The organism is Ruegeria sp. J8 (assembly GCF_056531925.1).
This window is the reverse complement of the sequence record NZ_JBQFMR010000004.1, coordinates 173,015-229,814: the sequence shown is the minus strand read 5'-3', so window position 1 is coordinate 229,814 and position 56,800 is coordinate 173,015. Positions and strand designations below refer to the sequence as shown.

The 56,800-nt window shown below is 57.1% G+C and carries 54 protein-coding genes (1 of these 54 only partly in view); 24 read left to right on the top strand and 30 right to left on the bottom strand.

The window, feature by feature from the left end:
* Window positions 1–81 precede the first annotated feature (81 nt).
* The 14 genes from ACR0L1_RS10720 (at window position 82) to ACR0L1_RS10655 (ending at window position 14,056) form a co-directional block, all read left to right on the top strand.
* Entirely contained in the window at window positions 82–1,128 is a 1,047-nt protein-coding gene (locus ACR0L1_RS10720) for an ABC transporter ATP-binding protein (RefSeq protein ID WP_170783343.1), read from the top strand.
* A 75-nt stretch (window positions 1,129–1,203) separates the two neighbouring features.
* Window positions 1,204–2,415, top strand: coding sequence for an ABC transporter substrate-binding protein (locus tag ACR0L1_RS10715; protein ID WP_170772002.1), 1,212 nt, complete (start codon window positions 1,204–1,206; stop codon window positions 2,413–2,415).
* 67 nt (window positions 2,416–2,482) lie between these two features.
* Complete coding sequence (locus ACR0L1_RS10710) at window positions 2,483–3,505, top strand: carbohydrate ABC transporter permease (protein ID WP_170772004.1); 1,023 nt, start codon at window positions 2,483–2,485, stop codon at window positions 3,503–3,505.
* Window position 3,506: 1 nt separating this feature from the next.
* Window positions 3,507–4,661, top strand: coding sequence for a carbohydrate ABC transporter permease (locus ACR0L1_RS10705; RefSeq protein ID WP_480858750.1), 1,155 nt, complete (start codon window positions 3,507–3,509; stop codon window positions 4,659–4,661).
* 4 nt (window positions 4,662–4,665) lie between these two features.
* Window positions 4,666–5,196, top strand: coding sequence for an ester cyclase (locus ACR0L1_RS10700; protein WP_480858748.1), 531 nt, complete (start codon window positions 4,666–4,668; stop codon window positions 5,194–5,196).
* Between the two features lie 11 nt (window positions 5,197–5,207).
* Window positions 5,208–6,539 carry a histidinol dehydrogenase gene (gene hisD / locus ACR0L1_RS10695; RefSeq protein WP_480858746.1) on the top strand — a complete coding sequence of 444 codons (1,332 nt, stop codon included), beginning with the start codon at window positions 5,208–5,210 and terminating at the stop codon, window positions 6,537–6,539.
* On the top strand, window positions 6,536–7,588 hold the full coding sequence (locus ACR0L1_RS10690; protein ID WP_480858744.1) for an ester cyclase: 1,053 nt from the start codon (window positions 6,536–6,538) through the stop codon (window positions 7,586–7,588). The genes hisD and ACR0L1_RS10690 overlap by 4 nt, the downstream gene beginning before the upstream one ends.
* Window positions 7,588–8,352, top strand: a complete 765-nt coding sequence (locus tag ACR0L1_RS10685) for an SDR family NAD(P)-dependent oxidoreductase (protein WP_480858742.1) — start codon at window positions 7,588–7,590, stop codon at window positions 8,350–8,352. The genes ACR0L1_RS10690 and ACR0L1_RS10685 overlap by 1 nt, the downstream gene beginning before the upstream one ends.
* Entirely contained in the window at window positions 8,352–9,395 is a 1,044-nt protein-coding gene (locus ACR0L1_RS10680) for a LacI family DNA-binding transcriptional regulator (RefSeq protein ID WP_480858740.1), read from the top strand. Before ACR0L1_RS10685 ends, ACR0L1_RS10680 begins: the two co-directional genes overlap by 1 nt.
* Complete coding sequence (locus ACR0L1_RS10675) at window positions 9,392–10,381, top strand: nuclear transport factor 2 family protein (protein ID WP_480858738.1); 990 nt, start codon at window positions 9,392–9,394, stop codon at window positions 10,379–10,381. Before ACR0L1_RS10680 ends, ACR0L1_RS10675 begins: the two co-directional genes overlap by 4 nt.
* Window positions 10,382–10,529: 148 nt before the next feature.
* On the top strand, window positions 10,530–11,489 hold the full coding sequence (locus ACR0L1_RS10670; RefSeq protein WP_480858736.1) for a cupin domain-containing protein: 960 nt from the start codon (window positions 10,530–10,532) through the stop codon (window positions 11,487–11,489).
* Window positions 11,490–11,547: 58 nt separating this feature from the next.
* The gene (locus ACR0L1_RS10665; protein ID WP_480858734.1) at window positions 11,548–12,672 is read left to right on the top strand and encodes a cobalamin-independent methionine synthase II family protein; all 1,125 of its coding nucleotides are present in this window, start codon (window positions 11,548–11,550) and stop codon (window positions 12,670–12,672) included.
* Window positions 12,669–13,364, top strand: a complete 696-nt coding sequence (locus tag ACR0L1_RS10660; RefSeq protein WP_480858732.1) for an alpha/beta fold hydrolase — start codon at window positions 12,669–12,671, stop codon at window positions 13,362–13,364. The genes ACR0L1_RS10665 and ACR0L1_RS10660 overlap by 4 nt, the downstream gene beginning before the upstream one ends.
* The gene (locus ACR0L1_RS10655) at window positions 13,361–14,056 is read left to right on the top strand and encodes an RraA family protein (RefSeq protein WP_480858730.1); all 696 of its coding nucleotides are present in this window, start codon (window positions 13,361–13,363) and stop codon (window positions 14,054–14,056) included. Before ACR0L1_RS10660 ends, ACR0L1_RS10655 begins: the two co-directional genes overlap by 4 nt.
* A gap of 55 nt (window positions 14,057–14,111) precedes the next feature.
* Here the strand turns inward: ACR0L1_RS10655 and ACR0L1_RS10650 are convergent, their stop codons facing one another.
* The 7 genes from ACR0L1_RS10650 to xdhA form a co-directional block, all read right to left on the bottom strand.
* Window positions 14,112–14,507, bottom strand: a complete 396-nt coding sequence (locus tag ACR0L1_RS10650; RefSeq protein WP_480858728.1) for an ectoine synthase — start codon at window positions 14,505–14,507, stop codon at window positions 14,112–14,114.
* A 17-nt stretch (window positions 14,508–14,524) separates the two neighbouring features.
* Window positions 14,525–15,274: an SDR family oxidoreductase gene (locus tag ACR0L1_RS10645; protein ID WP_170772028.1), complete on the bottom strand. Its 750-nt coding sequence runs from the start codon at window positions 15,272–15,274 to the stop codon at window positions 14,525–14,527.
* A 172-nt stretch (window positions 15,275–15,446) separates the two neighbouring features.
* Window positions 15,447–16,784 (bottom strand): guanine deaminase, encoded by a 1,338-nt coding sequence (guaD, locus tag ACR0L1_RS10640; protein ID WP_480858726.1) that lies wholly within the window; start codon window positions 16,782–16,784, stop codon window positions 15,447–15,449.
* 61 nt (window positions 16,785–16,845) lie between these two features.
* Window positions 16,846–18,447: a xanthine/uracil/vitamin C permease gene (locus tag ACR0L1_RS10635; protein ID WP_170783367.1), complete on the bottom strand. Its 1,602-nt coding sequence runs from the start codon at window positions 18,445–18,447 to the stop codon at window positions 16,846–16,848.
* Between the two features lie 43 nt (window positions 18,448–18,490).
* On the bottom strand, window positions 18,491–19,369 hold the full coding sequence (xdhC, locus tag ACR0L1_RS10630; RefSeq protein ID WP_480858724.1) for a xanthine dehydrogenase accessory protein XdhC: 879 nt from the start codon (window positions 19,367–19,369) through the stop codon (window positions 18,491–18,493).
* A 3-nt stretch (window positions 19,370–19,372) separates the two neighbouring features.
* On the bottom strand, window positions 19,373–21,691 hold the full coding sequence (gene xdhB, locus ACR0L1_RS10625; RefSeq protein WP_480858722.1) for a xanthine dehydrogenase molybdopterin binding subunit: 2,319 nt from the start codon (window positions 21,689–21,691) through the stop codon (window positions 19,373–19,375).
* Window positions 21,692–21,705: 14 nt separating this feature from the next.
* A complete protein-coding gene (gene xdhA / locus ACR0L1_RS10620) occupies window positions 21,706–23,169 on the bottom strand; it encodes a xanthine dehydrogenase small subunit (protein WP_480858720.1) in 1,464 nt (487 codons plus the stop codon).
* A gap of 153 nt (window positions 23,170–23,322) precedes the next feature.
* On the opposite strand from xdhA, the gene ACR0L1_RS10615 reads away from it, so the two are divergent.
* On the top strand, window positions 23,323–24,231 hold the full coding sequence (locus ACR0L1_RS10615) for a LysR family transcriptional regulator (RefSeq protein WP_480858718.1): 909 nt from the start codon (window positions 23,323–23,325) through the stop codon (window positions 24,229–24,231).
* A 59-nt stretch (window positions 24,232–24,290) separates the two neighbouring features.
* Here the strand turns inward: ACR0L1_RS10615 and ACR0L1_RS10610 are convergent, their stop codons facing one another.
* Window positions 24,291–25,523, bottom strand: a complete 1,233-nt coding sequence (locus ACR0L1_RS10610) for a urate hydroxylase PuuD (protein ID WP_480858716.1) — start codon at window positions 25,521–25,523, stop codon at window positions 24,291–24,293.
* A gap of 99 nt (window positions 25,524–25,622) precedes the next feature.
* On the opposite strand from ACR0L1_RS10610, the gene ACR0L1_RS10605 reads away from it, so the two are divergent.
* Window positions 25,623–26,543, top strand: coding sequence for a LysR family transcriptional regulator (locus ACR0L1_RS10605; RefSeq protein WP_170783379.1), 921 nt, complete (start codon window positions 25,623–25,625; stop codon window positions 26,541–26,543).
* A 5-nt stretch (window positions 26,544–26,548) separates the two neighbouring features.
* Here ACR0L1_RS10605 and uraH read toward each other — a convergent pair whose 3' ends face one another.
* Window positions 26,549–26,902, bottom strand: a complete 354-nt coding sequence (gene uraH / locus ACR0L1_RS10600; protein ID WP_170772047.1) for a hydroxyisourate hydrolase — start codon at window positions 26,900–26,902, stop codon at window positions 26,549–26,551.
* A gap of 146 nt (window positions 26,903–27,048) precedes the next feature.
* Here uraH and puuE point away from each other — a divergent pair, with 146 nt between their 5' ends.
* Together puuE and ACR0L1_RS10590 are read left to right on the top strand one after the other, a co-directional pair.
* Entirely contained in the window at window positions 27,049–28,461 is a 1,413-nt protein-coding gene (puuE, locus tag ACR0L1_RS10595; RefSeq protein ID WP_170789241.1) for an allantoinase PuuE, read from the top strand.
* On the top strand, window positions 28,458–28,943 hold the full coding sequence (locus ACR0L1_RS10590) for an ureidoglycolate lyase (RefSeq protein WP_480858713.1): 486 nt from the start codon (window positions 28,458–28,460) through the stop codon (window positions 28,941–28,943). Before puuE ends, ACR0L1_RS10590 begins: the two co-directional genes overlap by 4 nt.
* Window positions 28,944–29,019: 76 nt before the next feature.
* Here ACR0L1_RS10590 and bhcD read toward each other — a convergent pair whose 3' ends face one another.
* The 4 genes from bhcD to bhcA form a co-directional block, all read right to left on the bottom strand.
* Window positions 29,020–29,985: an iminosuccinate reductase BhcD gene (gene bhcD / locus ACR0L1_RS10585; protein WP_480858711.1), complete on the bottom strand. Its 966-nt coding sequence runs from the start codon at window positions 29,983–29,985 to the stop codon at window positions 29,020–29,022.
* A gap of 118 nt (window positions 29,986–30,103) precedes the next feature.
* Window positions 30,104–31,267 (bottom strand): 3-hydroxy-D-aspartate aldolase BhcC, encoded by a 1,164-nt coding sequence (gene bhcC, locus ACR0L1_RS10580; protein WP_170772052.1) that lies wholly within the window; start codon window positions 31,265–31,267, stop codon window positions 30,104–30,106.
* 41 nt (window positions 31,268–31,308) lie between these two features.
* Entirely contained in the window at window positions 31,309–32,277 is a 969-nt protein-coding gene (gene bhcB, locus ACR0L1_RS10575) for a beta-hydroxyaspartate dehydratase BhcB (RefSeq protein ID WP_480858981.1), read from the bottom strand.
* Entirely contained in the window at window positions 32,277–33,467 is a 1,191-nt protein-coding gene (gene bhcA, locus ACR0L1_RS10570; RefSeq protein WP_480858709.1) for an L-aspartate--glyoxylate aminotransferase BhcA, read from the bottom strand. The genes bhcB and bhcA overlap by 1 nt, the downstream gene beginning before the upstream one ends.
* Window positions 33,468–33,636: 169 nt before the next feature.
* Between bhcA and bhcR the strand changes: the two genes are divergently transcribed.
* Entirely contained in the window at window positions 33,637–34,485 is an 849-nt protein-coding gene (gene bhcR, locus ACR0L1_RS10565; protein ID WP_480858707.1) for an HTH-type transcriptional regulator BhcR, read from the top strand.
* Here the strand turns inward: bhcR and ACR0L1_RS10560 are convergent.
* Window positions 34,466–35,335, bottom strand: a complete 870-nt coding sequence (locus ACR0L1_RS10560; protein WP_480858705.1) for a bifunctional allantoicase/(S)-ureidoglycine aminohydrolase — start codon at window positions 35,333–35,335, stop codon at window positions 34,466–34,468. The two genes, bhcR and ACR0L1_RS10560, sit on opposite strands and share 20 nt — an antisense overlap.
* A 480-nt stretch (window positions 35,336–35,815) precedes the next feature.
* Here ACR0L1_RS10560 and ACR0L1_RS10555 point away from each other — a divergent pair, with 480 nt between their 5' ends.
* Window positions 35,816–36,793 (top strand): NAD(P)H-dependent flavin oxidoreductase, encoded by a 978-nt coding sequence (locus ACR0L1_RS10555; RefSeq protein ID WP_170783391.1) that lies wholly within the window; start codon window positions 35,816–35,818, stop codon window positions 36,791–36,793.
* Between the two features lie 37 nt (window positions 36,794–36,830).
* The gene (locus ACR0L1_RS10550; protein WP_480503836.1) at window positions 36,831–37,607 is read left to right on the top strand and encodes an enoyl-CoA hydratase; all 777 of its coding nucleotides are present in this window, start codon (window positions 36,831–36,833) and stop codon (window positions 37,605–37,607) included.
* Window positions 37,608–38,007: 400 nt separating this feature from the next.
* Here ACR0L1_RS10550 and ACR0L1_RS10545 read toward each other — a convergent pair whose 3' ends face one another.
* From ACR0L1_RS10545 to ACR0L1_RS10480, 14 genes are all read right to left on the bottom strand, one after another.
* The gene (locus ACR0L1_RS10545; protein WP_480858703.1) at window positions 38,008–38,820 is read right to left on the bottom strand and encodes an IclR family transcriptional regulator; all 813 of its coding nucleotides are present in this window, start codon (window positions 38,818–38,820) and stop codon (window positions 38,008–38,010) included.
* Between the two features lie 113 nt (window positions 38,821–38,933).
* Window positions 38,934–39,890, bottom strand: coding sequence for a substrate-binding domain-containing protein (locus ACR0L1_RS10540; RefSeq protein ID WP_170789233.1), 957 nt, complete (start codon window positions 39,888–39,890; stop codon window positions 38,934–38,936).
* Between the two features lie 83 nt (window positions 39,891–39,973).
* Window positions 39,974–41,260: an ABC transporter permease gene (locus ACR0L1_RS10535; RefSeq protein ID WP_214647972.1), complete on the bottom strand. Its 1,287-nt coding sequence runs from the start codon at window positions 41,258–41,260 to the stop codon at window positions 39,974–39,976.
* Window positions 41,261–41,287: 27 nt separating this feature from the next.
* A complete protein-coding gene (locus ACR0L1_RS10530) occupies window positions 41,288–42,838 on the bottom strand; it encodes a sugar ABC transporter ATP-binding protein (RefSeq protein ID WP_480858700.1) in 1,551 nt (516 codons plus the stop codon).
* 517 nt (window positions 42,839–43,355) lie between these two features.
* Window positions 43,356–44,171, bottom strand: coding sequence for an inositol monophosphatase family protein (locus tag ACR0L1_RS10525; protein ID WP_480858698.1), 816 nt, complete (start codon window positions 44,169–44,171; stop codon window positions 43,356–43,358).
* Window positions 44,172–44,173: 2 nt separating this feature from the next.
* Window positions 44,174–45,154: a zinc-dependent alcohol dehydrogenase gene (locus tag ACR0L1_RS10520; RefSeq protein WP_480858696.1), complete on the bottom strand. Its 981-nt coding sequence runs from the start codon at window positions 45,152–45,154 to the stop codon at window positions 44,174–44,176.
* Window positions 45,155–45,194: 40 nt separating this feature from the next.
* Window positions 45,195–46,016, bottom strand: a complete 822-nt coding sequence (locus ACR0L1_RS10515) for a RibD family protein (RefSeq protein ID WP_480858694.1) — start codon at window positions 46,014–46,016, stop codon at window positions 45,195–45,197.
* Window positions 46,017–46,046: 30 nt separating this feature from the next.
* Window positions 46,047–46,826: a class I SAM-dependent methyltransferase gene (locus ACR0L1_RS10510; RefSeq protein ID WP_480858692.1), complete on the bottom strand. Its 780-nt coding sequence runs from the start codon at window positions 46,824–46,826 to the stop codon at window positions 46,047–46,049.
* Window positions 46,810–47,205, bottom strand: a complete 396-nt coding sequence (locus tag ACR0L1_RS10505) for a 6-pyruvoyl trahydropterin synthase family protein (RefSeq protein ID WP_170783430.1) — start codon at window positions 47,203–47,205, stop codon at window positions 46,810–46,812. The genes ACR0L1_RS10510 and ACR0L1_RS10505 overlap by 17 nt, the downstream gene beginning before the upstream one ends.
* A gap of 47 nt (window positions 47,206–47,252) precedes the next feature.
* Entirely contained in the window at window positions 47,253–48,290 is a 1,038-nt protein-coding gene (locus ACR0L1_RS10500; protein WP_480858690.1) for a glycosyltransferase family 4 protein, read from the bottom strand.
* On the bottom strand, window positions 48,290–49,189 hold the full coding sequence (locus ACR0L1_RS10495) for a lysylphosphatidylglycerol synthase transmembrane domain-containing protein (protein ID WP_480858688.1): 900 nt from the start codon (window positions 49,187–49,189) through the stop codon (window positions 48,290–48,292). The genes ACR0L1_RS10500 and ACR0L1_RS10495 overlap by 1 nt, the downstream gene beginning before the upstream one ends.
* Complete coding sequence (locus ACR0L1_RS10490; RefSeq protein WP_480858686.1) at window positions 49,186–50,799, bottom strand: sulfatase-like hydrolase/transferase; 1,614 nt, start codon at window positions 50,797–50,799, stop codon at window positions 49,186–49,188. The genes ACR0L1_RS10495 and ACR0L1_RS10490 overlap by 4 nt, the downstream gene beginning before the upstream one ends.
* Window positions 50,796–51,521, bottom strand: coding sequence for a CDP-alcohol phosphatidyltransferase family protein (locus ACR0L1_RS10485; protein WP_480858684.1), 726 nt, complete (start codon window positions 51,519–51,521; stop codon window positions 50,796–50,798). Before ACR0L1_RS10485 ends, ACR0L1_RS10490 begins: the two co-directional genes overlap by 4 nt.
* An 89-nt stretch (window positions 51,522–51,610) precedes the next feature.
* Window positions 51,611–52,357, bottom strand: a complete 747-nt coding sequence (locus ACR0L1_RS10480; protein WP_480858682.1) for an endonuclease/exonuclease/phosphatase family protein — start codon at window positions 52,355–52,357, stop codon at window positions 51,611–51,613.
* A gap of 83 nt (window positions 52,358–52,440) precedes the next feature.
* On the opposite strand from ACR0L1_RS10480, the gene ACR0L1_RS10475 reads away from it, so the two are divergent.
* Window positions 52,441–53,022, top strand: a complete 582-nt coding sequence (locus tag ACR0L1_RS10475; RefSeq protein ID WP_170772076.1) for a YceI family protein — start codon at window positions 52,441–52,443, stop codon at window positions 53,020–53,022.
* A gap of 346 nt (window positions 53,023–53,368) precedes the next feature.
* On the opposite strand, the gene ACR0L1_RS10470 is transcribed toward ACR0L1_RS10475, so the two are convergent.
* Window positions 53,369–54,211, bottom strand: coding sequence for a cytochrome P460 family protein (locus ACR0L1_RS10470; RefSeq protein ID WP_480504553.1), 843 nt, complete (start codon window positions 54,209–54,211; stop codon window positions 53,369–53,371).
* 165 nt (window positions 54,212–54,376) lie between these two features.
* Window positions 54,377–54,586, bottom strand: a complete 210-nt coding sequence (locus tag ACR0L1_RS10465) for a hypothetical protein (RefSeq protein WP_480504555.1) — start codon at window positions 54,584–54,586, stop codon at window positions 54,377–54,379.
* On the opposite strand from ACR0L1_RS10465, the gene ACR0L1_RS10460 reads away from it, so the two are divergent.
* Both ACR0L1_RS10460 and ACR0L1_RS10455 read left to right on the top strand, forming a co-directional pair.
* Window positions 54,568–55,698, top strand: a complete 1,131-nt coding sequence (locus ACR0L1_RS10460; protein ID WP_480504557.1) for a LacI family DNA-binding transcriptional regulator — start codon at window positions 54,568–54,570, stop codon at window positions 55,696–55,698. The genes ACR0L1_RS10465 and ACR0L1_RS10460 overlap by 19 nt on opposite strands.
* A gap of 21 nt (window positions 55,699–55,719) precedes the next feature.
* Window positions 55,720–56,800 carry the 5' portion of an ABC transporter substrate-binding protein gene (locus ACR0L1_RS10455; RefSeq protein ID WP_480504559.1) on the top strand. It continues 275 nt past the right edge of the window, so the window shows 1,081 of its 1,356 coding nt (coding positions 1–1,081); the start codon lies at window positions 55,720–55,722; its stop codon lies off the right edge, out of view.

Here is a 56,800-nt window from a genome sequence, read left to right as displayed (position 1 = left end):
ATGCAAAAATGTCTTGCCTGATTTGATATATGCGAATTACAGTTTTGCAAACGTATGCAAGCGAATCTTTGTGGGGGCACCATGGCGGAAATTCAGTTACGCAACGTGGGTAAGCGATGGGGCTCGTTCATTGGGGTTCACAATTTCGACCTGACCATTGCAGATCGCGAGTTTCTGGTGCTGCTGGGCCCGTCGGGCTGTGGTAAGACCACCACGATGCGGATGATCGCCGGGCTTGAGGACGTGACCGAGGGCGAGATTCTGATTGACGGCAAGGTCGTTAATGATCTGGAACCCAAGGACCGTGACGTGGCGATGGTGTTCCAAAGCTATGCCTTGTACCCGAACATGAACGTCTATGAAAACATCCGCTTTCCGCTGAAAGTGCGTGGCATCGATCCAGCGACCCATGACGACAAGGTGCGCCGCGCCAGCGCTATGGTCGAGCTTGACGATTTTCTGCATCGCAAACCGGCCGAACTGTCGGGCGGTCAGCGGCAGCGTGTGGCGCTGGCCCGCGCCATCGTGCGAGAACCGAATGTCTTCCTGATGGACGAGCCTCTGTCGAACCTCGATGCCAAGCTGCGGGTCTCGACCCGGGCGCAGATCAAGAACCTCAGTCATGAGTTGGCGGTGACGACGATCTATGTGACCCACGACCAGATCGAGGCGATGACTCTGGCCGACCGTGTTGTGGTGATGAAACAGGGCGTGGTGCAACAGGTCGGCAGTCCGACCGAAATCTATGACCGTCCCGCGAATACTTTCGTGGCCAGCTTCATCGGCTCGCCGGCCATGAACCTGATGGAAGGAGAGGTCACAGGCGGCGTATTCCGAGCTGAACATGTTGAAATTCCGGTCAGCGCGCCTGATGGCCCTATGACTCTGGGGTTCCGGGCCGAGGATGCCAGCCTTGCTGAAGGCGCAGGCCAGATCACCGCTCCGATCTACACGCTGGAGCTGCTGGGCGACGCGACCATGATCTCGGTCCGGGTCGGTGGAGCTTTGGTGTCGGTCAAGGCCGATAAATCTTTCCGCGCCGAGATCGGGGATGATGTCTCATTCTCTGTGCCTACAGAAATCTGTCACCTCTTCGAAGCTGGAAGCGGTGCGCGGATCGGGGAGTAACCCCGCCAACAGCCCTTCGGGGCATAACAGCGGTCCGGGCGTCGACGACGGACCCATCCTGACAGGGAGAAACGCATGAAACTCAAGACGATCCTAATGGCAGGAGCCATGGCCATCGCGGCAAGCGGTGCATCGGCAGCCTGTTCCTATGAAAACGAAGTGCCGCTGAAATCGCTGTCAGCGGGGTTCGAAGCCTGGAAAGCGGTGACGGATGCGATGGCCGAGTGCGGCAATTTCAGCGCATCGCTGGATCAGGAATTCCGCGAGAAGCAGCCCGAAGCCTTTGCTGCCAACCCGTCGCTCTATCAAATCGGCGGCGTTTCCAACGCGACCCTTGTGCCCTTGCTGAACGCAGGCACAATCCGGCCTCTGGATGATCTGGTCGAAAAATACGGCCAGAACCTGCTGCCGAACCAGCTGATCAAAGTCGATGGCAAGACAATGGCAATTGCTTTCATGGTCAATGCGCAGCACCTGATGTATCGCAATGATGTTTTGGCTGATCTGGGCATCGAAGAACCAAAGACATATGGCGAGATAATAGACGCAGCGGCCAAGATCAAAGAAGCCGGTGTAATGGATTATCCGATCGGGGGCACTTTTAAGACCGGTTGGAACCTTGGCCAGGAATTCGTCAACATGTATCTGGGCGAAGGTGGCGCATTCTTTGGTGACGGCAACATGCCCGCAATCAACAATGCGCAAGGCGTAGCTGCGCTGGAAACGCTGAAAGCGATGACGGACTATATGGACCCGGAATACCTCGTCTCGGACTCCACCTATGTCCAGCAGCAATTCCAACAGGGCAAAATTGCCATGGCCAACCTGTGGGCCAGCCGGGCCGCTGCCATGAATGATGAGGCTGAAAGCCAAGTTGTCGGCAAGGTCACGATGGCCTCAGCGCCGATGGGGTCCTCGGTTCCGGCCACGACCGTTTGGTGGGACGGCATCGTCCTGGCCTCGAACATGAGCGATGAAGAAGCAGACGCGGCCTTCCGTCTGGTGATGGAAGGTATCGATGCCGAGATGGTTGGCGCAAACAATGACACCGCTGTCTGGCTGAGCACGGCGTACACACCGGGTGAGCTGGCTGCGGGCGCTGCGGCCTCGGCAGAAGGTGGTGCCAAACCATATCCTGCATCTGGTCCCATGGGCATCATGCACACGTCGCTGGGCAATGGTCTGGCCGATTACCTGACCGGTGCCAAAGATGCGCAAACCGCGCTGGCCGATATCGAGGCGGATTACATCACCGCCGCGAAAGAGGCCGGTCTGATCAGCAACTGATCCTCTCTGGGGAGGGCCCCGTGCCCTCCCTCTTTTCCCACCCGAGAACCATGAGAAAGGCAGAGCCATGAATTTCCGGACATTTGCCGCCTTTGTTGGCCCCTCTGTCTTTATGATGCTTCTCTTTATCGCGTTCCCGCTGGTTAGCGTGTTCAAGCAGAGCTTTTATATCACCCAACCCGTCTATGAGACGGTCGAGGTCGAAACCTGCACACCCGGCTTCCTGACCCAGACCTGCGTGACCGAGCTGAAATCGCAGCCCAAGCTGGATGAACATGGTGAGGTGATCACCCGGACGGAATATGTTGGCCTGCAAAGCTATCGCAACGTGCTGGAGCCCGAGCGGGCCTGGCGCGCGATCACTGAGGGCAATTGGTCGGTCCTGTCCACCATCAATTTCTGGAAGGCGTTGCGTTTCACACTGACATTCACGCTGATCACGCTGCCACTGGTCATCGGGTTCGGGCTGGGTATTGCGGTTCTGATCAACAACGCCGCGGGGTCAATCCGCGGACCGGTGATCTTTATTTCGCTATTGCCCTTCATCATCACGCCGGTGATCGGCGCACTGTCTATCAACTGGTTGTTCCGTGGGGACGGCATCCTGACCGCGCTGCTGGAGTGGTGGCTGAACCGCGATATTGCCTTGTTTGCGCAGGCGTGGACCATTGAAATCCTGATGATGTTCTACCGCGTCTGGCACGTGGCCCCGTTTGCGGCCGTTGTGTTCTATGCCGGGTTGCAGACCGTCAACCAGGACAGTCTCGAAAGCGCCGTGATCGATGGGGCGACTCGTTGGCAACGCATGAAATACATCGTCATCCCGCATCTGATGCCGCTGATCATCTTCGTGTCGATGATCCACCTGATGGACGCCTACCGGGTGTTCGAAGAGATCGTCGGTTTCTCGAGCCAAGCTTATGTCATCTCGCTGCAATGGCTGACCTTCGACTTCCTCGTGCCGGATCAGGCGGGCAACCGGTCGATCAGCCGGGCCTCGGCCAGCGCGATGCTGACAATGATCGGGATCGTCCTTCTTCTGATCCTGCCGCTGCGCCGCACCTGGCGCGACCATAAAGGAGGCCACTGATATGTCCTCGCGCGCGCTTCGCCAACCTCTCAGCCTGCGGCTGACCTCGAACATCTTCCTCGCGTTCTGGTGTCTTGTCGCCGCCTTCCCGATTGTCTGGATCGCGATCATGAGCGTCAAATCCCCTGTGGATGCCTATGACAGCAACGCGCTGAACGTGATCTTTGGCCCCGCGACGCTGGCCACAGGCAACGGGTTGTCGGTTCTGGATATCATCCTTGGCATCGCAGTGATCTGGGGCGCGGCCATGGTCGTGACCAAAGTGCTGCCCGCGAAGATCAAGGAATACACGTCACCGGGCCAGGAATGGTTCGGTTGGGTGGTCGGAGTGCTGGTCGCCCTGATCGCCTTCCTGCTGGTATTCTTTGTGGTTCTGCCGTCGGTTCTGAATGTGCTGAACCCGCTGTTTGGCCCCTTGGGTCGTGACGTGCTGGGCATGACGACCGAGCACTATAAAACCGTTTGGGTCGACCGGGGCTTTTCCAACAACTTCAAGAACTCGCTGATCGTTACCGCCGGAGTGGTGACCGTGTCGCTTACCGTAGGCACGCTGGCGGGCTATGGGCTGGCGCGGTCGGGCTCGACGCTGGCTTTCTGGATTTTGCTGATCGCGCTGATCTTTCGCGCGCTGCCACATTCGGTTCTGGTGGCAGGCTATCTGCCGGTCTTCATCAACTCAGCCGAATGGCTGGCGCCTATTCTGGGTGAGAATGCACCGACGCTTTATGGCAAACCTTTCGCCGTGATCGCGGTGCTGGTGGCGATCAACCAGCCGTTCACGATCTGGATGCTGCGCTCGTTCTTTCAGAACATCCCTGCCGAATTGGACGAGGCCGCGCGGGTCGATGGCTGCAACCACTTTCAGGCCTTCCGCCAGGTGATCATGCCGGTGATGTGGCCGGGGGTGATTACTACCGGGCTGTTCAGCTTCCTGCTGGCCTATAACGACTTTCTGGTGACCTCGCTGCTGCTTGATGCGCAGAACCAGACGATGGTCCCTGCCATTGCGGGCATGTTCAACCGCGAGACAACGACGACCGATCAGGTGGTTGCCGTGGCAGCTGCTGTGTCGATCATCGCCCCGCTGTTCTTCCTTGTGATGATCTTCCAACGCCAAATCGTCAGTGGCCTGACCGCTGGCGCAGTAAAAGGATAAAGAAATGAAGGGTTCCCGCCCGGAACAAGCCGTTCTGACCCGTGATACGGACATGTCCAAAACGGATGAAACGCGACGTGTGATCGAGACGATGGTCGATGGTCTGAATGACCACCGCATTGATGATATCGGCGAGTTCTTCTCGCAAGGATTCCGCTGGTTGGGTAATCAGGGCTGTGGCACCAAAACTGGCCTGAAAGAGTTTCAGGACAACTGGCAGCGCCCCTTCCAGGCGGCGTTTTCCGACAAGACCTGCATTGACGAAGCGCGTCTTTACATGGGCGAATGGGCCGCCGCCTTTGGCCGGCAAGAGGCCACCCATTCCGGCGAATTCCTCGGAATCGCCCCCACCGGCAAACGGGTTGAAATCCGTTACATGGATTTCTGGAACGTGGTCGATGGCAAGATCGTCGACAACTGGGTGAACGTGGATTTCGCCCATGTGGCCGCGCAGCTGGGTGTGGATCTGTTCAACGGCGAGGGCTGGGAAGCCTATGACCGAGGTGAGAAAACCGCCCCTCGCCCCGACAAGTAAGGATCAGAATTATGGCTATCGAGTATCTCAAACGCGGTAAGTCCGACGCTGACCGGGCCGAGGATGACGCCAAGACCCGCGCCGTGGTCGAGGCCACGCTGAAGGACATCGAAACCCGGGGTGATGCCGCCGTGCGCGAGTTGAGCGAGAAGTTCGACAACTATTCCCCCGCCTCGTTTCGCCTGTCGCCAGATCAGATCGACGAGCTGATCGGCCAACTGACCGAGCGCGAGCTGAACGATATCAAATTCGCGCAGGAACAGGTGCGCAACTTTGCGCAGGCGCAGCGCGACTCGATGCTAGATATCGAGGTTGAAACCCTGCCCGGCGTCATTCTGGGCCACAAGAACATCCCGGTGCAGTCCGTGGGCTGCTATGTGCCCGGCGGCAAGTTCCCGATGGTGGCCTCGGCCCATATGTCGGTGGCGACGGCCAGCGTGGCGGGTGTGCCAAGGATTATCGCCTGCACACCTCCGTTTCAGGGTAAACCGAACCCGGCAGTGATCGCAGCCATGCATCTGGGCGGCGCGCATGAGATTTACGTCATGGGGGGCATTCAGGCCATTGGCGCCATGGCGCTGGGAACCGAAACCATTGATCCCGTGCACATGCTGGTCGGCCCCGGCAATGCCTTTGTGGCCGAAGCCAAGCGCCAGCTCTTTGGCCGCGTGGGGATTGACCTGTTCGCCGGCCCGACCGAGACCATGGTGATCGCCGATGAGACTGCAGCGGATGCGGAGCTTTGCGCCACCGACCTGCTGGGTCAGGCCGAGCATGGCTATAACAGCCCCTGCGTTTTGCTGACCAATTCGCGCAAGCTGGCCGAAGATACTCTGGCTGAGGTCGATCGCCTGCTGGGCATCTTGCCCACCGCCGACACCGCCAAGGTGTCCTGGGAAGAATATGGCGAGGTGATCGTCTGTGACTCCTATGACGAGATGCTGCAGGTCGCCGATGATATCGCCTCTGAGCATGTTCAGGTGATGACCGACCGCGATGACTGGTTCCTTGAGAACATGACCTGCTACGGCGCGCTGTTCCTTGGGCCGCGCACCAATGTGTCGAACGGTGACAAGGTTATTGGCACCAACCACACGCTACCCACCAAAAAGGCCGGGCGCTATACCGGCGGGCTTTGGGTGGGAAAATACCTGAAAACACACAGTTATCAGAAGGTTCTGACTGATGAGGCGGCGACGCTGATCGGCGAATATGGCTCGCGCCTGTGTATGCTGGAAGGCTTTGTGGGTCATGCCGAGCAATGCAACGTCCGCGTCCGCCGCTATGGCGGGATCAACGTGCCCTATGGCGAGGCGGCCCCCTATCGGGACGCCGCCGAATGAGTGATATTCATGCGCAGCATAAAGCCCTGATCGCGCCGGTCAGGGCGGCTATGTATGACTTTACCGAAACGGGTGTGCGGCAGGCGCTGGCCAGGGTCAGCGCCCCGGACGCCCTGTTTCGGTTGTGCCATCCGTTTGGCGACAGCACCGGCAGCGATGCCTTCTATGACACCGCCTTTAAGGGTCTGCTGGACGCATGGCTTGATTTGGAGCGGCGCGACTACATCGTCATGGCCGGGCCGGATGAACACGGCGCGGATTGGGTCGGTTGCGGCGGCTATTATACCGGCACCTTCACCGGGCCTTGGCTGGATATCCCGCCGACCGGCCATCAGGTGACAATGCGGTTCCATGAATTCTATCGCTTCCGCGACGGCAAGATCGTCGAGATGCAGGCGCTGTGGGACATCCCCGAAGTGATGATGCAGGCCAACGCCTGGCCCATGGCCCCCAGTCTTGGGCATGAATGGCATGTTCCGGGCCCCGCGACACAGGATGGTCTGGTGCCGGGGCCATATGATGCCGATAAAGGCCAGCAGACATGCCAGCACATCATCGACATGCTGGATCACCTCAAGAAACACCCATCAGAAGGTGGGCCAGAGGTGATGGAAATGGAAAAGTTCTGGCATCCCCGCATGAACTGGTACGGCCCCGCCGGGATCGGAACCGGGCGCGGCTATGCTGGGTTTCGCAACTGGCACCAGATTCCGTTTCTGAACGGAATGCCGGATCGCGGGCAGTATGTGGATGACATCACCTATCACTTCTTTGGCGATGGCGACTATGCCGCCGTCACCGGCTGGCCGAACATGATCCAGACGGTGACCCATGACGGTTGGATGGGGATTGCGCCCTCGGGCCAGCGGATCACCATGCGCAGCCTGGATTTCTGGCGGCTCGAGCATGGCCTGATCCGCGAAAACTGGGTTCTGGTCGATCTTCTGGACGCTTATCGCCAACTGGGAGTTGACGTGTTCGCCCGTCTGCGGGAATTCAACAAGGCCCGGAATATGGACCGAATTGAAATACCGGATGGAATGAGCTGATGACTGACCTGCCCCGCACCCCCTCGTTTTCGCTAAACGGTAAAACCGCGCTGGTTACCGGTGCCTCCTCGGGCATCGGTCAGGGCTGCGCCGTGGCGCTTGCCGAGGCCGGGGCACATGTGGTCTGTGCTGCGCGCGGGGCGGATCGCCTGGCTGAGACAGTCGCCGCACTGCAGGCGCAGGGCTGGTCGGCCGAGGCCACCGTGGTGGATCAGGGTGACTTGCAGGCGCTGAAACAGCTGTTCGAAGGCCGCACTTTTGACGTGGTCGTCAATTCCGCCGGAACCGCCCGCCACAGCCCGGCTGTCGAGACCACGCCTGAAGATTTCGACGCAGTTACCAGCGTCAATCTGCGTTCGGCCTATTTCCTGTCGTCCTATGCGGCCAAGGCGCTGCTGGCGGCGGACAGGCCGGGGTCGATCATTCATATCTCAAGCCAGATGGGCCATGTGGGCGGCGTGGACCGGGCGCTTTATTGCGCCACCAAACACGGGCTTGAGGGCATGGTCAAAGCGATGGCTATCGAATGGGGCAAACAGCGCATCCGCATCAACACCGTCTGCCCGACTTTCATTCGCACGCCACTGACACAATCCACGTTTGATAACCCCGAACGTGCCGCTTGGATCATGGAGAAGATCAAGCTCGATCGCGTGGGCGAAGTCGAAGACATCATGGGGGCGGTCACCTATCTGGCCTCAGACGCCTCGGCGCTGGTGACCGGCACCTCGATGCTGATTGACGGCGGGTGGACGGCGGACTGATGGCTGAAAAGGTCACATCCCTGCAGGTTGCGCAACTGGCCGGTGTCAGCCAATCGGCGGTCAGCCGGGTGTTTACGCCCGGTGCATCCGTCAGCAAAAAGACCGAAGACAAAGTGCGCAAAGCCGCCGCTGAACTGGGGTACAGGCCCAATGTTCTGGCTCGCGCCATGGTGTCGGGCAAAAGCCGCATCATCGGTTTGGTGGTGGGGTATCTTGAGAACTACTTCTACCCTGAGGCGTTGGAAAAGCTCTCCAATGCGTTGCAGGAACAGGGCTATCACGTGCTGATTTTCATGGCCTCACGCTCGGCCGGGAATATTGACGACGTGATGGACGAGATTCTGGACTATCAGGTGGACGGGGTCATTCTGGCCTCGGTTCCGATGTCGTCGGATATCGCCACGCGCTGTCAGCAGGCCGGTGTTCCGGTGGTGCTGTTCAACCGTTCGCAGGATATTGATGGGATCACCACGGTGGCCTCGGACAACTATGCGGGCGGGCGCAAAGTGGCTCAGTTTCTACTGGCCGGAGGACATAGGCGTATCGCCTATATCGCGGGTTGGCAGGGCGCCTCGACGCAGCGTGACCGCGAGGCTGGGTTCCGTGCGGCCCTGGCTGAAGGTGGGCAGGATGTGTTCGCCCATGATGTCGGAGATTTCCACACCGAAAACGCCCGCGCCGCCGCCCGTCGGATGTTTGATGTTGCCCCTGATAAACGACCTGACGCGGTCTTTGTGGCCAATGATCACATGGCTTTGGCGGTGATGGACGTGATCCGCTTTGAACTTGGCCTGCGCGTGCCCGAGGATGTCTCGGTCATCGGTTATGACGACGTGCCGCCCGCCGGGTGGCCCGCCTATAACCTGACGACAATCCGCCAGCGCGCCAATCTGATGGTGGCTGAAACCGTCACCGCTTTGCTTGACCACATCGACACCCCGGCCACGGCCGAACCACGCAAAGTGGCCATAGACGGGCCTCTGGTCGTGCGGACTTCGGCGCGTTTGCCGAAGGGGTGGAAACCACAAAGGACTGAGACATGAAGGGCTTTGATCCGAAATTCCGGGATTTTCCGGACTACATCATCGGGATCACCAAAGAGATCTGGGAAGATCGCGGCATCGTCACGCTGCATGACTATTATAGCAAGGATATCGTCGTGCGCTCGCCCGGGTCGGTGGTGCTGGGCAACCAGAACGTCATCGGCGCGACCATGGCGACTCTGGCCGAATTTCCCGACCGTCAATTGCTTGGAGAGGATGTTATCTGGTCCGGTACTCCGGAAGAGGGGATGCTAAGTTCGCACCGGATCATCTCGACCGCGACACATTTGGCCGAAGGTGTTTACGGTAAAGCGACCGGGATCAAACTGCGCTATCGGATTCTCGCCGACTGCCACGCCATCGACAATCAGATCAATGACGAGTGGCTGATCCGCGATCAGGGGGCGATCGTGCGTCAGATGGGTTGGAACCCCAAGGAATACGCCGCCGATTTGATCGCGCGCGAAGGTGGACCTGAGAACTGCGTCAAACCGCTGACACCCGAGATCGACCAGCCCGGTCCCTACAAGGGAACCGGCAACGACAATGAATGGGGGCAGCGTTACGCCGATATCCTGACCCGGATCATGAATGCCGATTTGGGCGCAATCGAAACCGAGTATGATCGCGCTGTTCAGTCCGAGTATGTAGGCGGGGTTACCGGTCACGGCTGGGACTCAGTGGATCGGTTCTGGATGGGTTTGCGCGCCAGCTTCCCCAACTCAGAGTTCAAGATCGAACACCAGATTGGCCGCGATGACCCGAATATGCCCCCTCGCGCCGCGATCCGCTGGAGCCTGTGGGGCAAGCATGATGGCTGGGGTGTCTTTGGCGCGCCAACAGGTGCGCAGGTCTATGTTCTGGGCATCAGCCACGGTGAGTTCGGCGAGTTGATCGCCGGCCAGCCGCAGCTGCGCCGGGAATACACCTTGTTCGACGAGACCTCGGTCTGGAAACAGATCCTGCTACAGGGACAGGAGGACTGAGTGGCTGTGATGTGCCTCTCCCTGAACGCCAGTCAGGCGGCGCGGTGCTTTCACACGCATCGCGCCTCGCTGCGCGCGCGGCGTTTGAACAACCGACCTCCCGGGGGACGGGATTGATCCCATCACCCCCATTTTCAAGGAGACCATCATGAGCACAATCCAACAACGCATCGTCCGCTACGGCGAACTGCAGCCCTGCAAAACCGCCTTCATCGACGCCCATACTCCGGGCAGCGATCAGAAAGAGAACTTTACCATCATCGGCGGTGGCGTGTCCGAAAGCCCCGATCAGCATGTCCATATCACCGATAAGATTGGCTTTAACATTGGTGCTGCAGGGCAGCCTCCGAAATGCCGGAATTCACTGCACAGCCATACCACAGCCGAGGTCTTTTTCGTCGCCAAAGGGCGCTGGCGGTTCTTCTGGGGCCGCTATGGCACAGCGGGTGAATTCATAGCCGAAGAAGGCGATATTTTCAATATTCCCACGGGTATTTTCCGAGGTTTCGAAAATGTCGGTCAGGACTATGGGATGATCATGTCGATCCTGGGCGGCGACGATGCAGGCGGCGGAGTGACCTGGGCCCCTCAGGTTATTGAAGATGCGCAGGCACATGGTTTGATGCTGGGTGACAATGGGGTTTTGTACGATTCCAAAAAGGGGCAGGAACTGCCACACAATGTGCATCCGATGCCTCTGTTGACTGAAGAGCAATTGAAGGACTACCCCGAAGTTCCGGTTGAGGATGTCGTAGGCAAATATGTTGCGCGCTATTGGGACCTAATGGCTTTGTCGGCCAAAAAGCCCGTTCGGGTGATCGGTGAGAATGGAATAATCAAGGACAAACCTGGGTTTGAGGTCGATTTCCTTGGACGAGGGTCCTCTGTTACCGAACCAACTGTTGCAGCATCTGCCGTCGTTCTTATGCCTGCAAGCGGCCACTGGCGCATTTCGATCAACGATCATGAAACCACATTGTCCACCGGTGACACAGCTTTGGTCCTGCCTGGTGAATCCTATTGTGTGCACCCTTCGATGACAGGGCAGGCGGGTCTCTATCGGATCACAGCAACGGATGATCCGGCGGGCCCCACTTGGATAGGATGAGCGTGGACACCATAGACGCGCAGGCCAAAAATGCGCGCAAAAATATCAGGAGGCTCTGATGACGATCAAAACCACCCATGTTGGGTCTCTGCCTCGAACGCAGGACGTTGTGGATTTCATTTTCGCCCGCGAATACGACACGCCTTATGTCGGGGATGCTTTTGACGCTTGCATGGCAAATGCAGTCTCCGAAACGGTTCGTAAACAGGTCGAAGCCGGAGTGGACATAGTCAGTGACGGTGAAACGTCGAAAATTTCATACGCGACCTATGTCAAGGATCGGTATTTTGGATTTTCAGGTGACAGCCCCCGCAACGCGCCCGCAGATTTGAAGATGTTTCCCAGCTTTCTCCAACGGCTGGCTGAGGGTGGGGGCACGCCGCAATACGCACGGCCAATGTGCACTGGCGAGGTTCGGTCCAAAGGGCAGGGAGAGCTGGAAAAAGACCTTGCCAACCTCAAAGCGGCTATGGCGCAGCACGGGGTCGAACATGGCTTTATGAACGCGGCCTCACCGGGTGTAATCTCATTGTTTTTGCAAAATGATTTCTATCCGTCGCGCGAAGCGTATCTGACGGCGTTGGCCGACGTTATGAAAGAGGAGTACGAAACCATTGTCGCCGCAGGTTTGGATCTGCAATTGGATTGTCCGGATTTGGCTTTGTCCCGCCACATGCTGTTCACCGACCTTTCCGACGACGAGTTCGTCAAGATTGCGGATATGCATGTCGAGGCTCTGAACCACGCGCTTCAAAACGTTCCGCAAGAGCGTGTGAGGGTTCATATTTGCTGGGGTAACTACGAGGGTCCGCATTGCTGCGACATCGCAATGGACAAAGTGTTTGGCGCGCTGATGGCGACCAAATCACGCTATGTATTGTTCGAAACTTCGAACCCGCGCCACGCACATGAATGGACAGTATTTCGTGACCGCAAGGCCGAGATTCCCGATGACAAAGTTCTGATCCCGGGCGTGGTCGACACGACCACCAACTTCGTTGAACATCCCGAACTCGTGGCCCAGCGGATCGAACGTTTTACCCAGATTGTAGGGGCCGACCGGGTGATTGCTGGCAGCGATTGTGGCTTTGGAACATTTGCAGGCTTCGGCGCGGTCGATCCGCAGATTGCTTATGCCAAACTGTCCGCGCTGTCAGAGGGCGCAAAGCTGGTTTCCTTATGACCCCATTGATCTTCTTGCCCGGCATGATGTGTGACGCGCGGCTTTTTGGCCCTCAAATCGAAACATTGTCCAGTGTTTTGCCGGTCATGACCTTTCCGCTAAGCCAACACGATAGCGTCGTGGCAATGGCAGCTGACATCTTGGGAAATGCCCCACCGCACTTTGCACTGGCGGGCCTGTCGATGGGCGGGATTGTGGCTATGGAGGTGCTGCGTCAAGCCCCCGAGCGTGTCGCACGTTTGGCGTTGCTCGATACAAATCCGTTGGCCGAGTTGCCTGAAGTGAAAGCGCGTCGCGGGCCGCAAATGGAAGCGGTGCGTGCAGGTCGCCTGCAGCAAGTGATGCGCGAGGAAATGAAACCCAACTATCTGGCCGAGAGTTCTCGTCAGGGCCGCATACTGGATCTTTGCATGGAAATGGCCGTCGATCTGGGAGCGGACGTCTTTCTGCGTCAGTCGCTAGCACTAATGAATCGACCGGATCAGCGCGCGGTTCTATCCAGCTATCGCGGACAGACATTGGTTCTGTGTGGGCGAGAAGACGGGCTATGCCCGATCGAGCGCCATCAATTGATGGATGATCTCTTGCCAAACAGCACATTGAAAATCGTCGATGGTGCAGGTCATTTGCCTACATTGGAACAGCCAAACGAAACAACAGAAGCCCTTTCGAGCTGGTTGGAGAACACATGACACCGTCTCTTTTGTCTTTGCTTCGTAAGGTAGATACGCCGACTGTCTGCAACGCCATCGAAGTGGCGCAGGGCCAGCGCGGGTTCAACAGGTTTACACGCGGTACAATGCTCTGCTCTGCTCCTGAAGAACCCGCGATCGTTGGCTACGCGCGTACGGCCAAGATAGCTGCAGTTCACCCCTCGAATGAGCCGCCAGAGGTCATTCGAACACGTCGCATGGCCTACTACAAATATATGGCCGAACCGCCCGGCCCAACCATCGCGGTGGTCGAGGATACGGACTATCCCGAATGCGTCGGTGCATATTGGGGTGAGATCAATACAACGGTTCATAAAGGGTTCGGCATGTCGGGCGTCCTGACCAATGGCGTCATGCGTGATCTTGGGGACATGCCCAAGGGATTTCCGGTCATCGCAGGCTCCGTCGGGCCAAGTCACGGCTTTGTCCATGTCCGCGAGATTGACACGCCGGTTTCAATCTTTGGACTTGAGGTGTGCCCCGGCGATTTGGTCCACGCCGATCGACATGGGGCGTTGGTTGTGCCGGAAGACATTATTGATCAACTGGAAGCCGCCATTCAAAATCTTTTGTCGACCGAGCGTATCATCCTGGACGCCGCCCGACAGCCGGGATTTGATTTTGAAGCCTTCGAAACTGCCTGGAGTGCATTCGAAAAAGCGAGGGTCTGATTGGCAGAAAGCACTGGGCGGTTCCGGCTGGCAGGTCCTCTGCTTAGTACCTGCCTTATTCAAGATTCTCGGTCGGGGCATAGCTGCCATCGTCCCGGTGCACTTCTTGCCCGCCGAGCGGTGGTGTGAAAACGCAGACAAGTCTAAGGTCGGCGTCCGTGGCCTGCACCACATGCCGATCGTGCCGGTCCAGTGCATACAGGGTGAAGGGTTCAAGGGATTGCCAGGTTTCGCTATCAGCAGCCCTGATCTGCCCCTGACCTTCGATGCAATAACACGCCTCTAGATGGTGGGTGTATTCCAACTCAAGCGCCGCGCCCTTTTTGATGATTGTGTCGGTCAGCGAAAATCCCATGCGGTCAGAGGCCAGCAGCAATCTTCGGCTGTTCCATCCCGGACCAGAGACATCCCGTTCTGTCCCCAAAATGTCTTCGAGTGTCTTAACGATCATCTTTTCCAGCCTTGCACCTAGCGTACCGCGCGGTTCATCCCGCCATCAGACAGGATACTCTGACCATTAATATACCGGGCCCCTTCGCTGGCAAGAAATACACAAGCCTGTCCAATTTCCTCGAAGGTTGCGGGCCGCTGAGCTGGGATTTCCCGACGCGCGCGGTCTGACAGGTTTACGTTCTCACAGAAGCCTGGCAGCAGATTGTTCATGCGAATATTGTGACGGGCATATCGGTCGCCATACAGTTTTGAGAAACTGTGCAAGGCACCGCGCAGCATGCTCATCGGGTAGGGCGCGCGGGGTTCTATCGTGTTCATGGATGAAATGTTCACGAAGGCGCCGCCACCTTGTTCAATCAGGATGGGCGTGACAATACGGGCAATCTTGACGACGTTCAGCACATACATGTCCAAACTTTCGTGCCACAGCGCGTCGCTGAGTTCTAGAAGTGGCCCGTCAAAGTCGGGATCGAACCCAACCGTTTTGATGGCTTGGGGCACTGACCCCCCGTGGCCCATATTGCTAACAATTGCGTCGATACGTCCATATTCGTGCATGGTGTCGTCGACCATCGCTTGCAGATCATCGACATCCAACACAGAGCCCCGACGGCCTATTCCCCCAAGCTCTTGTGCGAGTTCGATCGATCGATTGGACGGGGACATCAACGAGACCTTGTAGCCAGCCTTGGCCATTTCAATGGCGCAACCTCGACCGATGCCTTGGCCTGTACCGGTCATCAGCGCAACTTTGACTTCGGGCATGGTTCATCCTTTCCGAAAGCACAGGTGTTTGAGGGTACTCTGAGTCGTGGTCAGTCTAACTCGGCAGAAACTGGGACCCCTACGGAATTCTCGATGCAGTGCCGCTGTCCGCCAAAACCGTGTGACCGTCACAGTGGTCAGCGGACAGCTTGGATTTTCGTTTCGGGCGCTGCTAGGCGGTGACTTGGGCGCGAGTGGAAGCGGCTTCTTGTATCGGGACGGTCTTGCTGGGTGACCCTGAAATATAGACTTCCTCAATCGCGCGATCGTCGCCCATCATTTGCAAGACGAACAGTTCTTCAGCAAGGCTGTCAACGCGATCCATACGCAGGGCCATAGCCGGTGTGCTGCGCGCATTCAGGACGACGATATCCGCCTCGGTTCCGGGATCGAGACTGCCGATTTTGTCTTCAAGGCCCAGAACGCGGGCATTTCCACGGGTTGCCCAATGGAACGCCTGTAACGGATGCAGCGCCATACCTTGCAACTGAAGGATCTTGTATCCTTCATTGAGGGTTTGCAGCATCGAATAGCTGGTGCCTGCACCAACATCCGTCGCAATCCCGTTTGAAATGCCGCGCATGCTCAGACCTTTATGGTCAAACAGGCCGCTACCTAGAAACAGGTTTGAGGTCGGACAAAAAACAGGGTGCGCGCCGGTTTCTGCAATTGCCGAGATCTCACGTGCCTCAAGGTGGATGGAATGCCCGAGAAGTGTTTTTTGCCCCAACAGTCCAAAGGACTGGTAAACATCCAGGTAGTCGCGCGCATGCGGATAGAGCTGCTTTGTATAGTCGATCTCATCCTTATTTTCCGACAAATGAGTCTGGATGTGGCAATCGGGATGTTCCCGTGCCAATGCCTGGGCCATCCTCATTTGATCCGGTGTTGACGTGATTGCGAACCTGGGTGTGATAACATAGCCGTTGCGACCTTTGCCGTGCCAATCGGCGATCAGGGCTTTTGTGTCATCATAGCCGGATTGTGATGTGTCCCGTAAACCGTCGGGCGCATTCCGGTCCATCAGAACCTTGCCGCCTATCATGCGCATGTTCCGCCTGGTCGCTTCGGTAAAAAATGCATCCGCCGACGTTTTGTGGACCGAGCAATAGGCGACCGCAGTCGTTGTGCCGTGGTCGACAAGCTGATCGAAAAGCGCTCGCGCCATAAGCGTGCTGTGTTCGTCGGATGCAAACCGGATTTCTTCCGGGAACGTGTAGTTGTTGAGCCAATCCAAGAGCTGGGCCCCCCAAGAGGCGATCACTTGAACCTGGGGGAAGTGAATATGTGTGTCGATGAAACCGGCCATCATCAGATGCGGGCGGTGATCCGTCACTGGCACGTTTACGGCTTTTGCACTCAGCTCGGCATAGGGGCCCGTTTGCTGAATAATCCCGTTTTCGATCAACAGGGCGCCATCTTCAAGATAGGTGTAGGCGCTCAAGTCTTTGCCGTTCTGAGGCTCACGATGGAAGGTCAGCAGACGACCACGCAGCAATCTCTGAGTCATGAAAATTCTCGTTTATAGGAGGGGTGAGATGGGGCAGCCCGCGCGGCTGCCCCAATGCGGATCAGGCCTGCTGCGCCGGCGTGTTGTCGTCGATGAAGTCAGGTTCATCCGGGACGATCACGCGGTGCTCCAGATCTCCTTTCGGTGCGAGCATCGGATACACGTAAAGGAAGGTTCCGACGATCAGGTAGCCGACGGTGATCCCGTCAAACTGAGGCATCTGCAACGTGTATGCATGAATGATCCCAACCGAGGACATAAGGCCACCTGCCAGAGCGAACGCTCCGGCCATCCGAAAGCGGCCATCAATTACGTCAGCCACTATCGCACCCCAGATCAGCCCTGTGATGATCGCGCCTTGGCTCAGGGCAAGGTGCCCCTCGTAATGCGCCCCTTCCATGAGAAGTGCGGCCGTCAGGCCTTCGTCACCAAGCGAAGGAAGCCCCTCGACGCCTGAGCTGCGCAGTGCATTCATCAGTGATCCCCATTTGACCATCAAGAATGCCGAAATGTGCGGCAAGATCGCGAAAGATACGGCTGCCATGTGCATCGGTTTTACGGCCCAGGCGGTATTGGTGATCAGGCTGACCGAGACAAACACCAATACCGGTGCTGCAGCGGCAATCGGGATCAACCCTGCAAGGAAAGACAGAAAACCGACAAAGGCAGCAGCGGCAATCACGACCGCGACGCCCACGATATATCCTGCATGTGCATCAAGTCGCTTATACGCCGGATGACCGATGTAAACGGTGGTTGGGAACGGCGAACCGAACACAGCCCCCAGCATCGTACCTGCACCATCGGTAACCTGACACAACCCAACCGGATAGTGATCCCCGGCCGCTTCGGCCGATTCCACGTTGTTCATGGTTTCGATGAAGTTGTAAATTTGGACTGGGATCAGAACAAGGAACAGTTCCGGGTTGGCGAACAGGTACTGCACACCGGCGATCAGGTCTCCGATATAGGGGATCGGGGGGTAGAATCCGATACCGCTTGTGTCAATTTTGGACTCGCCCAGAACAAGGGCAATGACCGTACCGGCAGCAATCGCAACCAACCCGGCCGGAACGTTGCCCGGAAGGCGAAAACGACCGATCAAACCCCAGAGAATGAACAGCAGCGATGTGAAACCAATGATGGGGTTCTCGAAAACTTCGGCTAGCGGCACGGAGCCGATAAAGACCAAGGCAATCCCGCAAAGCGTGCCCAACATCCCCGCGCGTGGGGTAATGCGCTTGAGGTAAGGTCCCACGATGGCACCCAATGCCGCGACGATGCCCCCCATGAAACCGGCGCCGATGCCCACTTGCCAAGCCAGCATTGGGTCGTTGGTCGCCCAATAAATCGGCCCGATCACACCAAAAAGGTAGACGAACATGACCGGTGTCGAGATGCCGTAAGGCAACGCGGTGACATCTTCACCCTTTAAGGTTGCCGCATATTTGGCAAGATAGGTGTAAACAGCGACCCCGGCCAAAATTGCAATCGCCGCACCTGGAACGATACGGCCATACACGATGTCGGCCGGCATCTGGAACACGAATTGACAGACCCCAGACAGGATCAGCAAGTTTACCAGGTTGTCAGTAAAAAGCGCCCAAAAAGCGCTGAAATCGCTGCGCGTAAACAGCTTATATTCGTAGGTCCTCCCGTCCATGACGGTTTCCTCCTCTGATATGACCGGAATAGCCCGACAAGTGTCAGGCCAATCTCCCTTTCCGGTTGTGATAGTGGCCCACGAGGGGCGCTTGGTTTGCCCCGGTCGGGGCGGTCGCGGCAGTTTCAGAGGTCAGTTCAGCCATCACCTCGGATACCACGAAGGCGGCGATGATGCTGGGCCGCTTGTCGCGGCTACCGCTGGCCCCAATGGGGCATCTCAAATGTTCGATGGACTGTCCGTCACAGTGTCTATGCGCCCAATTCCTGAGCTTTATCCGCTTTGTCGCAGATCCAATCATGCCTACATAGGCGGCGTCCTGACGTTCAAGAGCTGCAGTTGTAAGCAGGAAATCCAGCCCGTGATCGTGGGTCAGGACGACAAATGCGCTGCCTTCGGGTGCACCGTGAATTTCGAATTCCGGGATTGCGCTTACGCGAGTTTCGACTTTCGCCGAGCAAAGTTCGATTTCCTCGGGTCTTGTATCAACAAGAATGCAACGCACAGGCAAATGCTGAAACTGGTTGGCCAGTGCACGTCCGACATGGCCGGCGCCCATCACATAAACATGGGGCAAAGTTTTATCATGACGCGCCGCCCGTTCCGTAGCAGAGTGCCTATCTGATGCGCGCATACGGTTCAGTTTCAACTCGACCCGTCCGCCACAGCATTGGCCGATCTCGGGCCCCAGCGGCACATCCATCTTTTGATGCAGAACCCCATCAGCCAGCATCTTCCGCGCGGCATTGATGGCCATGAATTCCAATTGCCCGCCGCCTATGGTGCCCCAAAGCGCCTCGAGGGCTACGAACATTTCTGTCCCCTCATTGCGCGGCGAGGACCCGCGTACGCGCGTTAGCGCGATGCAGATCACGCTGTGCTGTGCGGACAGAAACTCTTTCAGGGACAAGGCAGAGTTCATGGCTCAAGTGCTTTTCTGCAAACGGTCAACGGCCATCAACACACGTTCCGGCGTGGCCGGAGCATCCAGACGAGGGCATTCCCGATAATCGGCGACAGAAGCGACCGCCATCGACAGCGCCTCGAACACCGAAATTCCCAGCATGAATGGTGGTTCGCCAACAGCCTTGGACCGTTTGATCGTCAATTCGCGGTTCTCGGACCAATCGGCAAGCTTCACATTGAAGATGCGCGGGCGATCCGATGCGAGCGGAATTTTGTACGTCGAAGGTGCATGGGTGCGCAGGCGACCGGCATCATCCCACCAAAGCTCCTCGGTGGTTAGCCAGCCCATGCCCTGAAGAAAGGCGCCTTCAACCTGACCCTTGTCGAGAACCGGGTTCAGTGAACGTCCGACATCATGCAGCACATCTGTGCGTTCAACCCGATATTCACCTGTCAGCGTGTCAATCGTCACTTCGGAACAGGAGGCACCATAGGCATAGTAATAGAACGGGCGGCCTTGTCCTTTTGCTCTGTCCCAATGGATCTTTGGGGTTTTATAGAACCCCGCTGCGGACAGTTGCACGCGCGCTAGATAAGCCTGTTTGATAAAGGCCTCGAAGGGCAGAACATCTTGACCGATATGTACCTGGTTGGCGAGGAAGACCACTTCGTTAGGCGCGACCCCCCAGGTTTCGGAGGCGAATTTCACCAGACGCTCTTTGATCTGCTCAACCGCGTTCAAGGCGGCCATACCGTTCAGATCCGTCCCGCTTGACGCCGCAGTAGCCGAGGTGTTGGGAACTTTCTCAGTGGTTGTTTTGGTGATCTTGATCCGGCTGAAATCGACCTGAAAGGCCTCGGCCACAACTTGCGCGACCTTGGTGTTCAGGCCTTGCCCCATTTCGGTGCCGCCATGGTTCAGATGGATCGATCCATCGTTGTAGACATGCACCAGCGCCCCGGCCTGATTGTACCATGTGGCCGTAAACGAGATGCCGAATTTGACCGGCGTCAGCGCGATGCCTTTCTTCAGAATAGCAGAGGTCTTGTTGAACGCGATGATGTCCTGACGGCGTTGGCGGTACTGCGATGTCTCTTCCAACTCTCCGACCAGCCGGTCGAGAATGCTGTCTTCAACCTTCTGATGGTATGGGGTTATGTTGCGGTCCCCTAAGCCGTAGAAATTCAGCTTGCGAATATCCAGCGGGTCTTTCCCCGTGGCATAGGCGATTTCTTCGATCATCCGCTCAGCGGCGATCACGCCCTGAGGCCCTCCGAACCCGCGGAAGGCGGTATTGGACACCGTATTGGTTTTCATCGGGCGGCTGTTCAGGCGCACATTTGGATAGAAATACGCGTTATCCGCATGAAACAACGCCCGGTCGGTGACTGGCCCTGACAAGTCTGCCGAATACCCGCAGCGCGCGGCAAAGCAGCCATCGACGGCCTGAATGCGGCCGTCGTCGTCATGGGCAACGTCATAGTCGATCACAAAGTCATGGCGTTTGCCTGTGGCGGTCATGTCCTGATCCCGGTCGGGCCGGATTTTGACCGCTCGGTTCCACTTCTTCGCAGCTATGGCAGCCACGGCGCAGAACAGGTTCATCTGGCTTTCCTTGCCGCCAAAACCACCGCCCATGCGGCGCACGTTGACCACAACTGCATTGGAAGGCACCCCAAGCACATGGGCCACCATGTGCTGTGCTTCCGACGGATGCTGCGTCGAGCAATGCACGACCACGTCATCGTCCTCACCCGGAAGGGCAAAGGCGATATGGCCTTCAAGATACATATGATCCTGCCCACCAACCCGCATCCGACCCTTGATTCTGTTTGGGGCCGTTTCCTGTGCCGCGTCTACGTTGCCGCGCTCCAGCTTGAGCGGTGCTGTTACATGCGGATACCCGGCTTCCTGCGCCTCAATCGGATCCAGTGCATGCGACAAGGCCTTATATTCTATCTTTGCCAACTCCGCTGCGCGCCGCGCGATGTCACGGGTCTCGGCGACCACTGCGAACAACGGCTGGCCGTGAAACTGAATAGTGTCGGTCGGAAAAACGGGTTCATCATTCAGATGTGTCGGGCTGATGTCGTTGACCCCTGGCACGTCATCTGCAGTTATCACCCCGACCACGCCGGGCACTGCCAGAACGTCTGCGAAATCAATGCCTATAAGCTTGGCATGTGCGACGTCTGAGACACCGAGATACGCGTGCAAAGTGCCCTCGGGCAGCGCGATATCGTCTGTATAGTCGGCGCGTCCGGTGACATGCTTGACTGCGCTGTCGTGGTTAACGTTTGTGTGCGGCGCGCCAATAATGGAAACGTTGTCTTTCATTGTGGGTCTCCTTGTCAGACACAGGCCAGCTGCGAAGGGCCAGTTGTTTCGGCGTCGTTTTCAAGAAAGAACCTGAGCAGCAGATTTTGCGCGGTCAGCATTCGGTAATCTGAAGATGCGCGCCAATCCGTGAGCGGAGAGAAATCCTGCGCCAGTGCCGCAGCGGCGGTCTCAAAGCTTTCGCGGGACCAAGGCTGGCCATTTAAAGCTGTTTCCGTGGCAGAGGCCCGCTTAGGAGTGGCGGCCATGCCACCGAATGCAAGGCGCGCATCGCTGATGATGCCGTCCGCGACCGAAATATGGATACCGATCGCGACCGATGAAATGTCTTCATCGCGGCGTTTGGAAATCTTGTAGGCCGCGTCCAGATCATTGGGTTTCGGCAGAGGAACGCGTATGTTTTCGACAAACTCGTCCGGTTGGCGGTCTTGTTTGCCGTATTCAAGGAAATAAGCCTCGAGTGGCAATGCCCGGATATCCGAACCGCGACGCAATGTGATCTCGGCGTCGAGCGCGATCAGCACTGGTGGCGTGTCCCCGATGGGCGACCCGTTGGCGATATTGCCGCCGACCGTGCCCATATTCCGGACTTGCCATCCTGCAATGCGATCCCAGTACCGGGAAAGGTGTGGCAAGTGCTTGGACAGGTGCTCTTGGCAATCGGTGTAGCTTGCGCCAGCTCCTATCAAGAGGAAGGAACCCTGTCGTTCAACTGTTTGCAGGTCTTCAAGATGACCGATAAAGATCGCCGGCCCAATTTTGTGTAGAAACTTGGTGACCCAAAGACCAACATCGGTAGCCCCTGCAATGATCGTGGCTTTTGGATAGGTTTGCAGACAGACGGCCAGGTCATCGACAGAGGCAGGAAGGATACTCAGGTTATCCTCTGGGCCAGAAACGACCCGCAATCCGTCCTTCAGCGCAGCCAGGCGCAATGTCATGGTTTCACGTTCGGTATTCAGATGATCCGATGCTGGGGTGCCATAGCGACTGACGGCTATCGCGGCTTGTACAATCGGTTCATATCCGGTGCAGCGGCAAAGATTACCCTGTAGGGCAGTTTCGACCTGTTCTTTGCTCGGTTCTGGCGTTTTCATCCATAGCGCGTACAGGGCCATCACAAAGCCCGGTGTGCAGAAGCCGCACTGGCTGCCGTGATGGTCGATCATGGCTTGCTGAACCGGATGCAGGCGTCCATTGGGCCCGGAAAGGTGTTCAACCGTCACAACATGACACCCGTCTACAGACGCAAGAAAGCGAATACAGGCATTAACTGGCACGTAGGTAAGACCTGCCTTTCCAAGCCGTCCGACAAGTACAGTGCATGCGCCGCAATCGCCCTCGGCGCAGCCTTCCTTTGTGCCGGTCAGCCGTTGCTCCAGTCGCAAAAAGTCCAACAGAGTTTGGTTTGCTGACACGCTTGGAACGGTCACATCCCTGCCGTTTAGGACAAAACGAATGTCGGTACGAAACGTCATGAAGCTCTCCCTACTCCCTGCCTGCTTGGAGGTGACCGGGGGAACATAGAGTCAACGATTGAGTCTTAAAATCGTCGGAAATGGAAAATACTTTCAACAGATCATTGAAAAAAGCATGTCCTCAGCGCAATCTGACCGCATCGGGAGGGTTGAATGTCATATATCGAAAGTTTGCGGGTTTTTGTCAGAGTGATGGAACTGGGAAGCATCACGTCCGGCGGGCGCGATCTGAGGTTGACTCCGGCGGTGGCTAGCAAGCGGTTGAAAGAGTTGGAAAACCATTTGGGCGTGCGGCTGTTCAACAGAACAACCCGTTCGATGACGGCGACCGAAGTTGGTTCCGTATTCTATGAGGAAGCCAAAGCGGTCCTGCTGGCGCTTGATCATGCCGAAGCGCGGGTGGCCAGCTTTTCCGACGCCCCCCGAGGTGCAATTCGCATCACCGCACCATTGGGTGTCGGTCGTAGAATCGTTGCGCCGCTGGTCCCGGAGTTTTCGGATCTGTACCCGGAAACAGAGGTTCGCATGCGCCTGTCCGACCGCAAAGTGGATATAATGGCCGATGGCCTGGATATCGCGTTCTTCATAGGAGAGCCCGGCGACTCCACCATGAAGCTGAGAAAATTCGCGGATTGCGACCGTGTCCTTTGCGCGTCGCCTGACTACCTGTCCAACTTCGGCGTGCCCAATACTCCAGACGACCTGCTACAGCCGACGCATAACTGCCTATTGCTGCGCTATCCCAGATCGCCCGAATATTTTTGGACTCTCAATACCGATATGGGTCCTCGAAAGTTGGAAGTCCGCGGCAAGTACGACGCCGATGACGGGGACGTGCTGACGGATTGGGCGCTGGCAGGAAAGGGGATTGTCAACAAGCCCCGATTTGACGTGCGGGAATACCTGGCGAATGGAAAGTTGGTCGAGGTCCTTCCAAAGATGCCACCAGTGCCGACGATTTTTGGGTGTTTATACCCGCACAAAAAGCTTCAGGACCCCAAGGTGCGTTTGTTCGTCGAACATATCGCGCAGAACAGTAAGCGATTTTTCGTGTCTCACTGAAAACAAGCGAGATCAGAAACTAGACTGATTTCGCCTTCGCTGGTTGGTACTGTCTGGTTTTACTGAGCCCTGACTTCCTTTACCCATGCTATGATCGTCTTGCGCGCTTCATCATCCATTTGAACCGCGGATGGCGGCGGCATCGCGTGACTGATCCCTGCCTGAAGATAAATCTGGTCGGCCTGTCGGGCGACGTCGCCGGGTGTTTCAAGGTAGACCTTCTTGGGCGCCCATTTCATCGTGCCATAGACGGGCTCTCGAGCGTGACACATAGAGCAATTGCCCAGCACGGCGTCATATGCGGCCTCGAATCCGGCGGCTGAGGCAAATTTCTGCTCGTACGGCGTCAGTTCGCGCGCTTCTGCGTCTTCCCAGGTCTCGCCGGATCGAACGGAAGACAACCAGGCGATCGCGACCATAAGAATGACCGTAACACCCCAGGTCCAATGCGGCCCCTTGCCAGTTGCGTGCATCGTGTTGAAGTAGTGCCGTATGGTCACGCCCGTCAGGAAAATCAGGCTGGCAATGATCCACGAATACTCGGTCCCGAAGGCCAACGGGTAATGGTTTGACAGCATCAGAAACACGACAGGCAATGTCAGATAGTTGTTGTGGGTGGAACGAACCTTCGCGATCTTACCGTATTTTGCGTCCGGTGTTCGACCTGCCTTGAGGTCCTGGACCACAATTCGCTGGTTCGGCATGATCTGAAAGAACACGTTGGCCGTCATGATGGTGGCTGTGAACGCACCAAGGTGCAACAGCGCCGCGCGTCCGGTGAAAATCTGATTGTAGCCCCAGGACATGATCACGAGGATCACAAACAAGAGCAGCATGAGAAGGGTGGGATGATCGCTTAACTTGGATTTGCACATGTAATCATAAAGGAGCCAGCCAATTGTCAGTGACCCGCCAGAGATCAAGATCCCCTGCCACAGCGCCAGATCCACTTTGGTAGGATCAAGCAGAAACAACTCGCCTCCGACCCAGTAGATGATCATCAGCAATGCCGCTCCTGAAAGCCATGTCGTGTAGCTCTGCCATTTGTGCCAGGTCAGGTGCTCGGGCATGCTGGCGGGTGCGACCAGATATTTAACGGTGTGGTAAAATCCGCCCCCGTGGACTTCCCACTCTTCTCCATAGGCACCATCCGGCAGCGCAGCGTTCGGTTTAAGCATGAGGTCAAGCGCAATAAAATAGAAAGACGCCCCAATCCACGCCATCGCAGTGATCACGTGCAGCCAGCGGACAGAAAAGGCGACCCACTCCCAGATTACGGCTAGGTCATACATGGCATTGCTCCTCAGTATCCTTTTTCCGGCACTCTATGCGAGTCCGATTTGTTCTGGTATTGTTAGCAAAGACCAAGCAGTATCAAAAAATGCAAAAAAATGTCATACCTAGATAACATTAGAACTTTTGTCCGGGTTTACGAGTTGGGCAGCATGTCTGCGGCAGGTCGCGATCTGAGGGTTTCTCCAGCTGTGACATCGGCAAGAATATCCCAACTAGAAGAGCATCTGGGCGTGCGATTGTTTCAGCGCACCACACGAAGCCTGACCCCGACCGAGCAGGGAAAATCGTTCTACCGGGGGGCTGCTGAAATTCTTGAGGCGGTCGAAAGAGCAGAAGCGCAGATCGTTAATATTACAGAAAACCTGAAAGGGTCACTTTATGTTGCCGCCCCGTTGGGGGTCGGTCGCCGCTTGATCGCGCCGCAAGTGCCAAAGTTTCTAGCTGAATATCCAGAGGTGAATGTAAGGCTCAGGCTGACAGATCGAAAGGTGGATCTGACGACCGAAGGGCTGGATCTGGCGTTTTTCCTTGGTCAGCCGGAAGACAGCAACTTGCGTATTCGCAAGATAGCTGATGTGGAGCGGGTTCTCTGTGCATCTCCGAAATACATCAAAAGCCGCGGAATGCCTGAAAGCGGTGATGACATTATCGCCGACAACCACGAGTGTCTGAGCCTGCGCTTTCCGGGCGCGACCGAGTTTCAATGGCTGCTAAGAACCTCTTCCGGGCCAAAGCGGTTTCGCGTTTCGGGACGCTATGAGTCAGATGACGGTGACGTGCTAACCGATTGGGCTCTTGCTGGTCACGGGATCGCGTTGAAACCGATATTTGAGATTTTCCAGCATCTTAAGTCGGGAAAACTGGTCCCGGTGGCCGAAAAAACACCCCCGGAACCGATTCAGATGGCGTGCCTGTTCACGCATCGTCGCATGCAGGACCCCAAGACGCGGCTTTTCATGGAGTTCATCATTGAACGTATTGGATCATCCATAGCTGCGGCCAATACTTCTCGGTAAACTACTCAGCTGCCGCGATAGGTTGAATACCCGAAGGGTGAAAGAAGCAAAGGCACATGGTAATGCGAATGTTCGGACATCCCAAAGCGAATGGGTATCACATCTAGAAAACGGGGGTCCTCGGGCGGGGTACCGGACGCGTCGAGATATGCGCCTGCATGAAAGATCAACTCGAACTCGCCTGTCGAAAACTCAGCTTCGGGCAATATTTGTTCGTCAGTTCTGCCGTCATCGTTGGTAACCAGTGTTTTCAGTAAACTGCGATCTGTGCCGTCGATGCGGAAAAGCTCGATTTTTAACCCTTGGGCGGGGCAGCCCCGCGCGGTATCCAGGACGTGGGTGGTTAGGTAACCAGTCATTTGCGCTACTCCTCAAGTCACCCAGTTACTAATCTTATTTCTTGCCAATGGGCAAAGGCAGACTGTCCGAAGCTGTTTTTCGTATTTTTTGAAAAATATCTCGAATTATCTGGGGTATTGATCAATTCAAGTAGAAGGAAACTGACGTGAAGCCTTATCCACGAGATATGACCGGTTACGCTGGGCGAGTGCCCAAAGCGAACTGGCCAAATGGTGCCAAAGTCGCGGTTCAAATCGTATTGAACTATGAAGAAGGCGGTGAAAACAACATATTGCATGGTGACCCCGCCTCTGAGGCGTTTCTCTCGGAGGTCACCGGTGCCGCCCCGTGGGTGGGGCAGAGGCACTGGAATATGGAGTCGATCTATGAATACGGCAGTCGCGCGGGATTCTGGCGTGTGCATCACCTTTTGCAGGATCTGCCGATAACTGTTTATGGGGTTGCTACTGCCTTGGCGCGTGCTCCTGCGCAAGTTGCGGCAATGAAGCATGCAGGATGGGAGATCGCCAGTCACGGGCTGAAATGGATTGAACATAAGGATATGGCTCCGGAGGAAGAGCGTGCTCAAATCCGTGAAGCCATCCGCTTGCATACTGAAGTTACCGGCCAGCCTCCGCGCGGTTGGTATACGGGCCGCTGTTCGATGAATACGGTCGATCTGGCTGCCCAGGAAGGCGACTTTGCGTATATCGCTGACAGCTATGCGGATGATCTGCCATATTGGACCAAGGCCGGAGGCAAAGATCAGTTGATCATGCCATATACCTTGGACTGCAACGACATGCGTTTTGCGATCCAGGCAGGTTTCACAAATGGCGAACAGTTTGAAAGCTATCTGAAAGACAGTTTTGACATGCTCTATGCCGAAGGTGAGGCAGGGGCGCCGAAAATGCTTTCGATTGGATTGCATTGTCGATTGATTGGTCGGCCAGGTCGCGCGATGGCACTGAAACGTGCGCTGGACTATTTCAAGAAACATGATGGCGTCTGGTTCGCAACGCGCGAACAGATTGCCGACCACTGGGCAAAGGAACACCCCCCCATGCAACGCCTGACCCCGTCCGAAATGGACCAGTCTACCTTTGTGTCCGAATTTGGCGGAGTGTTTGAACACAGCCCGTGGATTGCGGAAGGCGCATATGAGCTTGAGCTGGGGCCAACCCATGACAATGCAGCTGGCGTCCACAACGCACTTGCGCGGGTTTTTCGAACGGCACCTTCCGAGAAACGGCTTGATGTCCTGACGGCCCACCCAGATCTGGCCGGCAAGCTGGCTGCCGCTGGACGGCTGACCAAGGAAAGCACCGCCGAACAGGCCGGGGCCGGTCTGGATATGTTAACCGATGATGAGCGCGCAACGTTCACCGTGCTGAATGAGGCATATACCACCAAGTTTGGTTTCCCTTTCATCATCGCGGTCAAAGACAACACGAAGGCAAGCATCCTTGACGCATTCCATCGCCGCATCGACAGCGACCGGGACACCGAATTTGCCGAAGCCTGCCGCCAGGTCGAGCGGATTGCAGAACTGCGCTTGATCGAGAAATTTGCGGGATGACGGTTGCGCTGAAACTCCGGCCCTTGACGTCGCAAGTTTTCGCGCCCTTTGGTGATGTCATCGAGGTGTCTGGCAACGCGGACAAATACATCAATCAAGGCAATTGTGCTCGATATCACGACCGTGCCTTTCTTGATTTCAACGGCGGTCGCGCCGGGATCAGCGTGTTTCAGTCCAAGGCTTTCAGCCTTCCGATTAAGCTGGAAATGGTTGAACGTCACCCGGACGGCAGTCAGGCGTTTCTGCCATTGTCGGACAAACCCTTCGTCGTAGTCGTCGCTCGTGATGAAGATGGCATCCCCGGTAGGCCTGAGGCTTTCAAAACAACGCCGGGGCAGGGCGTGAACTACCACCGCAACACCTGGCATGGCGTGCTGACCCCGCTTCACGATCCGGGTCTATTTGCGGTCGTGGACAGAATTGGCAGCGGGCCCAACCTTGAGGAATATTGGTTCCCCGAGCCGTTCATGATCATGGACTAAAAAAAGCCACCGGAAAAAGAACCGGTGGCCAAGCTTTTTGTGCAACTAGTTCTGTGTCGGATGTTTCCCTTGACCCTCAGAAATCAACGTCGATAGCGATCCCTTTATCTACGGCCAACTCTACAACGGACGCGGCCACCGCTAGATCCTGAAGTCCAACTCCGGTGCCATCGAACAGGGTGATCTGATCGTCCGATATCCGGCCGGAATTCGTGCCGTTGATAACCGCGCCCAGCTGTGCCACATCGCTTTCCTTGATCAAGCCCTCGGCCACGGCATGCTGCGCCTCGCCGATTGTGATGGATTGCGCAACCTCGTCCGTGAAGACGGATGCTTTTGCCAACAACGCGGCTTCAACTTCTTGCTTTCCCTTGGTATCGGTGCCCATGCAGGCGACATGCGTTCCAGGGCTGACATGGTTGGCCATGAGCGAAGGAGAAAAGGCCGAGGTGATTGAGATGATCACATCTGCTTCGGTCATTCCGTCGAGTTCTACCGTTTCGAATGGAACGCCTGATTCATTGGCGACCTTTTCAATGTTGGGCAGCATTTCCGGGTGGTAGTTCCAGCCAATGACCTTTTCAAATGCACGTCGCTCGAGTGCTGCGCGCAGCTGAAAGGCGGCTTGATGGCCGGCGCCGATCATACCGATCACTTTTGCATCCGCGCGCGCGAGATGCTTGATCGACACAGAGGATGCCGCCGCAGTGCGCAGTGCGGTCAAAAGATTGCCACCCACCATGGCCGAAGGTTTGCCGGTGTCGGGATCGAACAGGAAAACGGTGGACTGGTGGTTGATAAGCCCGCGCTTTTCCAGGTTGTTCGGCCAATAGCCCCCTGCTTTCAAACCCAGCGTAAGGCCGGCGCGGTCAAAGCCGCCTTTGAAGCCATAAAGCGCATCTTCGTGCCCGATGGCTTCCCGAACAACGGGAAAATTGTAGGCATCGCCAGCGGCCATTGCAGCAAAAACCTTTTCGACGGCGTCAAAGGCGGCTTGTCGGGTCATCAGGTCACCGATTTCGCGCTCGGGTACGATCAACATGTTGTTCTCCACTCAGAATTCACGCGCCCGTGTGCGTCTCTGGAAGGAAGCGAACGCACACGGGCGACTTGTCGGGCTGCTTTTTGAGCCGGATTTGCCTGCTATTGGGTGTCGGGCATCAATACGCGTGGCCGCGGGCAGATACGGGCCACACGGTTTCAACCTTGCCGTTGCGCACGCCGACATACCAATCATGCACGTTCGCGGTCGGGTCACAGTGCCCCGGAACCAACTTGAGCTTGTCGTTGACCTTGAGTACCCCGTCCGTGTCCATGACGACGCCATGTTCGTCCGAACATTTGATATACTCGACATCGTCGCGTCCATAGACGACCGGCAGGCCGCTATCAACCGACTGTGCCTTGAGGCCGGCATCGACGATTGCCTTGTCAGCCTTGGCGTGACTCATAACGCTTGTCAGGATGAAAAAGGCGTTCTCCCACTCTCCTTGGTCGATGCGATTGCCGTCCTTGTCCAGAATACGGCCGTAATCGGCGTCCATGAAAGCGTAAGACCCACACTGCAACTCGTTATACACGCCCGAGTTGGATTCGAAGTAATAAGATCCGGTACCGCCACCCGAGACCAATTCGCATTCAATGCCTTCCGCCTTCAGCCCTTCAACGGCGTCCTTGACCATGGCAATCGCCGTGTCGAGCTTTTCTTTACGCGCCTCATAGCTGTCGAGATGCTGCATCGCGCCTTGATAGGCCTGGATGCCCGTGAATTTCAGATTTTCGGCGTCTACTACGGCTTTGGCAATCTCGATCACTTCTGGGGTTGTCGTGACACCGCAACGCCCGGCACCGCAGTCGATTTCCACAAAAACTTCCAATTGCGTCCCGTGATCGACGGCCGCGCCAGACAAGTCTGCGACATTGTCCACATCGTCCACGCAGACGATGATGCGGCTGCCCAGCTTTGGCAGGCTGGCAAGACGGTCGATTTTGGCGGGGTCACGCACCTGATTTGATACCAGAACATCCTTGATGCCACCGCGAACGAAAACTTCCGCTTCGGAAACTTTCTGACAGCAAACACCAACGGCGCCACCGATCCTTTCCTGAAGTTTTGCAACGTCCACAGATTTGTGCATTTTCCCGTGCACGCGATGGCGCATACCATGCGCTTTTGCATAGTCGCCCATTTTCTTGATATTGCGTTCCAGTGCATCGAGATCCAGCACGAGGCTAGGGGTCTGGATATCGGCTTCATCCATTCCGGGCTTGGCCGGAATGTCATAGCCGACTTCGAATTCGTCGAGATTGGTCATGTCTTTCATTTCCGTGTTCCTATATCGGGATTGATGTCTGTCGGGGGTGGTCACACAGTCAGCCAGGGCAGCTTGTCTAGATCGACATTGCCACCGGTGATGATCAGACCGACCCGCTTGCCTTTGAACGCGTCTGGATTCTTCAGTACCGTGGCCAATGGAACGGCCGAGGACGGCTCCATCACGATCCGAAGGTGTTTCCACGTCAGCTTCATTGCGTCGATGATCTCCTGTTCCGTGGCCGTGTAGATTTCGGAAACGTGGTTCGACACGAAGTGCCACGTGAGAACTTTCAGGGGGACAAGAAGACCGTCGGCGATTGTCTTTGGAGCATCATCGGCGATAATGTGCCCTGCTTTGAAGCTGCGATAGGCGTCGTCGGCTTGCTCGGGTTCGGCTGCGATGATTGCAGTCTCGGGCGCTAAGGTCGAAAGAGTCAGACACGTCCCAGACACCATGCCGCCACCTCCGATCGGGGCAACAACAGCATCCAGGCCATCCGTCTGTTCTATGAATTCACGCGAACATGTGCCTTGCCCGGCGATCACCCTTGGATCGTTATACGGGTGAACGAAATCGCCGCCCGTCGCTGCTTGAACCTCGGCAAATGTCGCTTCGCGCGACGAGGTAGAGGGCTCACATTCCGTTATCTTTCCACCGTAGCGGCGAACCGTGTCCTTTTTTGCCTGTGGCGCGGTACGCGGCATGACGACATTGCACGGTATGCCCCGCTTCATTGCAGCATAAGAGAGGCACGAGGCGTGATTGCCAGACGAATGTGTCGCGACGCCCTTCTTTGCCTGTTCCTCATCAAGGCCGAACACGGCATTGGTAGCCCCGCGCACTTTGAAGGCGCCGGGTTCCTGGAAGTTCTCGCATTTGAAGAACAACTGCGCCCCGGTCAGTTCATTGAGGTAGTCCGAGGTTCGAACCGGGGTGCGGCGGATGTAGGGCTCGATCCGGCTGTGGGCGTCGAGCATATCTTCGTAGGTCGGGATATACATCGTGCAATCCTTCATCATGCAGCGTCCTTCTGCGCGACGGCTGGATGACCGCGATAATATTCCTGTGCAGCCGCAACGCCCGAGCCCAATTGGATGTTCAGTCCCAGATCGGCCATACACATTTCAGCTGTGGCGATGCCGGACAGCGCCATGACATCGGTCAGGCTGCCAAGGTGCCCGATACGGAACACCTTACCGGCGACCTCGCCGAGCCCGACACCAAAAGCAACGCCATATTTTTCGGCGGCATGGGTAACGATGTCTGTTGCATCAAAGCCGTTCGGCGTGCGTATCGCGCTGACGGTGTCTGAATACACCGATGGGTTGGCTGCGCAAAGCTCCAACCCCCAGGCGCTCACGGCGGCGCGAACACCTTCAGCTATGCGGTAGTGGCGGGCAAAGACGTTTTCTAGACCTTCACGCAGCAACATGTCGCAAGCCTGATTGAGACCGTTCATCAACCCGACGGCGGGCGTGTAGGGATAGGCATTGTTGGCGTAACCCTTGGCCATGTCATGCACGTCGAAAAACGTGCGGGGCAAGGTGCCGGCTTTGGTCGCTTCCATCGCTTTTTTGCTAAAGCCTACAATGGCAAGCCCGGCGGGCAGCATGAATCCTTTTTGCGATCCGGTCACCGCAACGTCTACGCCCCATTCGTCAAAGCGGAAATCCATGGATGCAATGGACGAAACTCCATCGACAAACAGCATAGCGGGGTGCTTGGCGGCGTTCAATGCTTTGCGCACGGCAGCAATATCCGATTTTACGCCTGTTGCTGTTTCGTTGTGCGTGGCTAGAACCGCCTTGATTTCGTGGTTCGCATCCGCGGTCAAAATCTCTTCGTAGTGGTCGGCGGGCAGGCCCTGGCCCCAAGGGGTTTCAACGATTTTCACATTCAACCCGTGACGTTGACACATGTCGATCCAGCGATGGCTGAACATACCGTTTCGCGCTGCAAGAACCTTGTCGCCGGCTGACAGGGTATTGGTCAAAGCGGTTTCCCAGCCGCCAGTCCCGCTGGACGGAAAGATAAAAACCTCGGCGCTTTTGCTTTTCAGGATTTTCTGAACACTGGCACGCGCGGGATGCAGAATTTGCCCAAACAGCGGCGAGCGGTGGTCGATCGTGGGCATATCGCAGGCCTTGCGCAGGCTCTCGGGGATATTGGTCGGACCCGGAATGAAAACGGGGTTTTGAAAGCTCATGGGTGGTCTCCTTCCGTCGTTGACCAAACAATACGACCAAGGCGTTCGTCGGGAAATTATTTTGAAAACACTTTTCAAAATACAGATAATGGCATTTATCTTATAGTTGTCAGAAGCTTATATTTTTCATACCATGAATTAAGCTTTCAAAACAGATCAAAGGTATTTTATGGATTTCCGGAACAATGAGCCTGAGTCCCGTCGCAAAGCTAGGGGAAGACCCCGAGGATGGGATGACAAGACCGCGCAAAATACCATCAAGTCCTTGGATAGGGCGATGGAGGTTTTCGAATATCTGAGCGAAGCGCAAGGGAAGACTCTGACGACGCTGTCCGATGAAATGAAGCACTCCCCAGCAACGGTTTATCGTATTCTGGTGACGCTGGAGGGCAGGGGGCTTGTCGAATTCGATCGTGATGAACAGGTCTGGCATATTGGCCCGCGCGCCTTTGTTATAGGCTCGCGGTTTCTTAGACGAACCAGCCTTGTTGATCGGGCACGGCCCGTCATGCGAAAGCTGATGGAAGCGACTGGAGAGACCGCCAATCTGGGCGTCGAGAGAGAAGGGGCGGTGCTATTTCTGAGTCAGGTGGAAACACATGCCAGCATCCGTGCATTTTTTCCTCCGGGCACTTTGTCCCCGATGCATGCTTCGGGTATTGGGAAGGCTCTGTTGGCTTATATGGATGAAGATCGGCTGGATCGCTTGTTGGCCGCCGCCGAGTTGCAGGCTTTCACGGATCGGTCGATTACGCAGCCGGATGCACTGAAAGAGGATCTGGTAGCCATCCGATCGCAGGGCTACGCGATTGATAACGAAGAAAAGAACACGGGCATGAGATGCATTGCAGCACCCGTGTTCGATATCAATCGAGAGGCGGTGGCCGGGATATCGGTGTCCGGGCCAACAAGCCGTGTGAGCGAAGCCGAGATCGAGCGACTAAGCCGCTCCGTCATCGAGGCAGCCCATCAATTGACGCAGGCGATCGGGGGTGTCGTCACTCTGCCGCGGACCTAAGGCGCTGATGTCGTGGAAACGCTGCGGGTCCAGTCCGCAACGCCATGTGGCGGTTCACGTCCTTGTATAGCAAGTACCGGAATTTCCCTGGCCCACCTGCGTAGCATGCCTGAGGGCAGAAGGCGCGCAGCCACATATAATCCCCGGCTTCGACCTCGACCCAGTCATTGTTCAGGCGATAAACGGCCTTGCCCTCAAGAACGTACAGGCCGTGTTCCATCACATGCGTCTCAAGAAAGGGGATGACCGCGCCGGGTTCAAAAGTCACGACGGTCACATGCATGTCGTGTCGCAAGTCGTTTGGGTCTACAAATCGCGTTGTCGCCCATTTGCCATCCGTGCCCGGCATCGGTGTTGGCGCAATGTCGTTTTCGTTGAGAACAAGGATATCAGGTGTGCTCAGCCCTTCTACAGCTTCGTACGCCTTGCGGATCCAATGAAATCGCAAAGTGTCCTCACCGTGGTTTCGCAAGGTCCAATCGGTTTCAGGAGGCAGATAGGCATAGCCACCGGGGGTGAGCTGATAGGTGGTACCGCCGGCGTGCAATGTCGCGTTGCCTTCGACCACGAACAAGACGCCTTGCGCCTCGGGATCGGTCTCGGGCCGGTCAGAGCCTCCGCCGGGCTGAACTTCCATGATGTATTGCGAAAAGGTTTCGGCAAAGCCGCTCAGCGGGCGCGAGATGACCCACAGTCGCGTGTCTTCCCAAAAGGGCAAAAAACTGGTGACGATGTCCCGCATTGTGCCCCTAGGGATGACGGCATAGGCGTCAGTAAACACGGCGCGATCTGTCAGCAACTGGTCTTGTCCGGGATGCCCACCTTTTGGTGCGAAATACGTATTGCTCATGTGTGCTCCTGAAGAAAACCGTGCCTGTTAACATATGCTCTGGTTGTAGGTTTCCGACCAGACACAAGGGAACGACAGCTCTATCTTGAAAAATTTGACAATCGCGAGGGTTTTCAGGTGAAGCGGCATTCTCTGGCCCGTCGTGACAGTACACCCGGCTGATCCGACGTCTAGTGAACCGGCAATCCAGTTCGACCCCACGTCACGCCATGCTTTCCGCCAGAATCCGGTATGACACACCGTATCGCGAATAGAAAAACGGCGTACAGGATGCACGTACCTTTAGCACTTTCGGGACAGAACGGAGCAACGGTTTCAAAGGTCGGGGAAACGCTGGCCGAACACCTGTTTTCATCTGACGTTCAGGTTGGCTAGGTGCATCAAAACTGGGGTAAGGGGCGGCGGCGCCGCCCCCAATCGCAAAAACTGAGGCACCTGAGAGGCGGTGCCAACAACAGACTCATCACGGAGGCCAAGGCCATGAAAACCGAAATTACCGAACTCTTTGGCATTGAACGCCCAATCATTCAGGGCGGGATGCACTATGTCGGGTTTGCCGAACTCGCAGCCGCCGTTTCAAATGCTGGCGGTCTGGGAACGATCACTGGACTGACACAGAAAACGCCCGCCGATCTGGCAAATGAGATCGCGCGTTGCAAGGATATGACCGACAAACCTATTGCAGTGAACGTCACGTTTCTGCCAACCGTCAACGCGCCGGATTACCCGGCCCTGATCAAGGCGATCATCGACGGTGGCGTCACAGTGGTAGAAACGGCTGGGCGCAACCCGGCACAGGTTATGCCGTATCTTAAGGATGCAGGGATCAAGGTGATCCACAAATGTACCTCGGTTCGCCATGCTCTCAAGGCGCAGGAAATCGGCTGCGATGCCGTATCTGTTGACGGGTTCGAATGCGGCGGGCATCCGGGCGAGGATGACGTACCCAACATGATCCTGTTGCCCCGCGCCGCTGATGAGTTGGAGATCCCCTTCGTCGCGTCCGGCGGTCAGGCCGATGGCCGCTCACTGGTGGCTTCGTTGGCTATGGGGGCGTCGGGTATCAATCTGGGTACGCGTTTCGTTGCCACCAAGGAAGCGCCTGTGCATCAGAACGTAAAGGACGCCATCGTCGCGGCGACCGAACTGGACACGCGCCTTGTCATGCGCCCGCTGCGCAACACGGAACGGGTCATGACCAACCCGGCGGTCGAGCGCATTCTGGCCAAGGAAAAAGAAAAGGGTGAGACAATTCAGTTCGAAGACATCATCGACGAAGTGGCCGGTGTCTACCCGGGTATCATGCAGGGCGGGGATATGGATAGCGGTGCTTGGTCCTGCGGCATGGTTGTTGGCCTGATCAATGACGTGCCTTCCTGCCAGGAGCTGTTGGACCGCGTCATGTCCGAGGCTGATCAGATCATCAGCGAACGCCTGGCTGGCTATAACGCTGCCTAACAGACAACCCGAAAATAAACCTGCGAAAGAAACGAAAATGACGAACGAAAATACAGCCACGCAAGGTGTCGCGACCGAGAAACTGGGTTCTACCCTGCGTATAACGATGTCGAACCCCGGCAAAAAAAATGCGATCGATCGGTCGATGTATCTTGGTCTGGCCGAAGCCCTGACAACCGCAGCCAAAGACCCTGAAATTCGAGTGGTTTGGCTGCGCGGTGCAGACGGTGATTTCACCAGCGGCAACATGGTGAGCGATTTTCACAACTCGGCCTCTGGTGAAAATCCGCCCGTCGTGGCTTTTCTTGAAGCGCTGATCAAATTCCCCAAGCCGATTGTCGCACAGGTAGAAGGAGTGGCCATCGGGGTTGGCGCAACAATGCTGATGCATTGTGATCTGATTTATGCGGCCGAAGGCACGCGATTCCGTCTGCCTTTTGTCAACCTTGGTCTGGTACCCGAAGCCGGGGCCAGCTACATCCTGCCGCGTCTGATGGGGCAGGCCAAAGCGGCGGAACTTTTGCTTCTGGGCCGGATGTTCTCTGCCCAAGTTGCGCTTGAAACCGGGCTTGTCAGTGGGGTTGTCGCCGCCGAGGATCTGGAAGACACGGTTTCAGCCGCGGTTTCCGAGCTTGGTGAATTGCCACCGAACGCTTTGATGAAAACCAAAGCGCTTCTGCGCCGCCCTCTTACGGGTGATGTCTGGATAAGGGTCACCGAAGAGTTGACGGATTTTGCTGCTCAGCTTGATCATAGCGAATTTCAGGAAGCCTTTCAGGCGTTTGCAGAAAACCGAAAGCCGGTCTTCAAATAGTCAGTCCAAGATTGTTTGTCTTAAATTTCCGACCCAAGTGCTTCGCGTCGGCTTCGGACACTTGGGTCGTCATGGCGAATTGAGCGCGATCCGGGATCTGTAGATACCGTCTACAGGCGTGAGGCGGAAAGACCACTCGAGCCTGTGAACTAAATTGATCCGTACCATCTTCGTGTTTGCAGTCGCTGAGGCACGCGTTTTCCGACGTTTACCCGACATGCGAGGACATTTCGGGATAGTTCGAGTTACCGCGTTTGATCCTGTAATTTTGCTAGGAAAGTCCCTTTGGAAAGGAGAATGCGGGTATTTGCCGATTGGCAATCGTCGCACTAGTTCCGTGCAATCTGATCATTGGTTTTTGGAGATGGGTATAGGGGGTCTGAATGCTTTTGACCAATGCTCAGGCTAGTTGATGCCAGGGTGTCCGCGGTAGCGGCATCCGTGTCGCAATACTAGTCTGTAGCTGTGCTGCAGTTGCCCTCAGCGCGTCGATTACAAATTCGCGCCGGTTGTCGATCAGGGCGGATGCGAAATGTGGGATTGTCAGCGACGCGATAACGGATTGATCCCCACCGTGACGGATGGGCGTTGAAATCTCGCTGATCGCGTTGCTTTCAGGGCTGCTAAGCGAAATATAGTTCTGCTCGGCACAGATTGCTGCTTGATCGGAAAACTCCTGAAGTGCGTCTTCGCTTTCGCCGGGCACGATGCTGCGAAGAAAGGTTAACCGGTCCTGTTCCCGCGCAAAATCTGAGAGAAAACATGCGCCAACCGAGGTCGGAAACACGGGGGTGGTGTATCCAACCTGAACCGTGACCCCATAGTTCTGCGAAGATGAAACGCTGTTGACGACGATCAACTCTTTTTTGCCATTAGGCACCCAAAGGTGGTTGGACAGCTCAATTTCCTCGGCCAACCGATTCATATACGGCTCGGCCAGTTCGGCCAGTTTGCCGTTATCCGTGCGGTCGCCGCCCAGCAAAGCCAGCTTACCTGTCAATTTGAACAGATCGCCTTCTTGCCGCTCAATATATCCGCGTTCCTCCAGCACGATCATCATGCGGAAAATCTCGTTCTTCGACCGCCCGATTCCCTGCGCCAGTTGCGACAGGGTAGGGGAAACGTCCGAAAGCGAAAGAAACTCAAGAATATCCAACCCCTTTTCCAGTGCGGGGGCGGAGTATTTTTGAAGTTTCGTTTTTTGCTCGGACATGGGCGGAACCTTTTCTTGTAGCTTTCCCAAAAAAAACAGCAGGGGCGCAAGCCCCTGCTTGTCCGGCCGGCCATCCCGACAGGGAGGAGAAAGGAAACCGGCCTGAACGGTCCTTACAGGCCGTTCTTCTTCAGAACGTCACCAGCATTTTCCGAAGTGATCGCCTCGGTGCCCATGACAACCGATTTTGGAACTTCTTCACCTTTCAGATGCTTCAGTGCCTGACGCAGGCCTTCTGCACCGGGGGTCGGGTACAGGAAGGTGGCCGACAGCTCGCCATTGGCAACCCAAGTCACGCCTTCGCCCGGAAGCGCGTCAACACCAATGAAGATGATGTCATCGGCACGGCCTGCGTCTTTGGCTGCCAGATATGCACCATAGGCCATCGGGTCGTTGTGGCCGTAAACCATTGTGATGTCTTCATAGTTGCGCAGAGCGGTCGACATGATGTCATAGGCCTGATCCTGCTTCCAGTCGCCCGACTGCTGATCCAGCAGGAAGGTAACGCCTTCTTCGCCCTCAAAGGCTTCGTGGAACCCGTTGGCGCGGTCATGCGCGGCTTGTGTGCCCAGACCCCCCCAGATTTCCACGATAGTGCCTTTGGCAGCGCCCGCGCCACCCAGCTGGTCCAACGCGAACTTGCCCGCCTCGCGGCCGATCAGTTCGTTGTCGCCGCCAACCCACTGAACGAATTTGTCGGTGTCGACGTTACGGTCCAGAACAAAGACGGGGATGCCCGCGTCAGTGGCTTGTTCGACCACACCGGTCAGACCGGCGGATTCTTTCGGCGAGATCAGGATCGCGTCAACTTCCTGACGGATAAAGTTTTCGACGTCGGCAACCTGCTTTTCGGTGCGGTCGTTTGCGTCGGCGATGATCAGCTCGACATTGTCGTGTAGGTCGGCCTCGGCGCGCAGGTCTTTGTTGAACTGGACACGCCAGGGTTCAACCGTTGTCACCTGCGAGAAACCGATCACATAGTTGTCAGCCGCCAGTACCATCGAGGCCGAAAACGAAGTTGCGAGCGCGGTGGCAGCCATCAGGCTCTTGCCAAATGTTCTTCTTTTCATAGTCTACTCCTTAGTCATGATGCGGGTTACTCCAATGTTCCCGCGTTCTGATTGCTCTGACCTTGGTCCGCCAAGATTCGAGGTCAGAGCCTCCTCCCTCTGCCCAGGCGCTCTTTCGCCATGACAAAGATCTCTTCAAATCGCCCTTCCTGAAGCAGGACGGCGACCACGATGATGATGCCCTTCAGCACCAGCTGCGTGTTACTGTCGATGTTGTTCAATTGCAGGATGTTGCTGAGGAAGCCAAAGATCAGGACCCCAACGAATGTTCCCATGATTGCGCCGCGTCCCCCCATCAGACTGGTGCCGCCGATGACCACGGCCGCAATCGCGTCCAGCTCCAAGCCAAGACCGGCATCCGGTTTGCCCTGGCGGAACTGCGCCACATACAACACCCCAGCCAGCGCGGACAAACCGCCCGCCAGCGCATAGGTGATGATCTTGTTGCGGCCCACATTGATGCCAGCCAGACGCGCGGCCTCTTCATTGCCGCCGATAGCCATCAGATAGCTGCCGAAGGTGGTGAAACGGGTGATCAGGAAAAAGATCAGCAGGACGGCAAGGAAGAACAGGCCCGGCACGGGTAGAACACCCCACAGCAATTGACGCAGCACTTCGAAATTCTCGGTCGCGTTGCTGCCGGTGTAGACCGGATAGACAGCGGTATCCTGCCCGGCAATCACACGCGCCAGACCCAGCGCACCCACCATCATTGCAAGCGTCACGATAAAGGGTTGCAGGCGGCCATAGACAATCAAGGCGCCATTTACTGTCCCCATCACGGCCCCAATGCAGGGCACCACAATCAGCACAGCCAGGACGCCAAACTTGGGCATCACCTGACCGGCCAGCCAAACCATCACACCGATGGCAATTGCAGCGGCAACAAGACGGCTTAGCATCCGTGACGGCGCGCTTGTGGTGGCCGCTGTGTCCGAGGTGCGGTTCAGGTTGCTTTGCACGAAATAAATCAGGGCAGCGATGGCTACAAACAGGACGATCCCGGTGGCAGGCACGCCAAAATAGCTTGCCGCGGTCCATCCTTCTTGCGTCAGCAACATCGCACATATCACGGTACCCAGCGCCATGACGGACCCGACAGACAGGTCGATACCAGCGATAAAAATCACCATCGTCATGCCGACCGCCACAATGCCCGTGACCGAGACCTGACGCAGGATGTCTGTCAGGTTGCCCAGCGACAGAAAGATGTTGTTGCCCTTGGACGAAACCGGTGAGGTCAACGCCCCGAACAGGATCAGAGCAACCAGGCCCCAGTAGAGTTTTGTCTTGTTCAGCAGCCGCATGAACACCGCCCCCGAGGTGCGGTTTTGTTCTAAAGTTGGGCTATTGGGTTCCATAACAGTCATGTCTTTTCTCGATTAAGGATCAAGCGCTTAGCGGAATTGCATCGCAAGTGCTTTGATCGAATCCACGGTCATTTCGTCGCGCGAAAGCTCTCCGGCCATCTGGCCCTCACACAGCACGATCATGCGGTCGCAGACAGCCATGAACTCGGATAGTTCCGAGCTTGCGAACAAGACCGAGATGCCTTGATCTGCCAGTCGTCCAACCAGATCGTAAATCTCGTCCTTGGCACCAATGTCGATGCCACGGGTAGGCTCATCCAGCAGCAGGACACGCGGTTGTGTCGCCAACCATTTGCCCAAAACGACCTTTTGTTGGTTGCCCCCGCTCAGCTTTCCGACCGGGTGATCCGGCCCTGTGGCCGCCACTTTCAGTGTTTCGATCGCCTTCAACGCCTGTTTGCGCTGCTCGACGTCCGAGTACCGCCCAAATCGCGATTGCAAAGGCATCAGCGGCAGCGCCACATTCGATGAGATTGACCGTTCGAGCAACAGCCCGTTCCCCTTGCGGTCCTCGGTGATCAGCGCCAGCCCGTTGCGAACCCCGTCTTGCGGTTTGATCGGGCGCAGCGGTTTGCCTTCCAGCGTGATCTGCCCGTGATAGTTCCCGCCGCGCGCGCCGAATAGTGTTTCCAGAAGCTCGGTGCGACCGGCTCCTAGCAGGCCACCAATGCCCAGCACTTCTCCGCGTTTGAGGTCGAACGACACATCTTCCAAAACTTTGCGGTTACCGGTCCAGGCCGACAGGTTCGCGACCTGCAGAACCACTTCGTCTTGCGCCGGGTTCTGGCGTTCAACGGGGTTAATCTCAACCGTGCGGCCAACCATCATTCGGATTAGTTCGGCGGATGTTGTCTCGGATGCCAGACGCGTTCCGATCAAGTCACCATCGCGCAGAACCGTGACCCGATCCGAGATTTCGAACACCTCATCCATCCGGTGAGAGATATAGACGACCGCGACGCCCTGCAGCGCCAGATCGCGCACGACTTCCATCAGAATATCGGCTTCAGCCTGCGACAGGGCCGAGGTCGGCTCATCCATGATCAGCAATCGCGCATTCATCAGCAGCGCGCGTGCGATCTCAACCAGTTGCTGTTCTCCGACACGCAGGTCCTTGACCGGGGTGTCGATATCCAGCGTGAATCCGAACCGCGATAGGGCCTGCCTTGCCTTCTGCCTCAGAGCGTTGCGGTCGATGAAGGTGCCGAATTTTCGCGGCTCATGCCCCAGTAAAACATTTTCAGCCACCGTCATTTCGGGGATCAGGCTCAGCTCCTGATGCATGATGACGATACCGTGCTGTTCCGCATCGCGCGGCGAGTCGAACGTGACGGTTTCCCCGTCAATCTGGAACGTTCCGAATGTCGGCTTCTGTACGCCGCTGATGATCTTGACCAGCGTGCTTTTCCCGGCACCATTCTCACCCATGAGAGTGTGGATTTCACCGCCGTCAAAAACCAGATCGACGTCTCGGAGAACGGATACACCGGAAAACGACATACCAATCCCGCTGAGGGACACGGTAATCTGACTTTCGGTTCCTTGTTGCGCCCGAAGCGCCGACTCTTGCTTCGCCATCACAGCGCCTCCCTTCGCCGATCTTAACGATTCACCGCAAAACGGTTTCATATACAAAACCACAGGCTTCAACAAAACGTCAAGAAGTATTTTGGACGGCGCTTCAAGCAGCGAATTATCCGTGTTGTCGTACCGGTTTTGACTCAGTGTGGACGCTGGTTGTCTGCAGTCGGCGTTTAGTATAAGTATAAGAAAAGGTTAACTAAATTTACTGTTTAGGCAAAAAATCTTGCTGCGCATTTTCGCATCCTAGGTCCGCATTGGTCAGATAGTTGCCCGAAGCGGTGCTGCTCAGGCGATCCAGAATAGAAACCGTTTCACCAGTAAAGATAGAGTCGGGTTTTAGAAGAAGGATGAGCCCCGCTACGATGCCACAGGTGGCCTATCTTCATCCATCCGTCGGGCACGTCTAGGACAAAGGTTTTGGTTGCTCGATCCCAATCGAAATGGCTAGGCAGAAATTCTTAAACAACACCTTAGAGGACAACCTTCCGCGGGCGCAATCTGCCGAGCGTTTTCATAAGATGTTCTTGCGTAGCACTGTGGCGAGTTCGGAATTGCTCGCAATCAGGGACCCAGTCGCCAGAATGTCGGTGTTTGGCCAAAGGGGTTGAACCAATCCTCCGGCCTCGCGGACCAGTAGCAGCCCGGCGGCGATATCCCAAGCGCCAAGGTTGCGCTCCCAATAGCCCTCAACGCGGCCTGCGGCAACATAAGCCAGATCAAGCGCCGCCGCGCCGCCGCGTCTGATCCCTGCGCAGCTCGGCATCAGCCGTTCGATATCCGCCAATGCAGCTTTCAGATACGTCACCCGCGCGCCAGCAGGGACCCCGGTGGCAAAAAGTGCGTTTTGTGTGTCGCTCTCGCCGCTGACCCAAATGCGTCCACCGTTCAGATAGGCCCCGGTCCCACGTTCGGCAGAAAATACCTCGTTCTTTGTTGGGTCGCACACAAGGGCGGCGACGATTTCGTCTTTGTCGCACAGCGCGATTGAGATAGCCCAATGCGGAATGCCCTTCACGAAGTTCGTCGTGCCGTCCAATGGATCAACAACCCAGTGCAAGTCGGTTCCTTGACCGAGGCGGCTGCCCGTTTCCTCGCCCAGCCAGCCGTAGTCCGGGTAGGCACTGGTCAGCTTCCGGGCGATCTGTGCCTCGGCCTCGCGGTCGGCCTGTGAGACGAAATCGCCCTTGGTCTTTTGTTCGACCTGCAGCGCGTCGCGGTTTGCAAAGGCTTGCTGCAAGCCGGCCGTGGCGCTTAACGCGGCGTCGGCCATGGCCGTCAAATGGCGCGACGCGTTTGACGGAAGCCAGTGTTGTATGTCCAGCACCATGGTCAATCCCGGGCAAACCTGATCCGATGGCAAAGCGTTGATGAGGCGTCCAAAATCGCCTCATAGCTTTGCGGCAGATCGTCAAATTCCGTCTCACCCGAGATGAGAGCATCCAGAACCGGGTCTGCAAGTAGGTCGATGGCTTTACGCAGCCGTTTTCCATAGGTCCAGCGTGCGGCCATATGGGCCGGAATACGCCCGACCTGACTGCTGATTATCCGCAGACGTTTGCGATGAAAGGCGCCCCCCAGTGGCACGGTGGTGGGTTGGGTGCCGTACCAGCTGGCTTCGACGATGGTGGCTTCGACCCCGGCTGCGGCGATTGCGGTCGCCAGCCCCGCAGATGTGGCCGAGCTATGGATCACCACATCGGAATTCTGCGGTACCTGATCGGGGTGCGCAAAGTCGCAACCCAACTGCTGCGCAATTGTGGCTCTGTCGGGGTTGGTGTCGACAAGGCAGACCTCGGTTCCGGGCATGCGGGCGAAGAGATACCCCGTCAGGGCGCCGACTACCCCAGCCCCGACGATGGTGACGCGGCTACCGGCACCGAGCTCCGCGTCCCACAGAATGTTCAGTGCGGTTTCCATGTTGGCGGCAAGCACGGCACGGGCGGGAGGGACCGATGGGGTGATTGGGATGGCCGCAGATGATGGCACGCTGAACTGCGTTTGGTGCGGATGCAGGGCAAAAACGAGCTCTCCTGCCCGAGGGCCGGACTGAATGGTTCCGACGGCGGCATAGCCGTATTTGACAGGGAATTCGAAACTGCCTTCCTGAAAAGGGGCGCGCATCGTGTCGAACTCTGCCTTAGGAACCTGCCCGCGAAACACCAAACGCTCGGTCCCGCGACTTATGCCGGAATATAGCGTCTTGATCCGTACGCCGTCAGGACTGTCGCCAAGGACCGTGTCCAAAAGCGTGGGTTTTCCGGCTTGGGTGATCCACAACGCGCGGGCCGTTTGGTCTGAATTGACTTTCATGGCGTGCCTTTGATCTTCGGGTTTGTGTCGGGAGCAGCTGTCAGTTTGTGTGGACGGCGGCCCGACAGGGCAGGGGGTATGGCTTGATCTGCGCAGAGGCGGGTTCAAATGTGCAATCGAACAGCACATCCGAGCCCAGCCCATAGACATCCGTCCGGGGCCGCAGCGCCTGAGATAGACGCTCGACTGGAGAGGTGGTCAGGCCCTGTGGCCCGGCGCCGATCAGCAAGGGCGCGACGGCGACATGTAGGTGGGTCAACAGATTTGCCTCAAGGAATTTGGCGATGGTGATGCCACCGCCTTCGATCAGGATGCGGTTCAATCCCCGCTGCTGCAAGGCATTCAGGATTTGTGCGGGTGAAATCCAATGGTTGCACGGCAGTGTAATCACCTCGACATGGTCGGGACGGGCTTTGTCGACGGACTGGATGACAATGCAATGCGCTGACCTGTCTTGCATCAACCCGATATCGTCCGGCATGCGCCCGTTTGGATCGATGATCACGCGGACGGGGTTTTCACCTTCGACCATGCGCACGGTCAGACGAGGATTGTCGTGAAGAGCTGTCTTGACCCCGATCACAACCGCATCGGACAGCGCCCGCAGACGGTGCAGATGGACAAGGCCATCCTTGCCCGAGATATCTTTGGCATCGCCCGATACGGTGGCAATGCGCCCATCCAGCGACTGCCCAATCTGACCAATGACCTGGCCACTGGACTTCGGTTGCGCCAGAGCGCCATAGATCGAAAGGGCCTGCTTTTCGCCTTCGCTCCAATCGGGGTCGCATAAGCATCCGTGACCGGCACGGACAGACAAGATACGGTCCCAGACCTTGGGTGTTACGTCAACGTCCTGCATCGTTATCTCCGTATTCCGGCTTGCCGTTGTTCATCTTGGGACCGCCAGATGATCGGTATGGCCGATGAAACCAAGCGTCTGGGACAGTGTCTTTTGTCGGGCGGCGGCCCAATCCTGGGCCTCGTCCTTGCCAACCTCATGCGCGGCCTGTGCAATTCCGGCCAACAGCTTGGCGTGCAGCGTGGTGTCCTCAGCACCAAGGTGCCAGGGGCTTTGGGCCGAACTGACCGCATAGCCATCTGCCGCGCAAACCCTTGCAAAGCGTGATCCGGCTTCGGGGCCAAGTGCTAGTCCCAGCCCCTTGTCGGTTCGCTGGTGCTGGTTAAAGGCTTGGGTGACGCCCTCGTCGTGTGGGTCTGCGGGGGACCAACGCATCACGCCGTCATAGTTGAGCGCCGTGTAAACCGGAATACCGGCCGCGCTGGCCCACTTGACTAGAGCGTCCACCCAGCTTTCGGGCATCAGGTCGAATAGGGCCGAAGCTGTGATCAGTCCGACCCGGTTCAGATCAAGACCGTCGATGCGGCTCAGATCGCATTGCACGCACTGCGCGTTGGGATGCCGCGAGGCCGCGATACGCAACAGGGCCGGATCATTGTCGACAAACCGCCAGTTGAGATCCGAAAATCCGGCACTGGCAAAGGCGCGCGCGGTCGAACCCGTGCCGCTGCCAAGATCAAGGATCGTCATCCCCTCAGCGACACAGCCCGCAGCACGCCGCAGCAGATCCTGATCCCGAGACCGGTGATCGACCGGTTCCCGCAGGCTGAGCCAGTCGGGTTCAAAGCCGATTTCAGAGGTCTGCTTCATACCACCCACGCGCGACATGGCTTTCGTGTAGCTGCACGCGGATACGCTTGAGGCGACCTTTGTCGCCAAGCCCTCTTGTCTTTGCGACATCGCGTAACTGTTCCCAGATATGGTGGCAAAGGAATTCGGTTGTAGTGATCTTGCCTTTGAAGGCAGGCACCTCGTCCAGATTAGTATAGCGCAGCGGGGCCAGCGTCTGGGCCAGGGCCTCGGTGGCCAGGCCGATATCGACGACCAGACCGTTTTCGTCCAGATCGGCGGTGTAAAAAGCGGCATCCACGACAAATGTGGCCCCATGCATCCCCTGAGCGGGGCCAAACACGGGCGAGGGCAAGGAATGTGCGATCATCACGTGGTCGCGGACTTCAACAGCAAACATGAGCTTTCCAATTCATAGCATCTGCATGGTGTAAATGAGGGCGCAGGTCATGACGCAAACCTTTCGATTACTTTGGCGAACTGGTTTGCGGTGTCCTGCCAGGTTGGCAAACTTGCGGCCCGCAAAGCCGAGGCGCGGGCCATGTGCGCAAGATGGTCGGGGTTCTGCAACAGCGCGCGCAGCTTGTGGGCAAAAGCCTCGGGTTGGTCCGGGGGGACCAACTCTGCCGCATCACCGGTGGTGTCCGGGACCGCGCCGACTGCGCATGAGACGACGGGCAGGCCGCGCAGCATCGCCTCGCTCAGGACCATGCCATAGCCTTCGTACCGGGTGGCCAGAGCAAAGAGACTGGCGCGCTGATAGGCCGCCTGCATGGCTGTGCCATCTACTTCACCCACAAGCGTCACGCGGTCTTTCAGACCCGCCGTTTTGATCTGTGCCTGGAGCGCGGCGGCATAGGCGGGGTCTTGCGGCCGACCTATGATTTCGGCTTGCCACGGGATGTCCGATATCTGCTCCAACGCGCGGATCAGCACGTCATGCCCCTTGCGTTCGACCAGTAGACCAACGCTGAGGATAAGCGGGGGGTCAACCGGCGCTGAAACGGCGCGAGGACGTTCAAATCCGGGCGCAGCCACGGTGATCTTGTCGGCAGGCACCCCGAAATCGGATCGGAGCGTCCGTCCGATATGGGCGCTGGTCACGATGATATGCGCGACCTGTTCCAAAACTGCGGCCTCATTGCGGATTAGCTCGGCCGCTTTGGTCGGATCAGTGCCGGTTTCAAGACCAAGCGGATGGTGCACCAGTGCAATGACAGGCGCAGCAAGCGCGGCAATCTCGTCAGGCGGCATCGCGCCAAGGGCCAAACCGTCAATTATAACCGGGTCCGAGGCGGGTACGGCGTTCAACGCCCGCACAGCTCGGGACATGTCCTGCGGCGGGGCGTCGGGAAAGCTGCCGGGCAGTTCCAGATGCGTTGTCGCGCAGCCGCTTTTATTCAGCAGGTCCAAAACCGTGGCGTCATATATATAGCCGCCAGTGCGCTGGTCTTTGTCGCCGGGTATTGCAAAAACAGCACTCATCATACGTTTTCCAATGGTTTACGCTTATGGGCATGGTCGGTTGAAAGAAAAAGAAAGCCAATCGCAGGTAGGGCGGCCAGCAACATGACAGCGCCATAGCAAATGCCCATCGCTATCCCGGCCTCGGGCGTGGCACCAGCCAGCGGGAACAACGCCGCCGCGGCACCTTCGCGCCAGCCCCATCCGGCGATGGACAGCGGGACAATCATGGCGCACAAGACCAAGGGCAGGATGGTATAGCAGGCCTCTGGCGGCAAGGACGTACCGGTGGCACGGGCGCAGGCGTACAGTCCCAGTATCAGCAAAACCGCCGCGAAAACCGCATGCGCCGTGATATCACGCCGGGACAGCAGCCCCAGGAAAAACCGGGTGAAACCCGCCGTCATCCTGACCTTTGCAAGCCAGATCACCAGACCCGCCGCAACGACCAGAGCGGCGGCTATCAGCCAGCCGGTCGCCGTAGGCCATGCGATCCCACCTGGTATCAACAGAGCCCAGAACAGACCGCCAAACACAATCGCCAGCAGCGCGGCCTGACCCAAAAGACGCTCGGCCAGCACCGATTGGGCTGCGTTTTTCAGGTCGCCGTAATGTCGGGTGCGAATGGCGCGGCTGACATCTCCGACGACGCCACCGGGCAGGGCGGAGTTGGCAAGCAGGGACAGATAGTATTCTCGCACCGCGCCGAAATAGGACAGCTCAAGCCCAAGTGCGCCTGCGGTCAGTTGCCAGCGCCGTGCCATCGACAGCGTGCTGCATGTCAGGGCCACGAACGCGACCAAAACCCAGTATAGGTCGGTCTCACGAAGCCGCGCCCAGACATCGCCAGCCGCGCTGAACCAAAGAAGGCCGCCCAACAGCGCCAATGATCCCAGTATGCGCCCCATACGTCCCATCATGGCGCGGCCTTCGCCAATGGCTCGAAGGACGAGAATGTGCTCAGAAAGTCATCGCGGAATCGATCCATCCGCCGTACCGGCGTGTCAGGCGCGGGCAAAAGCCCGTCGCTCAGCCCCCAATGGGCGAGATGCGACACAACCTCGGACGGGCCAATGACATGAAAGGGGACATCGCGGTTGTCGCTACCTGCCACAAATCCTGCGGCCTGATGATCTCCTGCAACAATGATCAAAGGCGCCTGCGCGCCCAGATTGGCCACGTGGGCAAACACGGCTTGCAAGCTGTAATCGACCGACCGCCGATAGGCGTCCCGCACGGCGTCTCGGTCCTTCCACAACTCGCGGGGGGCGGGGCCTTGCTGGGCCATTTGTTCAAAAACCGAACCGTCTCCGATCTCCTCCCAAGGGATCATCCGGGGAACCGGGGTCCATGGTGCATGCGACGAGATCAATGCCACCTGTACAAAGCGCGGCTGCGCGGATTGGGGTAGTAGGTCCGGGTAGGCAGCAAGCGTGAATTGATCGGGCATCGTGACCCAATTGAACCGTTTGCCCTGGTAGGGTATGTCTGCGGCGGCAAACACGTGGTCAAAGCCCATGGCGCTGCTTTCCGGCCAGGCAAGCGTGATGGCGGGCATGATGGCTGCCGTCTGGTACCCAGCCCTTTGCGCATAGTGGAACAGCCATTTTCGACCGCTGGCGATCATCGCGTTGTATCGCCCGTTATCCGAGGTCCACAGCCCCGTTGCCAGCGTCCCATGCGCCAGCCAGCTTTCGCCGCCCGCCGTCGGAGAGGTCAGCCAGCCACTGCGCATGGACATGCCGGTTTCCCGGATCGCGGCCTCGGCGCTCCGCAGGGTTTGCTGATGCGTTTGTGCATAAAGCGGGTTGTCGAAACTGGCGCGCCCATAGCTTTCGATCCAGATCAGCAGCACATCGCGGCCTTCCAGCTTGTCAAGCAAGCCCTGGGCCTGAAGCATCGGGTCAGACTGCTCTTTGCGGCGGAATTGGGCAAGATCGGCGGCAGTCGCCTGCATCTCGGCCCCGCGCTTGTAGATCAGGCGAGAAGTCCAGGCCGTACCTGGCGGGCTGGCTTCGAACCGCCACTGGTCAAGGTGGTGACCCACATCCGCAACGGCCCATGTGCCGGCCATCAGCACACCTGCCGCCGCCACCCCTCGCATCCAGTTCTGCGTGGGCAGATCGGCCCAGGCTTTCAACGCGAACCGAAGCAGGACAAACAAAAGTGCTAGGGCTGCGCTGCCCAGCACCACCAACACAAGCGTCAGCGGCAGGCCCAAGCTGGTTGTCAAAAGGCCGAACCCGGCGTTGATCAGGAACAAATCGACGACGGGGTTGAACGTCCGGTTATAGGCGATGAACGTGCCATAGTCGGCAATTTTGACCAGCGTTGAGCCCACCAGCAACAGCGCAATCACCGTCGCCAGTCCGCGCAACCGGCCAAGGGCGACCATCAGCGCAACGATCACAGGCAATTCCAACGGCCAGCGATTCAACGCGGACCACGTCATCGTACCGGGATGGTTGGGCAGGACCAGTACGCAAAAGATCAGGCCGGTTCCGAGGCTGAGTGTCAGGACCTGCTTCATTTCGATTGGCGCAACAGCCAGTGAATATCGGCCCCGAAAGAATAGCTGAGCGCCAAGGACGCCGTTAGTGACAGCGGCGCCAGCACAGCGGCAGGGGTCAGCGGGAAGACCAGCAATAGCAACGCCGCAATCTGGACCACGCAGACTGCTTTGCGGCGAAACGAAGGGGGCAGGTTCCCGCGCAGTTGCGGCCAAACGCACCCGGCCGCAACAAAAGCGTAACGCGCGAACCCCAAAATCAGCACATAGGCCTGCGCGGTCCCCGACAACATCACCCAAAGCGCAAGGACCGCCCCCAGCGCGGCGTCCGTTTCCATGTCGAACCGCGCGCCAAAGTCGGATTGCAGACCGGACCTGCGGGCAAACCACCCATCCAACCCATCCAGAGCAAAGGCAAACGCACCAACCGCAAAGACTAGCCAGCCAGAGACCTCGGTCGTGAAGAACAGAGTGCCGAACAGAAATGAAACCAAGGCGGCGCGTAGCAGCGTTGTTGTGTTGCACAGCCCCAGCACGCTGTGCGGATAGCGGCTGACTAACCCCGCACCAGACAGGACCGTCGCGACCAGAAATGCGGACAATGCCCAGAACACCGAGGGCAGGGCCATAGACGCTGCCAGAGCCAACCCTGCGCCCATCACCACTGCCTGCCCGGCAAATACAGACACAGGCGAGAACGCTTGGGAATGGGTCACCGGGCCCAGGGGCCGATGCGCTTTCATGGTAGTTTCTTCGGGTCGTCTGTTACCATCATACTCAAATTAGCGCGTAATTCCGCTTTGGCTAATGTGATAACACTTGAAACGCCATTTTATTCACCAGATTTTTCGATTAGGACCTCGGCCTTCAAGGGCAGGTGGTCCGAGGCACTGCGAAGGGCCCGCGATGTGCAGACCTGCATGTCCCGGACGGCGCCTTCGCGATCCGTCAAAATCCGGTCCAGGGGCAATAGTGGGCGTTTGGCTGGAAAAGTTGCCCGTACCGGCCCGCTCAGCGACCTCCCGATAAGACGGTGCTGAAACATCGCCCCTCCCCAGGGCCGCCATTCATTCAGATCCCCCAGCAGTATGTTTTGCATCTCGGGGCGGCGACGCAGGTATTGAGCGACGATCCGCATCTGAATGACGCGCAAAGGCTGGAACAGGGACAAATGTGTCGAGATAACACGAACGGGAATGCCGTCACACACGGCCTCGATGACAACCGCGCCGCGATAGCAATGGCCGGGCAGGTCCAGTACATCCCTGTGCGTGACGTCGAAGCGCGGATGCAGAAACAGAATGGTCCCCAGAAACCCATCACTGTCACGACCCCAACGCATGCCGGGCGCGTCATGCTGATAGGCAAGCCCGGTCTCGGCCGATATCCGGTTCATGTCAAGAAGACCTGCATGCGGCCTGCACTCTTCATCCGCCTCTTGCAGGGCAAAGATATCGGGAGCTAGGGGGGCAAGGTCTGATGCAACGGCCCCGTGGATGCGCGAAGGATCGACAAGGCCGTCATGCCCGCGAGCGCGGTGAATGTTCCAGGTGACGCAAATCAATCGGGTAGCGTACATTTGATGTTCTTTGTCGATGCGGAATGCGTACTATGTACAGGTAAGTCTTGCACCCTAACTCGACAACTTGACGAGGGCCACCGATGCGCCACCTAGCCTTAAGCTTTCTGATCGCCACCACCCCAGTCGCAGCCGTTGCTGAGATGGCCCGGTATGAGCTCGACCCCGATCACACAACGGTTTACTTCACGGTCGAGCATATCGGTTTCGCAAAAACGCTGGGCATCTTTGGTGAGGTTCGGGGCAGCTTTGACTATGACACCGACACGCAGGAACTTGCGAATGTGCAAGTCGTGATCGCGTCCGACAGCGTCAACACCTTCCACGACGCGCGGGATGGGCACGTAAAGGCAAAAGATTTTCTTCATGTGTCCGAGTTTCCGGAAATCACCTTCACCGCAATGGCGGGTCAACCGGCCTCGGCGGATGCGGGTACCGTGACCGGAGACCTAACGATTTTAGGGATCACACAACCGGTGACGCTGAACGTAAAACTCAACAAAGCCGATACGTATCCGTTCGGGCACAAACGTATGGTTCTTGGCCTGTCTATCGACACATCGGTCCAACGCAGCGAGTTTGGGATGGCCTATGGCGTAGGAAACGGTCTGGTGGGTGATCAGGTGGATATCAACATCGAAACCGAAGCGATGCGGGTCGAATAACCGGTTCGCTTTTGTCTTAAACAACTTTGGCTTCGACATGTAAGGCACCGACCAGCAATCGTTGCAAGCCATCAGAATCCGACTGTCAAAGTTTTCGCGAACGTCCTGGGCTCACACTAGGTCATCATCAACGCGTCGCAAGAAAGCGGCGCACTTTTAAGCGTTGTCGTCAAATCAGAACGCAATTAGCCGGCTCAATCCTGCCTAGAAGTGCAATTGCCAGTGGGCAAAAGGCGTATTCGATAGGCATCCAGAGCCCACTGGCAAGGTCGAGCGGAAAAAACACCTTGGTGCTAGTCTTTCTGCAACTGGCCCTTGCCAATCAGGCACAGGGAACTTCAAACACTTACTCTAAAAGTTTGTGAGAATACCCGATTGTCTTTGAGAATTGGAAACCTTCCACCCAATCAACGGTAAAGGCATAATCATCCTCTGTCAGGGGCTTGTGGCACGCCATGCAGGGCGCTTCATTTACGCCGTCTTTGTTGCTGCCATCAGCTTCGAACACGGAATACCGCCAGTTGTCATTTCGATAGATATCGGGCACGCCATCACCCCACCCGGTTCGTTTTTCCATCGCGGTGTATAACTTGCGTTCACCAGCGATAAGACGGCCTTCTGCATCTTTGAGCAGATTGCCATCGGCGTCCTTCTTGGCGTCGAATACTTCCACAAGGAAATAGGCTCCGGGTTCAAAAGGCCCCCCATCCGCCACTCCGGCAAGTGCAATGTTGTTACCGCTGAAAAACCGCACTTGCTTACGATCGTCATAGTCTTTGCGATGATATCGGGTGAAAGTTGTTTGGTAGTCCTCTGGCAGCTTCAAGAGTGAACCGTCCAAACCAGTTTCATTATTCGCGACCGCGCCGGCTTCACCTCCGGGCAGACTGGCAAAATAAGTAGCCAGGTTCTCGATATCCGAGTCGGTCAGGTTTGCGGCAATTGCATTCATCAGATCGTTCTTCCTCGTCCCTGATTTGAATGCCTTCAATTGCGCCTTGATATAACCTTCTTTTTGCCCTGCGAGGTTTGGAAAATTATCTGCGGTGCTGATCCCGGCATTGCCATGACAGGCGGCGCATTGACCAGCTGTCTCACCACCAGCCTGTAGATCGCCTGCATGCACTGCAATACCCATTGAAGCGCTGAATACGGCGGCGCCTAGAAGAGCTTGAGTCAAAGAGTTCATGAGGTGTCCTTTCACTGGCTAACAACATCCCAAAGACCAATAAAAACCCGTCTGTAGTTCGAGGCAACAATAGGCCCGTGGCAGAGGCCCGCAATGGATGTCGGGATCACAACTTTGCACGAAATCAAGAGATCGGCTCGGCGGGTTTGCCTCTTGGTGAACCTGCTATCCTGTTCCGATGTTTCGTTTTGCTACTTGCGCCTGACCATCTCGGTCGGGATAGGAGAGCCAAACTCCTTCTACGTGTTTCCTTTCATTATTGGCGCGATCCTTAAAGCGTTCAAAAAATAACCAGGTTGCACTTATTTTAACTTTTTTGTTGCCGAAACCGGTTTCGGAACGAACAAATAGCTTCAATGACTGCGAATCTTTCATATCCACCGCGTGACCAATCCGGTCCAGCAACCGTCTCGGGCCGGGTAAAATTGGACGAATTGGCTGCGCATCTGGGCTTGTCCAAAAGCACTGTTTCACGCGCGCTCAACGGGTATCCGGATATCTCTTCGACGACGCGCGCACGTGTTGAAAAAGCGGCTCGGGTATTGGGATACCGCCCGCTCAGCCATGCGCAGGCGATCCGAACCGGGCAAGTTCGTGCGATAGCGATGGTTATCAACAGCGAGGAACCGGATCAGCACAATCCCTTCTTGCAGGACTTTCTGGCCGGAGCCTGCGAAGCAGCAAGCTGTCTGGATTGGACCATGACGATTTCCACGGCGACCTCCGAGAAAGACACACTAAAAGTTCTTAGCCGCCTCTACGAAGAACGGAAGGCCGATGGGTTTATTCTACCGCGGACAGCGGTGAAGGATGCACGTATCGGCCTGCTGCGCAGTCTTGGGGTGCCTCATATCCTGTATGGTCGCACCGGCTATGGACAACCGAACGATTGGGACGAGACTTCGTGGTTCGACATTGCCGGGGAAAGCGCGATGCGCAATGCCGTTTTGCGGCTGAGCAATTTGGGGCATACACGCATAGGCTTTGTCGGGAGCGATCCCAAGTTCAACTACGCGCATCTACGCCGTGACGGTTATGCCGAGGGTCTGCACGCTGCTGGTCTGCCATTGGATCCGGATCTGATCCAGGAGGGTGCGCGCACGCGCGAAGATGGCGCAGCGCAGGGACGAGTACTGATGGCCTTGGATCAACCTCCAACAGCGATTGTCTTCGCGACCGATCTGGCCGCACTGGGGTTCTGCGCGGATGCGCAGGATCAGGGGCTCGAGATAGGGCGCGACATCTCGGTGATTGGCTATGACGGCATTCCGGAATGCCGTTACGCGCGGCCTGCACTGACCACATTTTCCGTCGATTCCCGCGCGGCCGGTGTACGGCTGGCGACATTACTGATCCGACAAATCCGCGGCGAAGCGGCTGCAGGCTTGCGAGAACTGGTCGAGGCCACTCTGATCGAAGGTGGCTCTGACGGGCCACCAAAACTGACGTCACACGAATTGGCGCAGAAACTAAACCATCTGACGTGAACACAACCGGGGAGGACACCGATGAAACTAACACCCAAAGCTGCGAAGCTGATGCTTGGCTCGTCACTTGCGCTGGCGCTGACAGCGCTATCAGTGCAGGCCGACACAATCCGTTTTTGGACAACTGAAGAGCAGCCCGAACGTCTGGCCAAACAGCAAGAGATGGCGGACCAGTTCAAAGTCGAAACCGGCACCACAGTTGAGGTGATCCCGGTCACCGAAAGCGATCTGGGAACGCGCGCGACTGCCGCTTTTGCTGCTGGCGACCTGCCGGATGTTGTCTATCACACGCTGCAATACGCGTTGCCCTGGGCCGAGGCTGGCATTCTGGACACCGAAGCCGCGACCGAAGTGATCGAAGAACTGGGCGCAGACACTTTTGCACCCGGTGCTTTGGCGATGGCTGCGTTCAACGGCGAAACCGCCTCGGTTCCAGTCGATGGCTGGACGCAGATGGTCGTTTACCGCAAGGACCTGTTCGACGAGGCGGGTTTGGAGGCCCCCGACAGCTTTGCGGATATTAAGGCCGCATTGGAAGCCTTGCACAACCCGCCGGAAATGTACGGGTTTGTCTCAGCCACCAAGGTTGACGAAAACTTCATGAGTCAGGTGCTGGAGCACGTGTTCCTCGCCAATGGCGTCAGTCCCGTTGGCCCTGATGGGTTCCAACCGCTGGACGAAGCCAAGACCACCGAAGTTTTGGATTTCTACAAAGCAATCTCCAAAGCGTCACCTCCGGGTGAGCTTTTCTGGAAACAATCGCGCGAACTGTATTTTGACGGCAAGGCCGCGATGATCATCTGGTCGCCATTCATACTGGACGAACTGGCCGGTCTGCGTGACAGCGCCCCGCCAACGATCAACGACGACCCGACCTCGCGCGATCTGGCCGGCAAGACCGGCATCGTGACCAAACTGTCGGGTCCGTCGAACCCTGATGGCGCGGCTTGGGGGGATGTGCGGTACTTTGGAATCACCAATGATGCCGATACCGATGCAGCGATGGAGTTCGTGAAATACGCCATGGACGAGGGTTACACCCAGACGCTGGCCATCGCGCCGGAAGGCAAGTTCCCGGTTCGCCGTGGCAATGCCGACAACC

Excerpts from the sequence above, each read along its gene's own strand:
- ACR0L1_RS10515 (WP_480858694.1), bottom strand. The coding sequence starts at position 46,016 with ATGCAGGACGTTGACGTAACACCCAAGGTCTGGGACCGTATCTTGTCT.
- ACR0L1_RS10465 (WP_480504555.1), bottom strand. The coding sequence starts at position 54,586 with ATGAAAGATTCGCAGTCATTGAAGCTATTTGTTCGTTCCGAAACCGGT.
- ACR0L1_RS10650 (WP_480858728.1), bottom strand. The coding sequence starts at position 14,507 with ATGATCGTTAAGACACTCGAAGACATTTTGGGGACAGAACGGGATGTC.
- ACR0L1_RS10480 (WP_480858682.1), bottom strand. The coding sequence starts at position 52,357 with ATGTACGCTACCCGATTGATTTGCGTCACCTGGAACATTCACCGCGCT.
- ACR0L1_RS10525 (WP_480858698.1), bottom strand. The coding sequence starts at position 44,171 with ATGGTGCTGGACATACAACACTGGCTTCCGTCAAACGCGTCGCGCCAT.
- hisD (WP_480858746.1), top strand. The coding sequence starts at position 5,208 with ATGGCTATCGAGTATCTCAAACGCGGTAAGTCCGACGCTGACCGGGCC.
- ACR0L1_RS10670 (WP_480858736.1), top strand. The coding sequence starts at position 10,530 with ATGAGCACAATCCAACAACGCATCGTCCGCTACGGCGAACTGCAGCCC.
- ACR0L1_RS10710 (WP_170772004.1), top strand. The coding sequence starts at position 2,483 with ATGAATTTCCGGACATTTGCCGCCTTTGTTGGCCCCTCTGTCTTTATG.
- ACR0L1_RS10715 (WP_170772002.1), top strand. The coding sequence starts at position 1,204 with ATGAAACTCAAGACGATCCTAATGGCAGGAGCCATGGCCATCGCGGCA.
- ACR0L1_RS10675 (WP_480858738.1), top strand. The coding sequence starts at position 9,392 with ATGAAGGGCTTTGATCCGAAATTCCGGGATTTTCCGGACTACATCATC.
- bhcR (WP_480858707.1), top strand. The coding sequence starts at position 33,637 with ATGGATTTCCGGAACAATGAGCCTGAGTCCCGTCGCAAAGCTAGGGGA.
- ACR0L1_RS10680 (WP_480858740.1), top strand. The coding sequence starts at position 8,352 with ATGGCTGAAAAGGTCACATCCCTGCAGGTTGCGCAACTGGCCGGTGTC.
- xdhA (WP_480858720.1), bottom strand. The coding sequence starts at position 23,169 with ATGACGTTTCGTACCGACATTCGTTTTGTCCTAAACGGCAGGGATGTG.
- ACR0L1_RS10685 (WP_480858742.1), top strand. The coding sequence starts at position 7,588 with ATGACTGACCTGCCCCGCACCCCCTCGTTTTCGCTAAACGGTAAAACC.
- ACR0L1_RS10530 (WP_480858700.1), bottom strand. The coding sequence starts at position 42,838 with ATGGCGAAGCAAGAGTCGGCGCTTCGGGCGCAACAAGGAACCGAAAGT.
- bhcC (WP_170772052.1), bottom strand. The coding sequence starts at position 31,267 with ATGAAAGACATGACCAATCTCGACGAATTCGAAGTCGGCTATGACATT.
- ACR0L1_RS10615 (WP_480858718.1), top strand. The coding sequence starts at position 23,323 with ATGTCATATATCGAAAGTTTGCGGGTTTTTGTCAGAGTGATGGAACTG.
- ACR0L1_RS10720 (WP_170783343.1), top strand. The coding sequence starts at position 82 with ATGGCGGAAATTCAGTTACGCAACGTGGGTAAGCGATGGGGCTCGTTC.
- ACR0L1_RS10555 (WP_170783391.1), top strand. The coding sequence starts at position 35,816 with ATGAAAACCGAAATTACCGAACTCTTTGGCATTGAACGCCCAATCATT.
- uraH (WP_170772047.1), bottom strand. The coding sequence starts at position 26,902 with ATGACTGGTTACCTAACCACCCACGTCCTGGATACCGCGCGGGGCTGC.
- ACR0L1_RS10460 (WP_480504557.1), top strand. The coding sequence starts at position 54,568 with ATGACTGCGAATCTTTCATATCCACCGCGTGACCAATCCGGTCCAGCA.
- ACR0L1_RS10540 (WP_170789233.1), bottom strand. The coding sequence starts at position 39,890 with ATGAAAAGAAGAACATTTGGCAAGAGCCTGATGGCTGCCACCGCGCTC.
- ACR0L1_RS10610 (WP_480858716.1), bottom strand. The coding sequence starts at position 25,523 with ATGTATGACCTAGCCGTAATCTGGGAGTGGGTCGCCTTTTCTGTCCGC.
- ACR0L1_RS10635 (WP_170783367.1), bottom strand. The coding sequence starts at position 18,447 with ATGGACGGGAGGACCTACGAATATAAGCTGTTTACGCGCAGCGATTTC.
- ACR0L1_RS10690 (WP_480858744.1), top strand. The coding sequence starts at position 6,536 with ATGAGTGATATTCATGCGCAGCATAAAGCCCTGATCGCGCCGGTCAGG.
- ACR0L1_RS10510 (WP_480858692.1), bottom strand. The coding sequence starts at position 46,826 with ATGAAGCAGACCTCTGAAATCGGCTTTGAACCCGACTGGCTCAGCCTG.
- ACR0L1_RS10665 (WP_480858734.1), top strand. The coding sequence starts at position 11,548 with ATGACGATCAAAACCACCCATGTTGGGTCTCTGCCTCGAACGCAGGAC.
- ACR0L1_RS10500 (WP_480858690.1), bottom strand. The coding sequence starts at position 48,290 with ATGAGTGCTGTTTTTGCAATACCCGGCGACAAAGACCAGCGCACTGGC.
- ACR0L1_RS10495 (WP_480858688.1), bottom strand. The coding sequence starts at position 49,189 with ATGATGGGACGTATGGGGCGCATACTGGGATCATTGGCGCTGTTGGGC.
- ACR0L1_RS10520 (WP_480858696.1), bottom strand. The coding sequence starts at position 45,154 with ATGAAAGTCAATTCAGACCAAACGGCCCGCGCGTTGTGGATCACCCAA.
- ACR0L1_RS10560 (WP_480858705.1), bottom strand. The coding sequence starts at position 35,335 with ATGAGCAATACGTATTTCGCACCAAAAGGTGGGCATCCCGGACAAGAC.
- ACR0L1_RS10605 (WP_170783379.1), top strand. The coding sequence starts at position 25,623 with ATGTCATACCTAGATAACATTAGAACTTTTGTCCGGGTTTACGAGTTG.
- ACR0L1_RS10655 (WP_480858730.1), top strand. The coding sequence starts at position 13,361 with ATGACACCGTCTCTTTTGTCTTTGCTTCGTAAGGTAGATACGCCGACT.
- ACR0L1_RS10475 (WP_170772076.1), top strand. The coding sequence starts at position 52,441 with ATGCGCCACCTAGCCTTAAGCTTTCTGATCGCCACCACCCCAGTCGCA.
- ACR0L1_RS10470 (WP_480504553.1), bottom strand. The coding sequence starts at position 54,211 with ATGAACTCTTTGACTCAAGCTCTTCTAGGCGCCGCCGTATTCAGCGCT.
- ACR0L1_RS10700 (WP_480858748.1), top strand. The coding sequence starts at position 4,666 with ATGAAGGGTTCCCGCCCGGAACAAGCCGTTCTGACCCGTGATACGGAC.
- ACR0L1_RS10505 (WP_170783430.1), bottom strand. The coding sequence starts at position 47,205 with ATGTTTGCTGTTGAAGTCCGCGACCACGTGATGATCGCACATTCCTTG.
- ACR0L1_RS10550 (WP_480503836.1), top strand. The coding sequence starts at position 36,831 with ATGACGAACGAAAATACAGCCACGCAAGGTGTCGCGACCGAGAAACTG.
- ACR0L1_RS10485 (WP_480858684.1), bottom strand. The coding sequence starts at position 51,521 with ATGAAAGCGCATCGGCCCCTGGGCCCGGTGACCCATTCCCAAGCGTTC.
- xdhC (WP_480858724.1), bottom strand. The coding sequence starts at position 19,369 with ATGAACTCTGCCTTGTCCCTGAAAGAGTTTCTGTCCGCACAGCACAGC.
- bhcA (WP_480858709.1), bottom strand. The coding sequence starts at position 33,467 with ATGAGCTTTCAAAACCCCGTTTTCATTCCGGGTCCGACCAATATCCCC.
- ACR0L1_RS10490 (WP_480858686.1), bottom strand. The coding sequence starts at position 50,799 with ATGAAGCAGGTCCTGACACTCAGCCTCGGAACCGGCCTGATCTTTTGC.
- guaD (WP_480858726.1), bottom strand. The coding sequence starts at position 16,784 with ATGACTCAGAGATTGCTGCGTGGTCGTCTGCTGACCTTCCATCGTGAG.
- bhcB (WP_480858981.1), bottom strand. The coding sequence starts at position 32,277 with ATGAAGGATTGCACGATGTATATCCCGACCTACGAAGATATGCTCGAC.
- ACR0L1_RS10705 (WP_480858750.1), top strand. The coding sequence starts at position 3,507 with ATGTCCTCGCGCGCGCTTCGCCAACCTCTCAGCCTGCGGCTGACCTCG.
- bhcD (WP_480858711.1), bottom strand. The coding sequence starts at position 29,985 with ATGTTGATCGTACCCGAGCGCGAAATCGGTGACCTGATGACCCGACAA.
- ACR0L1_RS10590 (WP_480858713.1), top strand. The coding sequence starts at position 28,458 with ATGACGGTTGCGCTGAAACTCCGGCCCTTGACGTCGCAAGTTTTCGCG.
- xdhB (WP_480858722.1), bottom strand. The coding sequence starts at position 21,691 with ATGAAAGACAACGTTTCCATTATTGGCGCGCCGCACACAAACGTTAAC.
- ACR0L1_RS10545 (WP_480858703.1), bottom strand. The coding sequence starts at position 38,820 with ATGTCCGAGCAAAAAACGAAACTTCAAAAATACTCCGCCCCCGCACTG.
- ACR0L1_RS10645 (WP_170772028.1), bottom strand. The coding sequence starts at position 15,274 with ATGCCCGAAGTCAAAGTTGCGCTGATGACCGGTACAGGCCAAGGCATC.
- ACR0L1_RS10660 (WP_480858732.1), top strand. The coding sequence starts at position 12,669 with ATGACCCCATTGATCTTCTTGCCCGGCATGATGTGTGACGCGCGGCTT.
- ACR0L1_RS10535 (WP_214647972.1), bottom strand. The coding sequence starts at position 41,260 with ATGACTGTTATGGAACCCAATAGCCCAACTTTAGAACAAAACCGCACC.